Below are 56,184 nucleotides of genomic sequence, written 5' to 3'. Positions count from 1 at the left end.
TCCTGCAGCGTCGGCACCTTGTAGTGCCCGTCGAACACGGTGTTGTGCTGCCGGATCGCCGGGATGCGCTCCTTCGCCCGCAGCGTCCGCAGCTCGGCCAGCGTGAAGTCCTCGGCGAACCAGCCGGTCACCGCGACGCCGTCGAGCAGCTTGGTCTTCTTCCGGCCGGCGAACTCCGGGTGCGCCGCGACGTCCGTCGTACCGCCGATCTCCGGCTCGTGGCGGGCCACCAGCACCCGGTCCTTCGTGGTCACCAGGTCGGGCTCGATGTAGTCGGCACCCATCCGGGCCGCCAGCTCGTACGACGCCAGGGTGTGCTCCGGCCGGTAGCCGGACGCGCCGCGGTGGCCCACGATGACGAAGTCGTCGCGGTGCTTCGCGGCGGACTGCGCACTGGACTGGGCACTGGACTGGGCGCTGGATTGGGCGGTCGGGTCCGGCGCCGACGTGGGCACCGCCTGCGGCACCAGAACGGCGGCGGTGACCGCGAGGGCGGAGGCCGCGACGGGGACGAACCGGCGGGGCAGCACCGTTCGCTTCATGAGATCTCCTTACAGGTCGAGAACTGCAGTCACTGTTGGGCACCGGGACGTCCACCGGGTGGCTCGCAGGTGAACGATCCGTCCGGATCCGGGACCACTTCGTTCGCTGTGAGGAAGTAGGCCCTCCCCCAGCGTTGGTCCCGCCGGCGCAACTTGCTAGCGTCCAGAACCACAAGATTGCACAGAACGGAGCGTGTGTCGTGAGCACTACACCGGTGAAGGTGGCCGTTACCGGGGCCGCTGGTCAGATCGGCTACAGCCTGCTGTTCCGGATCGCGAGCGGTGCGCTGCTCGGGCCGGACACACCGGTCGAGCTGCGGCTGCTGGAGATCACCCCGGCGCTGAAGGCGCTCGAGGGGGTCGTGATGGAGCTCGACGACTCCGCCTTCCCGACGCTGGCCGGGGTCGAGATCGGCGACGACCCGAACGTCATCTTCGACGGCGCCAGCGTGGCCCTGCTGGTCGGCGCCCGGCCGCGGACCAAGGGGATGGAGCGCGGCGACCTGCTGGAGGCGAACGGCGCGATCTTCACCGTCCAGGGCAAGGCACTGAACGAGCACGCCGCGGACGACATCCGGATCACCGTCACCGGCAACCCGGCCAACACCAACGCGCTGATCGCGAAGAGCAACGCGCCGGACATCCCGGCCGAGCGGTTCTCCGCGCTGACCCGGCTGGACCACAACCGCGCGCTGGCCCAGCTCGCGAAGAGGGCCGGCGTGCACGTCACCGACCTGAAGAAGATGACGATCTGGGGCAACCACTCCGCGACCCAGTACCCGGACATCTTCCACGCCGAGGTGGCCGGCAAGAACGCCGCCGAACTCGTGGCCAGCGACGCTGAGGGCACCGCGTGGCTGGAGAACGAGTTCATCCCGACCGTGCAGAAGCGCGGCGCGGCGATCATCGAGGCCCGCGGCGCGTCGTCGGCGGCGTCCGCGGCGGCGGCCACGATCGACCACACCCGTGACTGGCTGCGCGGCTCGGCGGACGGTGACTGGCTGTCGATGGCGGTCGTCTCCGACGGCTCGTACGGCGTCCCGGAGGGTCTGATCTCGTCGTTCCCGGTGACCACCAAGGACGGCAACTGGGAGATCGTGCAGGGGCTGGAGATCAACGAGTTCTCCCGCGCCCGCATCGACGCCAGCACCGCGGAGCTCGGCGAGGAGCGCGACGCCGTCAGGGCGCTCAACCTGCTTGGCTGACCGGCAGCACGAACGGAACCCCCGGGGAGTCCCCCGGGGGTTCCGTCGTTTCGGCGGAGCGGATCGGCGCCGGTCACGGTCTGGTCGGCGATGTTGCCTTGGGCATCAACCAGGGTCACCTTCAGCGACACCGGCGTCGCAGCCTTCGGGTGCCCGTCCGGCTACCGCCGGGCTAGCCGAGCGGAGCAACCGCGGCGTCGGGCTGGTGCGAGCGGAGGAGGGACTCCGCAACGAAGCCGGATGCCTTGAGGTCCTCGACCAGGGCCCGCAGGTAGGCGACGGTGTCGGGGTGCCGGGTCCTGGTGGTGCCGACAGCCTGCCGGATCTCCATGAAGCGCTCGTCGATCAGCCGGACGTCGGGACGCCCGGCGACGAACTGGGTGATCGGCTGCCGGATCCCGGCGGCTGCCTCCAGACCCTCGGCGAGAAAGACGTCCGTCCCCTCGTCACCACGCACGATCGTCGCGTGCCGCAGCGTCCGGGTGAGATACAGGTCGTACGCCGATCCACGCTTCACCCCGACCCGGACACCGGCCCGGTCGACGTCTGCCACCTCGCGCAGGTCCGATTCCCGGCGGACGGCGTACACCCCCTCGATGATCACGTACGGCGCGGTGAAGGCGACCGCGTCGGCGCGAGCGGGCTCGATGGCGAGGAAGCAGATGTCCGCCCGCCCGGTCGTCAGCGCCTCGAACGACGAGCGCGCGGCGTCGAAGCAGACGAGTTCCAGCGGCACCTCGAGCCGCCGGGCGATCTCCCGCGCGATGTTCACCGTGACGCCGGCCGGCGCCGCCGGCGTGCCTTGCGCCAGCACCGGGTTGCCCAGGTTGATGGACGCCCGCAGCACGCCCGACGGCGCCAGGTCCGCACGCACACTCGTCATGCCGGGACCCTACCGCCGCCGACGGTAGGAAAGTTTCCTGACGATCTTTCGGCAGAGTCATTGCCGAAGTAGGGCGGAGGGATCAGGATTACTGCGAGCCAGGTCGTGTCCGGCGGACATGGCCGCAGTCCCTGGACCGCCCGGAGGGGAGACGGATGAAGCGTCGGAGTGTGGGGTTGCTGGTGGCCGCCGCGACCGTGATGGCGGGGCTCACCGCCGTACCGGCCGAAGCGCACAGCAGCAAGCGAGTGGTGGGGTACTACACCAACTGGAGTGGGTACGACCGGAACTTCCTGGTCAGCGATCTGGTGAAGAACGGGTCGGCCGCGCGGCTGACCCACATCAACTACGCGTTCGGGTTCGTCGACGAGCACGGGAGCTGCGTCAGCAGCGATCCGTGGGCCGACTACCAGCGGCCGTTCACCGCCGAGCAGAGCGTCGACGGCACGGCCGACCAGCCCGGGCAGGTGCTGAACGGCAACCTGAACCAGCTCAGGCAGCTCAAGAAGAAGTTCCCCGGACTGCGGATCAGCATCTCGCTCGGCGGCTGGACCGGTTCGAAGTACTTCTCCGACGCGGCGCTCACGCCGGCGTCACGGGCCGCCCACGTGCGGTCCTGCCTGGACCTGTGGCTGAAGGGGAACATCCCCGGACTGCCGGCCGGCGCGGCGAAGGGCATCTTCGACGGGATCGACCTGGACTGGGAGTGGCCCGGCAGCGAAGGCAACCCGGGGAACGTGGTCCGGCCGGAGGACAAGCAGAACTTCACCGCGCTGGTCCGCGAGTACCGCCGCCAGCTGGACAGGCTGTCCTCGCCGTTCAAGCACCGCTACGACCTGACCGCGTTCCTGCCCGCCAACCCGGTCCAGATCGACAACGGGTTCGAGGTCCCGGAAGTCTTCAGGGACTTGACCTTCGCGACGACGCAGGGCTACGACTACCACGGCACCTGGGAGCTGGTCACCAACCAGCAGTCCGCGCTCGACGGCCCGGCGGGCGATCCGTCGCCGGTCGAGTTCAGCTCGCAGGTGACGATCGACGCCTACCTGTCCCGCGGTGCGCCGCGGAGCAAGCTGGTGATGGGCGTCCCGTTCTACTCCCAGGGCTGGACCGGCGTGACCGACCAGAACAACGGCTTGTTCCAGCCCGCCACCGGCCCGGCGCCGGGGACCTACGGACCCGGCACCGAGGACTACCGCCGGCTCAAGGCGAAACTCGCGGGCTTCACCGTGCACCGAGACCACGAGGCCGGATTCGCCTGGCTGTTCGACGGTACGACGTTCTGGACCTGGGACGACCCGGTCGAGATGAAGCGCAAGGCGCGGTACATCTCGGACCGCCGGCTCGGCGGGGCGATGATCTGGTCGCTCGACGGCGACACCGAAAAGGGCGAGCTGATCTCGGCGTTGCACCGTAACCTTCGCTGAGTGGATCTGAATGCTCTCGTGGACCGGTTCGGCGCGCACAGCGCCGAGCCGATCCACCTCGGAATGTCCGCGGCGACCGTGGTCCGGCTCGATCGTCGCTCGGAGCGCCTGTTCTACAAGGTGGGCCCGGGCGTCGACGACGAGGCGGACCGGTTGGCCTGGCTGGGCTCGACCGGGTTCCCGTGCCCGCAGATCGTTGATCGAGGCAACAACTGGCTGCTGACCACCGAGCTGCCCGGACGGGACACCTCCCAGCCCTGGCCGGCCGCCGACCGGCCCGCCGTACTCGCTGCGATGGCGGACGGTCTGCGCGCGCTCGACGAGCTGACCGACTGTCCGTTCGGATCGCCGTTTCCCGGTGACGGTGCGGCCGTGACGCACGGCGACTACTGCTGCCCCAACGTCTTCGTCGACCCGGAGACACTTCGCTTCACCGGCGTCCTCGACGTCAGCCGCCTCGGCACCGGCGACCGTTGCGTCGACCTCGCGCTCATGTACAAGAGCCTCTCCGGCACGCTCAACCCGCAGTACGGCGGCGAACCCGCGGCCCGCCGTTTCGTCGAGGCCTACGGCGCCGACCCGGACGACTCCCGCATCACCTACTACATCGACCTGGACGACTCGGACGACTTCTAGGGTGTGCCTGGTGATCCCGCGCCGAGTGCCGCAGCAGGCGGGGGATCACCAGCCACGACCTTGGCGCGGAACGCCCGGCGGTAGGCGCTGGGTGTGGTTCTGAGGGCGGCGTGGAAGCGGCGGCGGAGGTTGGTTGCCGAGGACAGGCCCACGCGGAGCGCGATCGTCTCGACCGGGAGGTCGGTGTCTTCCAGCAGGACGCGCGTACGGGCGATCCGCTGGGCGAGCAGCCACTGGCCGGGAGCGACACCGAGCTGATCGGCGAACCGGCGGGCGAGGGTCCGCGGTGACACGTTGATCCGCGCGGCCAGGTCGTCGAGCGTGAGCGGCTCGGCCAGGTGCTCGGTCACCCAGTCCAGCAGCGTGCCCAGCGACTCGGTCTGCTGGGTCGGCTCCACCCGGTACTGAACCTGGCCGCCCTCGCGGTGTGGCGGCATCACCATCCGGCGGGCGATCTGAGCGGCGTACGCGGCACCGTGGTCGGCGCGGACCAACTGCAGGCACAGGTCGATCCCAGTGCCCGAGCCCGCACTCGTGGCGATGTCGCCGTGATCGATGTAGAGCACGTCCGGATCCACGAGCACGGCGGGGAACCGGCGCTGAAGCTCGTCGGCGTACCGCCAGTGAGTGGTCGCCCGGCGGCCGTCCAGCAACCCGGTCGCGGCCAGCGCGATCGCGCCCGAGCAGATGCTCACCAGCCGGGCACCCCGCCGATGCGTCCGCCGCAACGCCCGCAGAACGACGTCCGACGGCTCCCGCTCGACCGGCAGCCACCCCGGGACGACGATCGTGTCCGCGCGGTCGAGTGCACGCAGCCCGGCCCGCACCACCATCGAGAACCCCTCAGTGGTCGGGACCGGGCCCGGCCGCTCGGTGCACACGCCGAACCGGTACCGGTCGGCGCGGAACACGGCCGCCGCGCAACCGAGCTCGAAGCTCGCCTGCGTCCCGGTCACGAGCGCGACCACCCGATGCGGCTGCATGGCACAAAAGTACCTGACCACGACTATCCAGACACTGTGGGAAAGCCTGTGGACAACCCAGGATGGGGCTGTGGAAACCTTCGATTCGACTTCTGTGGCTGACGTTTCGGTCCGCGAACTGTTCCCCGGCATCCGGCTGCGCTCGCTGTGGCGCGGGGCCCACGGTGCGTCGGCGCACGTGCTCGAGATAGACCCCGGCTCGACCTGGCAGGGCATCGACGTGCACGAGCCCGGCCCCGAGGAGGTGTACGTCGTCGACGGCGTCTTCAACGACGGCACCCGCGACTACCCGGCCGGATCGTTCATCCACTGCCCGGCCGGGTCGTCACACGTACCGCAGTCCACTCAGGGCTGCACCCTGTTCCTCTTCTACCCTGAGGGCTGATCGGCACAGCGCCGACGCGTGCGCTCACGGCGGCGAGGGCTTCGGAAAGCGCGGCGGTAGATGCGTAGGGTCTCAGGGTTTCCTGATCTGGACCACGTCGAACTCGGTGCCGGGTGGCGCACCCGGCCCGAACGGCGGCGGGAAGCCGAGGTCGAAGCGGGCGTTGACCAGCGCGAGCCGGTCCCCGCTCTCGGCGACCGTGGCCGGGATGCGGAACAGGTCACTGGTGAACGTCTCGGTGATCCGGCCGCGGGTCAGGTCCGGGCTGAGCCTGATCTTGACGAGCCGCTCGGAGAAGTTCTCCACCACCCACAGGGTCCGGCCGTCCAGCAGGATGCCGTCGGCGGTGTCCGGCGTCAGAGCGCCGCCGGTCAGTTCGATCGCCCGGCTCGAGCCGGTCCGCGGATCGACCAGGAACAACTTTCCGAGCGCGGTGTGCCCGACGATCAGTTTCCGGCCGTCACGGGTGGCGTCGATACCGTTCAGATTGGGTAGTCCGGGGACGATCTGCGCCGCGGGGCCGGTGAGCTGGATCGTCCGCGGCGTCCCGATCCGGCCGTTCGGTGCGATCGGCACCTGGTAGAGCACCGGGTTGAAGCTGTCGGTGAAGTAGGCGCCGCCCTTGGTCACCACCACGTCGTTGATCAGCGGGGTGGCCGCGGTCGTCAGCGTCAGGTCCTTGACCGTGTCGCCACTGCGGGTGCTGTAGACGTAGCCGTGGCCGGTGGCGCCACCCGCCACCCAGAGCCGCTTGGCGGGCCGCTCGACCTTCATCCCGACCGCCGACCGCCCGGCCGGCGCATCCACGAAGATCGCGCCCTTGCCGGTGCGCAGGCTCCCCCGGTAGATGTCCCCGGAGGTGATCGACCCGGCGTAGAACGTAGCTTTCGGCCCGGTGGCGATCCCCTCCGGCTGGAAGTCGTCCGGCAGCGGAATCGATGCCGGGTACGGTGCGCCCGCGGCGACGGTTAGTGCCACCGCGGACACAATCAGCGCAAGTTTCCGGAAACGCGACATGATCCCCCCTGAAACCCCGTTTCCCCCTTGTTTGAAGGTAGAACCGGGGTTTCGGGTTGTCCAGGGCACCGATCAGTCGGTACTGCGGAGCTCCGTCGGCGCACCGTGCACCGCCGGGATCGAGCCGAGTTTGCCGGCCTGGAAGTCCTCGAACGCCTGGATCACCTCGGCGCGGGTGTTCATCACGAACGGCCCGGCCATCGCGACCGGTTCCCGGATCGGGCGGCCGCCGAGCACGAGGACGTCCAGGTTCGGCTCGGCCTGCGGCTGCGACGTACCGGCCGCCGTCCGGATCGTGTCGCCCGGGCCGAAGACCGCCAGCTGGCCCTTGCGGATCGGCCGGCGCTCCGCGCCGACCGTGCCCTGACCGGCCAGGACGTAGACCAGGGCGTTGTAGTCCGGCTGCCACGGCAGCACCATCTCGGCACCCGGGCTGACCGTCGCGTGCACCAGCGTGATCGGCGTGTGGGTGGAGCCCGGGCCGTCGTGCCCGTCGACCGTGCCCGCGATCAGCCGGATCAGCGCGCCGCCGTCAGCGGTGGACAGCAGGGCGGAGTCGCCACCACGGATGTCCTGGTACCGCGGCGGGGCCCACTTCTGCGCCTTCGGCAGGTTCACCCAGAGCTGGATGCCGTGGAACAGGCCGCCGCTCAGCACCAGGTGCTCCGGCGGGGTCTCGATGTGGAGCAGGCCGCTGCCGGCGGTCATCCACTGGGTGTCGCCGTTGGAGATCACGCCGCCACCGCCGTTGGAATCCTGGTGCTCCATGATCCCGTCGAGCATGTACGTCACGGTCTCGAAGCCGCGGTGCGGGTGCCACGGGGTGCCCTTCGGCTCGCCCGGGGCGTACTCGACCTCGCCCATCTGGTCCATGTGGATGAACGGGTCCAGGTCGCGCAGGTCGACGCCGGCGAAGGCACGCCGTACCGGGAAACCCTCACCCTCGTAACCACTCGGGGCGGACGTCACCGACCGGACCGCGCGCTCGCTGGCGACGGCCGGATCCGGCTGGTGGACGCGGGGCAGCACAGTGATGTCGCTGACGGTCACGGCGGGCATGGTGGTCTCCTTGCTACTGGATAGTTCAAGAATAAACTATCCACCTCAACCCCGGCAAGAGCCCGTGCATTCCGGGGCGGACCCCCAGGCCGTCACAACCAGGCACACGGCAGCCGGGCACCGCGTGGTGGCCCGGCGGAGTGCGGATTGTGATGGCCTGGCGGTCCGCACCTAGACTCATACGTCGTGACGGCGCAGATTCTGGACGGCAAGGCAACGGCGGCGGCGATCAAGGACGAGCTCAAGGTCCGGGTCGCGAAGCTGGCCGAGCAGGGCGTGACGCCCGGGCTCGGCACCATTCTGGTCGGCGACGACCCCGGCAGCCGGGCGTACGTGGCCGGCAAGCACCGCGACTGCGCAGCGGTCGGGATCGCCTCGATCCAGGTCGAGCTGCCGGCCGAGGCGACCCAGGACGAGATCGCCGCGAAGGTCGTCGAGCTCAACGAGAACCCCGACTGCACCGGCTTCATCGTCCAGCTCCCGCTGCCCAAGCACGTCGACACGAACGCGATCCTCGGCCTGATCAACCCGGTCAAGGACGCCGACGGCCTGCACCCGGTCAGCCTCGGCAAGCTCGTCCTCGGCCAGGACGGCCCGCTCCCGTGCACCCCCAAGGGCTGCGTGGAGATCCTCCGCCGGTACGACGTACCGATCGCCGGGGCCCACGTGGTCGTCGTCGGCCGCGGTGTGACCGCCGGCCGCCCGATGGGCCTGCTGTTCACCCGCAAGTCCGAGAACGCCACCGTGACCCAGTGCCACACCGGCACGAAGGACCTGGCGTCCGTGGTCCGCACCGGCGACATCGTCATCGCCGCGGCCGGCTCCGCCGGGCTCATCAACGCCGACATGGTCAAGCCGGGCGCCGTCCTCCTGGACGTCGGCACGAGCCGCAACGCGGAGGGCAAGATCGTCGGCGACATCGACCCCGCGGCCCGCGAGCAGGCCGCCTGGATCGCCCCCATGCCCGGAGGCATCGGCCCGATGACCCGGGCGATGCTCCTCACCAACGTCGTGGAAGCCGCCGAAGCGAGCCTGGAGCGGTGACTCCGGCAGCCCAGGACGAGAGGAGCGTGACGTGCTGATGGCGGGCGAGGCACAGCGCCGGAGTGAGTGGCCGCTGATCCTGTCGCTTTTGGTCGCGGCGACCGGTCTGGTCGTCCTCACCTTCTACAACTGGCGCAACGGCGTCCTGGTCTTCTCGGGCGCCGTACTCCTGGCAGGCCTGCTCCGCGCCACCCTCACCGACACCGCCGCCGGCCTCCTTCACGTCCGCGGCCGGATGTTCGACACCGCCCTGCTCTTGGGCGTCGGCCTGGCCATCGGGGCCTTGGGTCTCGTCGTCCCCAACTGACGCGCCGACGGTGCGCCCCGGGTCAGGTGGCGGTGTAGCCACCGTCGACGGCCAGGACCAATGAAGCTTCCGAGTGTCCCCGGAGCCGCACTACTGTGCGGCCATGGCAGATCAGCGTGGTTCACTTCTTTTCGGCGGCTCGGAGTGAACGTCTCCATCCGCCCGGCGAACCCCATCGATGCACCGCGGATCGCACAGATCTACGTCGACTCGTGGAACGCGGGCTTCGGTGAGTTGATGCCGCCTGCGATCCTCGACGATGCGCGGATCGATCGCTGGGCAGGCGAACTCGCGGCCGTCGGCTGGTGGGTCGCCGAGCAGGACGGCATCATCGCCGGCTTCACCGGCATCTGCCCGAGCCGCGATCCGATCGACCCACTTCTCGGCGAACTCGACACGATCGCCGTCGACCCGGCGTACTGGCGGAGCGGCATCGGCACGGCGCTCATGCACCGCGCCGTCGACGAACTCGCTGCGGCCTACCCGCAGGCCATCCTCTGGACCCTGGCGAACTACCCACAAGGCCAGCGCTTCTACACCGCAACCGGCTGGACCCCCGACGGCAACACCCGCAGCAACGGCTCCCAGATCTCCTACCGCCGCCGGTTCTGACGCTCTCGGATTGACCATCGGGTCGTGTGGAGCACCGCCTGCTCGCTGACAAGAGATGGGTAACTCTGCCGATGCAGGTTCCGGCGCCGCCGCGGGAGCGTGGGACTACTTGGACGAAGGAGTGGTTGCCATGACACGCACGGAGGAATCCACCATCACGCGAGTGGTGTCCCGCGACGGCACCGAGATCGCCTACTGGACGAGTGGCGACGGGCCACCGCTCGTGTTGGTGCACGGCACGACGGCCGACCACACTCGCTGGGCGCCGGTGGTGAAGTACCTGGAGCCGCACGTCACCGTGCACGCCATGGATCGCCGCGGCCGAGGTGGCAGCGGCGACGCGGCCGTGTACGACGGTGTGCGCGAGTTCGAGGACGTCGCCGTCGTGGTGGATGATGTGGCCGAGACCTCCGGTTCGGCGGTCGACCTGCTCGGCCACTCGTTCGGCGGGTTCTGCGCGTTCGGCGCGGCGACGCTGACCTCGAACATCCGCAAGCTGGTGCTGTACGAGGGCTGGCCCGCCCCGAACCCGGAGGCGCTGGCCATCCCACCGGAGCTGCAGGCGCGGATGGACGCGTTGCTGTCCGCGGGCGAGCGCGAGCGCGTGCTGGAGACGTTCTTCCGCGAGATCGTGCGAATGCCTGACCACGAGTTCGATCGGTACCGCTCCCTGCCTGCGTGGCAGGCGCGCATCGCCGCAGCGCACACGATCACCCGTGAGGACCGGGGGCATGCCGAGCGCATCTTCGATCCCGAGGAGGCGAAGAAGATCACGGCCCCGGTGCTGCTCATGGTCGGCGGCGACAGCCCGCCCGCGATGCAGGCCGACTACGAGACCGTGGCCGCCGCCCTGCCGGACGCGCGGATCACCGTCATGGACGGCCAGCAGCACATCGCGATCGACCTGATTCCGGAGGAGTTCGCCCGGCGCGTACTCACGTTCCTGCACTGAGACACCGCGGCATCCGTCCCCGAGTAGGCGGTCAGTGGAAGAAGTGGCGGGTGCCGGTGAAGTACATCGTGATGCCGGCCTTCTCCGCGACCTCGATCGCGGCATCGTCGCGGATGGACCCACCGGGCTGGACGACCGCCTTGACGCCACCTTCGATGAGCACCTCGAGCCCGTCCGGGAACGGGAAGAAGGCGTCGGACGCCGCGACCGAGCCGGTGGCGCGTTCGCCGGCGCGGGAGACGGCGAGGCGGCAGGAGTCGACGCGGTTGACCTGGCCCATGCCGACGCCGACGGAGGCGCCGGCGGAGGCGAGCAGGATGGCGTTGGACTTGACCGCGCGGCAGGCCTTCCAGGCGAAGGCGAGGTCGGCGAGCAGCTCGGGGGACGCGGGTACGCCGGCGGCGAGCTGCCAGGCGGACGGGTCGTCGCCGGGCGCCTGGAAGCGGTCTGTGTGCTGTATCAGCAGACCGCCGCTGACGGCGCGTAGCTCGACTGCCTCGCCGCCCGCGGGAGCGGGTGCGACCAGCAGCCGGATGTTCTTCCTTCCCTGGAGGATCTCGACGGCACCGTCGTCGAAGGCGGGCGCGACGAGCACCTCGGTGAAGATCTCCGCGACCTGCTTCGCCATGTCCACCGACACGGGCGCGTTGGTCGCGATCACCCCGCCGTACGCCGACACCGGGTCGCACTCGTGCGCACGCCGGTGGGCCTCGGCGATGTCCTTGCCGACCGCGATGCCGCACGGATTGGCGTGCTTGATGATCGCGACCGCGGGCTCGGTGAAGTCGTACGCCGTACGCCGGGCAGCGTCGGCGTCGACGTAGTTGTTGTACGACATCTCCTTGCCGTGCAACTGCTCGGCGGACGCCAGGCCACCGCGGCCGTTGCTGTACAGCGCGGCGGGCTGGTGCGGGTTCTCGCCGTACCGCAGGACGGCGGACTTGTCCCAGGTCGCGCCGACCCAGGCCGGGAAGCCGGAGCCCTCGGAGGTGTCGGTCAGCACGTTGCCCATCCAGGACGCGACGGCGACGTCGTACGACGCCGTGTGCACGAACGCGTCCACGGCCAGTCGCTGCCGCTGCTCCAACGAGAACCCACCGTCGCCGAGCGCGGCCACGATCTCCGGGTAGCGGGACGGCGACACCACGACGGCCACGTTGGCGTGGTTCTTGGCGGCACCGCGGACCATCGACGGCCCGCCGATGTCGATCTGTTCGATGCACTCGTCCACGGACGCGCCGGAGGCGACAGTCTCGGTGAACGGGTAGAGGTTGCTGACCAGCAGGTCGAACGGCTCCACCCGCATCTCGTTGAGCTGCTCGACGTGCTCGTTCTTGCGTACGTCGGCCAGCAGCCCGGCGTGGACCATCGGGTGCAGGGTCTTGACCCGGCCGTCCAGGCACTCGGGGAACCCGGTCAGTTCCTCGACCTTGGTCACCGGCACCCCGGCCGCCGCGATCCGCGCCGCGGTGGACCCGGTCGACACCAACTGGACACCGGCGTCGTGCAGCGCCTGGGCGAGCTCCTCCAGACCGGTCTTGTCGTAGACGCTGATCAGCGCCCGGCGGATCGGCCTGCGGTCGGTGCTCACTTCAGTCGAACCTTTCGTCCGGTGATGGTCCAGCCTTCGCGGACCAGCCGGCCGACCCACTCCACCAGCTGGCGGCGTTCGGCCTCCTTGATCCGCTCGGTCAGGGTTTCTTCGGTGTCGTCGTCCTCGACCGGTACGACGACCTGGGCGATGATCGGCCCGGTGTCGACGCCGCCGTCGACGAAGAACAGGGTCGCGCCGGCGACCTTGACGCCGTACTCGAGCGCGTCCCGCGGTCCGTGGATGCCGGGGAAGGCGGGCAGCAACGCGTTGTGGGTGTTGAGGTACCGGTCGCCGAAGGCGGCGAGGAAGTCGTCGCCGACGAGTTTCAGGAAACCAGCGGAGACGACCAGGTCGGGTTCGTACGCGGACACCGACGCGGTCAGCGCGCGGTCCCACTCGGTCCGCTCGGCGTAGTCCTTGACCTTGTGCACGAAGCTCGGCACGCCGGCCTCGGCGGCCCGGTCCAGCCCGGCGATGCCCTCCCGGTCGGCGCCGACGGCGACCACCCGGGCGCCGTACGCCGGATCGGCGCAGGCGTCCAGCAGGGCCTGCAGGTTCGACCCCGACCCCGAGATGAGCACCACGAGGCGCGCAGGTTCGGGGGTGGGCGCAACCGGGTCTGTCACGCGCCGAAGCTTATCGCCCGGCGCCGGCCTCATCGTCAGCCGGTCGCCGGGAGGCGATCAGCGCGGCCGTGATCGAGGCACCGATGGCCATCCCGGCAGCGAGTACGCCGGCCGCCGGCAGCGCGGCCGGGACCCCGACGGCCGACATCCGCCCGGGCCCGGCGGAACCACCCGAGAGCGCCATCAGCACGTAGAGGACGACGCCGGCGAGCAGAGCCGCCATTGCGCCCCGCAGCGCGAACGCGTCCCACCCCAACGCGTCGGAGTCCGGGTCGGCAAGCCCGCGCCGGGCGATCACCAGCCCGGCGACCACGCCGGCCGCCAACGGGACGGCCGCCGTCAGCACCAGCAGGTACGTCGGCGTCGCCCCATCGGCCGGTACGGCGGCCAGCAGTGGAAGCGCGGGCAGGCTGCCGACGTCCACCCCGGTCGGCGCGACCGACGTACCCACTCCCAGCTGGAATCCGGGGCCGGCGAGGAACGAGACGGCGTACAGGACCATGTTCGGGATCAGCATCAGGCAGATCGCGAACAGCACCACCGAGCCGACCACACCGGCGTCCAGCAGTTCCAGCATCGCGGTCACCCGCGAGAACCGGACCGCCAGGAGTACGCCGTACAACAGCGAAGCGACCGCGATCACCGTGAGTACGGCGGCACCCGCGGCCGGCACGGCGTCACGCAGCCCGCTGGGCGTCGCGTCGGCGATGTCCTCGGCCGCACCGGACTCGACCAGCACGCCGAGGGCGCCCGCGACGAACGCCAGTGAAGCGGCACCGAAGAACGCGGACAGCGGCGACACCCGCAACACGCCGTCGGCCGTCAGCAGGGCGATGATCAGCGCACCCAGGCCGTAGACGAGGGCGAACGTGCCCGACAGCACGATCAGGTCCTTCGTCCGGTCGGCCCCGCTGGTCCGGGCCGCGAACCTGCCGCCGCGGTACAGGCACCACCCGAGGAACAGGGTCAGGCCGAGCGGCGCGATCGTGATCGCCCCACTGTCCAGCGTCACTCCGGCCTTGTGAGCGACCAGCCAGGCCGACGCGCCGGCCCGGATGGCCCCGGACGCACCGCCGAAGGTCGCGGCCAGCCAGCCGATCACCGCGACCGCGGCACAGGTGAGCAGTCCGGTGAGCAGGCACGCGCCCGCGGAGATCACGGCCGACAGGATTACCGGCTTGGTCGGAGCGGCGTCGGACGGGGCGGGCCCGGGCGCATGATTCTTGCCACCGTGTGGTCCGCCGTCACGGGCGCCCGGACGGCTCAACATGTCGGTCATCTGACTCCCATCGTCCACCGCCGTGGAACGCCACTCGTCCTGACACGCCGGATATGGAAGACTTCAGCCCGCTTGTTCACGCTCAGTCCGGGTCTGGACACCGCTTGGTGTCCGCGATCCGGCGGAGTGGGACGACCAGGGACCACCGGGTACTGTCGGGTGGAATCAGTCAGGAGGTCGAGCTTTGGCCGGTTCCCACCGCGCACCCCGCGGCGGTAGTCGCGCTGCTGCCCGGGAGGCGCGCCGGCAGAAGGCGCGCAAACGGAACCAGACGATCGCCGCCGGGGTCGCGGTCGTGGTGCTGGTCGGCGGCGGCGGTGTCGCCGCGCTGAACGCCTTCGGCGGTGACGACGCGTCCGGTCCGGACTTCGGTGCCACCGACGACAAGTCGTCGGACTCGAACCTGCTGGCCGACGCCAACGTCCTGCTCGACGCGGCCACGGCCAGGCCGCTGGGCGCCACCGGCGCCTGGGCGGTCACCAAGACCGCCGACGGCAGCAGCGCCCCGGAGCGCTCGTTCGTCTGCCAGTCGCAGCGGTTCGCCGACCCGGCCGGACAGCGCACCTGGGTCCGCACCTTCCAGAACTCGGCCACCAAGGAGACCGCCGTCCAGTACGTCGAGGTCTCCAACGACAAGGCGGCCGCCGGCAAGGCCTACACCTCGATCATCGGCTGGCTCAGCGGCTGCTCGACCCCGCAGACCCGGCTGGCCGCCAGTTACGTCACCACCGGCGTCGGCGAGCGTGGCGTGATCGCGGTCTTCGGGCAGCCGGCCGGTGCCAAGACGAAGTACCGGACGGTCGCGGTGGCGGTCGCCGGCAAGGCCACCATGGTGCTCGAGCACGACACCGTCGCCGCCGCGGCGCCCAAGCCCACGCCGGTGCTGGCCGCGGCGACGGCCGGGCTGAAGAAGATCTGCGCGCAGAGTGGCGGCTGTGGGACCGGGGCGCCGGTGGCCAAGCCGGGGCTGCTGCCGACCACCGAGGCGCCCGGGTTCATGGCGCCGGTCGACCTGCCGGTGCTGGCCGGGATCGACAAGCCGTGGGTGAGCAGCGGCGGCACCAAGATCGGTGCCGGCACCGGCTGCGAGCGGATCGACCTGAAGAAGGCCAAGCCGACGAAGCTGACGACGCTGACGTACGTGACGCCGGAGGCCAAGGTGCCGACCGAGTTCGGGCTGGACGACACGGTGGTGAAGTTCGCCACCCCGGCCGCCGCGAAGGCGTTCGCGGAGCAGATCCGGAAGAACGTCGACGGGTGCGAGAAGAACGTCTCGAACGCGCAGGTGAAGTCGACCGGCACGGTGTCGGTCGGCTCGGTCCGGGGCGAGAGCTGGCGGGCGTCGTACGACACCGGCGGCGGGAAGATCTTCACCTACCGGATCGGGATCGCGTCGATCGGGAACCAGGCGGTCTACGTCCTGTTCCCGGTGCTGAAGGGCCTGGACATCTCCGACACCGCCTTCAACGAAACCCTCGTCCGCGCCGCAGAACGCTCCACCCTCTACAAGTAGAAGCAGAAAGCACCCGCCCCCAGGCGATGGGGGCGAGTGCTTCCTGCGGGTTCTACTTCGTCAGGTTCTGCATGATTTCGCGCATCAGGTTGGCGGTTTCGGTGGGCGTCTTGCCCACCCTGACGCCGACGGCCTCGAGGGCCTCCTGCTTCGCGGCGGCGGTGCCGGAGGAGCCGGAGACGATCGCGCCCGCGTGGCCCATGGTCTTGCCCTCGGGGGCGGTGAAGCCGGCCACGTAGCCGACGACCGGCTTGGTGACGTTCTCCTTGACGAACGCCGCCGCCCGCTCCTCGGCGTCGCCGCCGATCTCGCCGATCATCACGATCGCGTCGGTGTCCGGGTCGTCCTGGAACGCCTGCAGCGCGTCGATGTGGGTGGTCCCGATGATCGGGTCACCGCCGATCCCGATCGCGGTGGAGAACCCGAAGTCCCGCAGTTCGTACATCATCTGGTACGTCAGCGTCCCGGACTTGCTGACCAGCCCGATCCGGCCGGGACCGGCGATGTCGGCCGGGATGATGCCGGCGTTCGACTCACCCGGCGTGATGATGCCGGGGCAGTTCGGCCCGATGATCCGGGTGCCGGCGGCGGCCGCGTGCGCGAAGAACGCGGCGGTGTCGTGCACCGGCACGCCCTCGGTGATCACCACCACCAGCGGCACCGCGGCGTCGATCGCCTCGAGGACGGCGTCCTTGGTGAACTTCGGCGGCACGAAGATCACCGAGACGTTCGCCCCGGTCTCCTTCACGGCGTCCGCGACCGTGCCGAACACCGGCACCTCAGTGTCTTGGCCGTCGAAGGCTGGGAATCGAACGCTCTGGCCGGCCTTGCGCGGGTTCACGCCACCGACGATGTTGGTGCCGGAGGCAAGCATCCGGGTGGTGTGCTTGGTGCCTTCCGAGCCGGTCATGCCCTGGACGATGACCTTGCTGTCCTTGGTCAGGAAGATAGACATTGTTCAGCGATCCCTTACTTCGCAGCCAGCTCGGCGGCCCGCTTGGCGGCGCCGTCCATCGTGTCGACCCGCTCCAGACCGGCCAGGCCGGCCTCGTCGAGGATCCGTCGGCCCTCCTCGGCGTTGTTGCCGTCCAGCCGGACGACCAGCGGCTTGGTGACGTGCTCGTCGCGGCTCGCCAGCAGCTCGAACGCCTGCACGATGCCGTTCGCGACCTCGTCGCAGGCGGTGATGCCGCCGAAGACATTGACGAACACGCTCTCCACCTGGGCGTCGGAGATGATGATCTCCAGGCCGTTGGCCATCACCTCGGCGGACGCGCCGCCGCCGATGTCGAGGAAGTTCGCCGGCTTCACGCCGCCGAACTCCTGACCGGCGTACGCGACCACGTCGAGCGTCGACATGACCAGGCCGGCGCCGTTGCCGATGATGCCGACGCTGCCGTCCAGCTTCACGTAGTTCAGGCCCTTGGCCTTCGCCGCCGCCTCCAGCGGGTCGTCCGCGGAGGCGTCCTGGAACTCGGCGTGGTCCGGGTGCCGGAAGTCCGCGTTCTCGTCCAGCGAGACCTTGCCGTCCAGCGCCTCGACGTTGCCGTCCTCGAGCTTGACCAGCGGGTTCACCTCGACCAGCGACGCGTCCTCGCCGATGAACACGTCGTACAGCTTGACGATCTCCGGCGCGACCGCGTCCAGGATGTCCTCCGGGTACTTCGCCGCTCGCGCGATCTCACGCGCCGTGGCCTCGTCCACCCCGGCGGCCGGGTCGATCGAGATCTTCGCCACCGCCTCGGGGTTGGTGTGCGCGACCTCCTCGATCTCCATGCCGCCGGCGGCCGACGCGATGCACAGGTAGTTCCGGTTGGCGCGGTCGATCAGGAAGGAGAAGTAGTACTCCTCCGCGATCGCCGCGGCCGGGACGATGTTCAGGATCTTGACGACGTGACCCTTGATGTCCAGGCCGAGGATCTCGCGGGCCTTCTCCTCCGCCTCGTCCGGCGAGGAGGCCAGCTTGACGCCGCCGGCCTTGCCGCGACCGCCGGTCTTCACCTGGGCCTTCACGACCACCCGGCCGCCGATCTTCTCGGCCGCCGCGCGGGCTTCCTCCGGAGTGGTGACGACCTCACCCACGGTCGTCCGCACTCCATGCTTGGCGAAGACCGTCTTCGCCTGGTATTCCATCAAGTCCACGACTGTGGTCCCTCTCTCGCACCTGTTCGAGTAGGCCGCGGCAGGCGGGCTGTTCCCGGAAGAGGGCACGGTCGCCGGCGCGTTCCGTCGGCCTGAGACTAGCCACCCCCGTGTGCTCCGCAACAGCCGGGGTACACGCTGAGACGACCGTCACAGCCGCCTTGCCCTTCCGTGAAAGGCTGGGCGCATGACCTCCGCAGCGTTCAGTTCAGGGACCAGACCAGCTGACGACTGGTGGCGTAGCGCCGTCGTCTACCAGGTGTACCCCCGTTCGTTCGCCGACGCCAACGGTGACGGCACCGGCGACGTGAACGGCATCCGGGCCCGGCTGCCGTACCTGGCCGATCTCGGCATCGACGCGATCTGGATCAGTCCCTGGTACCCGTCCCCGCTCCTCGACGGCGGGTACGACGTGTCCGACTACCGGGCCGTCCACCCCGACTTCGGGACCTTGGAAGACGCCGACGCGCTGATCGCCGAGGCGCACGCGCTCGGGATCCGGATCCTGATCGACCTGGTGCCGAACCACTGCTCCTGGGAGCACCCGTGGTTCAAGGCGGCCCTGGCGGCGGGCAAGGGCTCTCCGGAGCGGGACCTGTTCTGGTTCCGCGACGGCAAGCCGGGCGGGCTGCCGCCGACGAACTGGCCGGCCGCGTTCGGCGGCGGCGCCTGGCAGCAGGTCGAGGACGGGCAGTGGTACCTGCACCTGTTCGACATCTCCCAGCCGGACTGGAACTGGGACCACCCGAAGGTGATCGAGGAGTTCGACGCGATCCTGCGGTTCTGGTTCGACCGCGGGATCGACGGCTTCCGGATCGACGTGGCCGACTCGATGGCCAAGGACTCGTCACTGCCGGACGTCCCGCTGCAGGACGGGCAGCCGACCCGGGAGAAGTACGTCGGCAACCCGTTCTACGACCAGCCGGGGGTGCACACGATTCACCAGCGCTGGCGGGCGATCGCCGACGAGTACGCCGACACCCCGCAGGGAGCCCGGGTGTTCGTGGCCGAGGCTTGGCTGTCCCCGGCCGAGCGGCTGGCGCAGTACGTGCGGCCGAACGAACTCCACTCGGCCTTCAACTTCGACGTACTGCGCTGTGCCTGGGACGCCAAGGAGTTGCGCGAGGTCATCGACCACACCACCGAGAACCTCTGGGCCGTCGGGGCACCGGCGACCTGGGTGCTGAGCAACCACGACACCATCCGGCACCGGACGCGGTACGGGCGGGACCAGCGCGAGGCACTGAAGGACGCGGGCGTGGTGCCGACCGACCTGGAGCTCGGCCGGCGCCGGGCGCGGGCCGCGGCGTTGCTCGAGCTGGCACTGCCGGGTGGGGCGTACATCTACCAAGGCGACGAGCTCGGCCTGCCCGAGGTCGAGGACCTGCCGGAGGAGGTTCTCGACGATCCGGTCTGGGAGCGGTCCGGCCACACCCGCCGCGGCCGGGACGGCTGCCGGGTGCCGCTCCCGTGGTCCGGCGGCGAGCCGCCGTTCGGGTTCGGTACCGGCGCCGGCCAGCCATGGCTTCCGCAACCCGCCGACTGGGCCGCCCTGACCGCCGACGCCCAGGCGTCCGACCCCGACAGCCACCTCAACCTCTACAAGGCGGCCCTGCGGATCCGCCGCGACACCGAGGCGCTGGGCGAAGGCCGGCTCAGCTGGGACGAAGACGCTCCCGCGGGCGTGCTCTCGTTCTCTCGCGAGCCCGGCTTCCGCTGCCTGGCCAACCTCGGCGAAGCGCCGATCTCCCTGCCGCCGCACAGGTCCGTCCTGCTGACCAGCGAGCCTCTGGTCGCTGGTCAACTGCCGAGCGACGCCACAGCCTGGCTGGAGATCTGACCCCTGCGGACACGAGAAGGCCGGAGCCGCCTGAGCGACTCCGGCCTTCGTGACGCGCTCGCTACTTCACGCCACCTGCCGTCAGCCCGGCGACGATGCGGCGCTGGAACAGCAGCACCGCGATCACCAGTGGGATCGTGACGACCACACCGGCGGCCATCTGGCTGCCGAACGGTTGGTCACGTCCCGACGTACCGGTGAACTGCGAGATGACCACGTTCGCGGTCTGGATCTCTTTGCGGTTCACCATGCTCAGCGCGATCAGGAACTCGTTCCACGCCGCGATGAAGGTGATGATCGCGGTGGTGAACACACCCGGTGCGGCCAGCGGGAGGATCACCTTGCGGAACGCCTGCGCCGGCGTACAGCCGTCCACCATCGCGGCCTGCTCGAGCTCTCGCGGCATCTGCCGGAAGAACGCGGTCAGGAGCCACACCGCCAGTGGCAGCGCGAACGACAGGCTGGGCACGATCATCGCCTGGTAGGTGTTGATCCACTCGATATCGCTGAACAGCTTCTTCAGCGGAATCACCAGTGAGATCCCCGGGAACATCGAGGTGACGATGATGATCGCCAGCACGAAGTTCTTGCCCCGGAACTCCAGCCGGGCCAGGGTGTAGGCCGCCACCATCCCGATGAGCAGCGTCAGGATCGTCACCGTGCCGGCCACGATCAGGCTGTTCAGCAGAGCACGGCCGAACCCGGTACCGGGCTTGAACACGTCGGTGAAGTTGGTGAACGAAACAGGCGACGGAATGATCGAGTTCTCGAACTGGTCGGTCGGCCGGCGCAGCGACGACACCACCATCCAGAAGAACGGCAGCAGGCAGTAGAGCACGATCAGCGCGACACCGATCAGCGGCAGCCACCTGCGGTACCACGGGGCCTCGGCCGCCTTGACGTCGATCACCTTCCGGGTCTTCGGAGCCTTCTCAGCTACAGCCATCACGCACCTCCTCCGCCGCCACCGGCCGTCACGCCGGGCGATACCGGGGTCTTGGACGCGTCCTGCTTGCGCCCGCCTCGGCCGCCGTTGCCGTTCTTCTTCTTCGGCTTGCGCTGTATGGCGTCACCGAACACGTCGGCCCCCAGCAGCTTGACGAACACGTACGCGACCACAGCGACGTAGATGAACAGCAGGGTCGCGTACGCCGCCGCCGGCCCGTACCGTGTCTGGTTGGCTTCGAGGTACGCCAGGATCGACAGTGTCTCGACCGACTCCTTGTTCGGGCCGACCAGCACGAACGGCAGGTCGAAGATCCGCAGTGTGTCGAGAATGCGGAACAGCACTGCCACCAGCAGCGCGGGCTTCACCAACGGCATCGTGATGTGGATGAACGTCGACCACACCTTGGCTCCGTCGACCTTCGCGGCCTCGTAGACCTCGTCCGGGATCGTCTGCAGGCCCGCTAGCACCAGCAGCCCGATGAACGGTGCGGTCTTCCAGGTGTCGGCGATGATGACCGACAGCACCGACTGCCAGCCCTCGGTGGACCACAGGATCTGGGTGCCGAGCAAGTCGTTAGCGATACCGTCGGCCTGGAAGATCCACTTCCACAGCAGCGCGGAGACCACAGTCGGGATCGCCCACGGAACCAGGATGCTGGCCCGGACGATGCTGCGGCCCTTGAACGCCTTGTGCATCACCAGGGCCATGGCGACACCCAAGGTGGTCTCCAGGAGCACGCAGGTGACGGTGAAGAACGTGGTGTTGTAGAAAGCGTTCCAGAATCGTTCGCCGGTCTCACCTGAGAAGATCGCCGAGTAGTTCTCCAGGCCCACGAACTCGGACCCCTGGATGATGAAGCCCGATTCGTCGATCCGTTGTCCACTCTGGTACAGCGACTCGCGTAATGCCGACAGGATCGGCAACCCGACAACCAGGACCAGGACGAGCATGGTCGGCGACAACAGCCCCGCGGCCAGGCGGCCGGTGCCCTCGTTGAACGACGTGGCCCGCTTCGGCTTCTTGGTGGGTTCCGGCGTCGGCCGCTGCGCGACCGGGGCGGATGTACTCACCTCTGCCTCCTTCTTTCCGCCCGCTGTCCGCGGGCAGCGACAGGCCGGGGCCGGCACGCAGCAGTGAAGCTACGCGCCGGCCCCGCCGCTTCGGTCATTGCGTGATGAGCGAGCTCAACTTGGTCTGCAGTCCGGCCAACGCGTCCTTCGGTGGCGTCGTACCGGTCAGAGCGCCGTACGCCGCCTCCTGGATCGCCGTGGTGACGTCGCCGTACTTGACCACCTTCGGCCGCGACTTCGCGGTCTCGATCGAGGCCTTCAGCGGTGCCAGGTACGGGAACTGCTTGTTCAGCGCGGGGTCGTCGTACAGCGAGGCCCAGGTCGGCGCCTGCGAGGTCTTCTCGATGTTCGCCTTCTGCCGCTCCTCGCTGGACATGAACTTGATGAAGTCCGCTGCGGTCGCCTTGTTCTTGGCGAACTCGGAGATCGCGTAGTTGTGTCCACCGAGGGTGGACACGCCCGGACCGTCCTTGCCCGGCAGCGCCGCGACGCCGAACTTGCCGGCGATCTTCGACGAGCCGTCGGTCTTGCCCGCCAGCGCGTACACGTACGGCCAGTTCCGGTGGAAGATCAGGTTGCCTTCCTGGAACGCCCGGCGGCCCGGCTCTTCCTGGTACGTGATGGCAGCCCTGGGGATCATCCCGGACTTGAAGCCCTCGACCAGGAAGTTCAGCCCCTCGAGCGCCTCCGGGGTGTCCACGTTCGGCTTGCCGTCGTCACCGACGACCACACCGCCCGCACCGTTGACGGCCTCGGAGAAGTTCACCGTCAGGCCCTCGTACTTCTCGAACTGACCCGCGTAGCAGCCGGCCGTCTTGGCCTCCGGCAGCGCCTTGACCTTCGTGCAGGCCTCCTGCATCTCGGCCCAGGTCTTCGGCGGCTGCACGCCGGCCTTGTCCAGCAGGTCCTTGCGGTAGTAGAGCAGACCACCGTCGGACGTCACCGGCACGGCGTACAGCTTGTCGCGGTACTTGGCCGTGTCGATCGTCGACGGCAGCAGCTTGTTCAGATCGGGGAACTGGTCCTCCGGCAGTTCGGTGATCCAGCGGTTCGCGGCGAACTCGGCGGTCCAAACCACGTCCAGGTTCAGCACGCTGAACGCGTCGGACTTGATCTGCGCGTTCGAGATCATCTGCGCGCGCTGCTGGTCCGCGGACTCGGGCAGCTCGGTGACCGTGACCTTCTCGTCCGGGTGCTGGGAGTTCCACGCGTTCACCTGGTTCGTCAGGTTCCCGGAGGTGTCCTTGCCGGTGGCGAAGTTGATCGGGCCGCGACCTTCGAGAGCTGTTCCCCCGCCCGAGCCGCTGTCGCCACCGCTTCCGTCGTCACCGCCACACGCGGACGCAAGCAGCGCAAGGCTGCCGACGACGGCCACGGCCATCGCCCTGCGTGTGTGTGATCGTTCAAACCTCATCGTTTACCTGCCCTCTCCCGATGGGACATCGCTTGGTCCTGCGTCAGCGGTTCACAGTCCCCCACCGCGCTGCGATCCCGCCTGTCCGGACAGTAACCGACGACGGGGGTGATGTGTCCTGAGCCACACACCTTGCCGTCGACAGCCTTCTGAAACGGACAAACCGCATGGCTGTATGCGACCGCGATTCGACAGTCCGCACAACCAGGTCTTTCTTAACGATTCGGTATTACCGGTTAGTAGCCTAGCTGAACGCACGGTATCCGTTCAGAACGACTCCACGCAGTCGTCATCACGCTCCGGAGCGGAACGGAGGGGTGCGAAGGCCGTCGAACGGCCGGATCCGCGGGCCTCAGGACGTCGAGGCGGAGGCGTCGCCGACGTGGGTGCGGACCCAGTCGACGATCTCGGTGGTGGTGGCCCCTGGGGTGAAGATCTTGTGGACGCCGAGCTCGGCCAGCGGCTGCAGGTCGGCGTCCGGGATGATGCCGCCGCCGAACACCACGATGTCGTCGGCGTCGCGCTCGGTGAGCAGCTCGCGGACCCGCTTGAACAGGGTCATGTGCGCCCCGGAGAGCACCGACAGGCCGATCGCGTCGGCGTCCTCGGCGATCGCCGTCTCGACGATCTGCTCCGGCGTCTGGTGCAGGCCGGTGTAGATGACCTCCATGCCGGCGTCCCGCAGCGCTCGCGCGACCACCTTCGCGCCGCGGTCGTGGCCGTCCAGGCCAGGCTTGGCGACGACGACGCGCAGGGTGCTCGTAGGAGGCATGCCCGCAGGCTAACCGGTCCGTGCCTCACGGGATAAGACACGGCGGTGTGTGTTCCCCGCCACGCCGAATGGGAACCGGTTACCTTGAAAGAGATCGGACTGATGGGGGGTCTGGTTGCGGTGAGGAGTCGCCGATGGGTACCTGGCAGAACGAGGTACGCGGAGCACTTGACGGACTTGCGTACGGCGCGAGGTCCGCGCTCTCACCCCGCGTGTTGCAGGGTGCCGCGGTCGAACTGGGCTGGCTGACCACCCATCTCGCCATGTATCCGCTCGGCCTGGTCGGCGGCTCGGGCTCCCGCACCGAGCGGCTCAACCTCGAGGGGCTGACCCCGGCCCAGCGCAGCCTGCTGGTCAGCAACGTCCGGGCCGCCGGTACGCCGATCGTGCTGGCCCACGGGATCATCGACAACCACACCATCTTCGCGCTCATGCGCCGGCAGTTGCAGCGTCGCGGCTTCCGCAGCATCCACCACTTCTCGTACTCACCGCTGACGCTCGACGTACGCCGTACCGCCGAGCGGATGGGCGAGGATGTCGAGCGGATCTGCGAGCAGTCCGGATCGGACCAACTGCACGTGGTCGGGCACAGCCTGGGCGGACTGATCGCGCGGTACTACATCCAGCGGCTCGGCGGGCACGAGCGCGTGCACACCTGCGTCACCCTCGGCACGCCGCACCAGGGCACCGTCGCCGCGCGGCTGCTGCCGTGGCCGCTGGTGCGGCAGGTGCGCCCGGACAGCGAACTGATGGCCGAGCTGGCCGAGCCCGCCCCGGACTGCCGGACCAGGTTCGTCGCCTTCTACAGCGATGTCGACCAGCTGATCGTGCCGCAGCGGCGGGCCCGGATTCGGCATCCCGACCTGGTCGCCAGTAATGTCCGGGTGAACGGCGTGGGCCACCTGTCCCTGCCGTTCCACGGCGACGTGGCGCACCAGATCACCGGTGTGCTGACGCACCTGGACGACGAGCAGGAGACGGTCGCCTGACCGCCTCCACTTGTCGTGACATGCTCGGAATTGCCTGACAAGGCAGCATCCTGGGCACGCCGGGGCAACTGCACGTGCAGGCGCTCATGCAAAAGTTTCGTGAAGGAGACGCCGAAAAGTGGGTGGCAGGGTTTGTCACCTCGTGACTGATCCGTTATCGTCCATCAGGCCCGGCCAGGGAATAAAACCCCCGGACGGGCGGACAAGCCCCTCCCCTGTGACCGAAAGGCCACGTTGTGTCCCAGCACCGTGCCGCGGGCAACCGCGTCACGCCAGGCAACGCTGCGCGCAAGCCCGGCGCAGGACGTCACAGTGCCAAGCATCGTGTTGCCAGGCGTAACACCCCGGGAAGTACCCAGATCGTCGGTCTGACCGCAGCGCTCGCTGCGGCGGCAGGAGCTGTGGGATTCAGCCACAGCACCCTCGCCTCGCCGACGCAGGCGAACTCCGCGGTCAACCTCGCCGCCCTCAGCATGGACGACGGGCAACTGTCCGGCATCACCACCGCACGCATCCAGGCCCGCCAGCTCGCCACCCGTGACTCCTCCCGGGTCCAGCTCGCCGGCAACGAGACGACCAAGAAGCAGGCCGCGGCCGCCCAGCTGGCCAAGGCCCGGGCCGCAAAGCTCACCGCCACCCAGGCACTCACCGCCAAGCGCGCCTCCTCCCTCGCCAAGGCCAAGGCCGCGGCCGAGGCGGCGGAGAAGAAGATCCGCGAGTCGGCCACCCGCTGCGAGATGATGCTCTCCGGCTACCACATCACCGCGACCTTCGGCCAGGGCGGCAGTCGCTGGGCCCGCAACCACACCGGCACCGACTTCGCCGCCCCGGTCGGCACGATCATCCGCACCGTCATGAAGGGTGTGGTCATCCACGCCGACTGGGCCGGCCCGTACGGCCGCCAGGTCCAGGTCCGGCACGAGGACGGCACGGTCACGACGTACAACCACATGTCGAAGTTCAGCGTGTCCGTCGGCGAGACCGTGTACGCCGGGGACCAGGTCGGCGCGGTCGGGATGACCGGGAACACCACCGGCCCGCACCTGCACTTCGAGGTTCTCCGCGACGGCGGCGACGCGATCGACCCGATGCCCTGGCTGCGCGACCACTGCGGGCTCAACCCGTAATCCACCGGCGCGACCGCTGACCTAAGCTGCCGGCATGCGCCCAGCCGCCGGGGAGGTCCTGCACTTCTCCGAAGATCCGACCATCGAGGTCTTCCGGCCGCACCTCGCCAGCACGGCGCGTGCGGCCACGCCGTACGTCTGGGCCGTCGGCTACGACCGGGCCCCCGACTACTGGTTCCCGAGGCAGTGCCCCCGCGCGATGGCGTGGGTCGGCCCCTCCACCACCCTCGACGACACCGCCCGCATCATCGGTGCCGGCTCCGGCACGCGCGTGCACGCGGTCGAGTACGGCTGGCTGGACGCGATGCGGTCGGTCGAGCTGTACGCCTACCGGCTGCCGGCCGCGCCGTTCGCCGAGCTCGACGCCGCGATGGTCGCGACGACCGAGGTCCGGCCGCTGGGTCCGCCCGAGCGCGTCGGCGACCTGTTCGGTCTGCACGACGAGGCCGGGATCCAGTTGCGCGTCCTGTCCCGGCTGCACGACTTCTGGTCCGAGGTCATCACCAGCACGCTCGAGTGGAGCGGCATCCGGCTCCGGAACGCCCGGCCATGAGGTACGCCGGTCTCGCCGAGGCGGCCTGGACCTGGGTTCTCCGGCAGGTGCGGTGGGACGACGCCGGCCCGTGGATCCCGGAGGCCGCCGGCGGTGAGAAGCCGGAGGAGTACCGCGACGGCATGCACAGCGGGATCGGCGGACTCGCGCACGCCCTCGCGGAGATCCGGCTCGCCCGTCCCTGGACCGCCGACGAGCAGAAGCTGGCCGGTGCGATCGCCGACCGGATCCGGGCCGCCGTCCCGGCGGAGCGCTCGGTCACGTACTTCGACGGCCTGGTCGGCTCGATCGGCGTGCTGACCGCTCTCGGTGAACCCGGCGCGGCGCAGGCCGTGGAGCGGGTCACCGAGCTCGCCACCGCCGACGGCTGGCCGGAGAGCTTCCTCCAGGCGCCCAAGTACCGGCCCGGCGCGGTGGCGAACGACGCGACCCTCGGCACCGGCGCCGTCCTCATGGGCGCCCTCTGGGCGGCTCGGCAGGGCCTGGACGCGCGTTCACTGATCGAGCGAGCGGCGAACCACCTGATGGCGGAGCAGGAGGCGTCGGGCAACTGGCTGTTCGTCTCCCGGCGGTTCTGCACCGGGGAACCGGGCCAGATGCCGAACTTCTCGCACGGCCTGGCCGGGATCGCGGCCGTGCTCGCGCCGGCCGGCGTGGAGCTCGGACGGCCGGACCTGGTGGATGCGGCCCGCCGCGGCGCCGAGCGCCTGGTCACCCTCGGCATCAACGACGACGAGGGATTCCGCGTGCCCCGGGTGATCCCGTGGGACAAGCGGCAGGGCGACGAATACACGCACAACTGGTGCCACGGCGGCGCCGGTACGTCGCTCCTGTTCCGCGCGCTCGAGTACGCCGGAGTCGACCAGGTCGCCGGGGAGACGCCGGCCGTCTGGCACCGTCGCTGCCTGGACAGCGTCCGCCACTCCGGTGTCCCGGACCGCCGCTACCCGGGCTTCTGGGACAACGACGGCCGCTGCTGCGGTACGGCGGGAGCCGGCGACGTCTTCCTGGACGCGTGCCTGCGCGACGGCCACGACGACGACCTCGACTTCGCCGTCCGGCTCGGGAACGCCCTTGTCCAGCGAGCGTTCCACGACGACGGCACGGCGTACTGGCGCTTCGTCGAGCACCGCGACGACGACCCCCTGCTGCCACCCGGCATCGGCTGGATGCAGGGCGCGGCGGGCATCGCCGCGTACCTCTTCCGCCTCCAGCGTGTTCTCGACGGCGACACCGGCTCCGTCGAACGGATGGACAACTGGTGGGCGCTCAGCGGCGCCAGACCTCGGCGGTGGTGAGAAAGGCGGAGGAGCCGGGCTTGTCCGGAGAGCCGTCGACCTGGACGAACCCGGGGACCGAGGCGCCGCCGATCGAAACGGTGGCGGAGCGGACCGGAACGATGACCAGGCTGAGGCTGTGGTTGCCCTCGGCAAGCTGGAAGTTGTCGGTGGCGAACAGCCGCCGGTCGAGGACGCCGCCCATCTCGATCTGGATGTCGGCCGCCTTCGCGCTGAGGCCGTCGGCCAGGTTCATCGACACCTGCACCAGGTCGCGCTCGACCGCCGGCTCGTGCCAGGGCAGTCCCTGGACCTCGAGGAACGAGCGGACGAAGTAGCGCTCCAGCCAGGAGGCCAGGTCGACGTCCTCCGACACCACCCGGACGATCCCGTCGAACCACAGGACGACCGCCGTCCCGGCACCGCGGATCGACCAGTCGACCATCCAGATCGACGCGTACGCCGTCACCTTGCCGTTGTCGTCGAACAGCCGCAGCCCAGGGTTCGCTCCCGCCAGGATGATCCGGCGGATGCTGCCTGCTACCGACTTGGACATGGGGCAAACGCTTCCGGAGGGAGGGCCGAAGATCCTTGATTGTCTCAATCTCCGCCCCAGATGCAACGTCGGCGCCGGAAAGCCTGACTCAGATCTTGTCGACCGGTGCGTAGCGCAGCAGGAGCCGCTTGACGCCCTCGGACCCGAAGTCGATGTCCGCCTGGGCCTGCTGGCCCTCGCCGCGGACGACCACCACCGTGCCCATCCCGAAGCTGTCGTGCACCACCCGGTCGCCCGGGTTCAGGCTGATCACCGGCTTGTCGGACGCCGTCCGGCGCGGCGGCTCGTAGCGGCTGGAGATGCCGCTGCCCCGCGTCGTACCGGTGCCGGACCAGCGGGTGATCGCGGACTCGTCGCGGCGCCAGTCGAGCAGCTCGGCCGGGATCTCCTCCAGGAACCGCGACGGCGGGTTGTGCTGCGGAGCGCCGTACGCCGACCGGACCGCGGCCCGGGAGATCGCCAGCCGCTGCCGGGCCCGGGTGATCCCGACGTACGCGAGCCGCCGCTCCTCCTCCAGCTCCTTCAGGTCGGTGAGCGACCGGGAGTGCGGGAAGACACCGTCCTCCATCCCGGTCAGGAACACCACCGGGAACTCCAGGCCCTTCGCCGTGTGCAGCGTCATCAGCGTGACCACGCCGCCGTCGTCGGCCGCGTCCGGGATCTGGTCGGCGTCGGCGACCAGCGCGACCCGCTCGAGGAAGGCCTGCAGATCGGCCGGTTCGCCGGCGGCCGTGCGCTCCTCGACGAACTCCCGGGCCACCGAGATGAACTCGTCGAGGTTCTCCAGCCGGGTCTCGTCCTGCGGATCCGGGGACTTCTGCAGGGTCTCGTAGTACCCGGAGCGGTGCAGGGCGACGTCCAGGATGTCGTCCGGCGGGGCGCCCGAGTCCACCATCGCGGTCAACTCGTCCAGGATGTCCACGAAGGCCTGCACGGCGTTCACCGACCGCGACGCCATCGCCGGGGCGTCCTGCGCCCGCCGCATCGCCTGCGCGAACGAGATCCGGTCGCGCGCGGCCAGCGCCTCGATCGCGGCCTCGGCGCGGTCGCCGATCCCGCGCTTCGGCTCGTTCATGATCCGGCGCAGGGAGACGGTGTCCTCCGGGTTCACCAGCACCCGCAGGTACGCGAGCGCGTCGCGGACCTCCTTGCGCTCGTAGAACCGGACGCCGCCGACCACCTTGTACGGATGGCCCGTCCGGATGAAGACCTCCTCGAACACGCGCGACTGCGCGTTGGTCCGGTAGAACACCGCCACGTCGGACGGCTTCACCCCGTCGGCGTCGGTGAGCCGGTCGATCTCGTCGGCGACGAACTGCGCCTCGTCGTGCTCGTTGTCGGCGACGTACACCGCGATCTGCTCGCCCTGGCCCTGGTCGGACCAGAGGTTCTTGGCCTTCCGGCCCTCGTTACGGGCGATGACCGCGTTCGCCGCGGACAGGATCGTCTGGGTGGAGCGGTAGTTCTGCTCCAGCAGGATCGTCTCGGCCCCGGCGAAGTCCTCCTCGAAGGCGAGGATGTTGCGGATCGTCGCGCCGCGGAAGGCGTAGATCGACTGGTCGGAGTCACCGACCACCATCAGCTCGGCCGGCGGCGCGGTCGGGCCGTTGCCAGGTGAGCCGTCGATGGCCGCCGGGTCCTCGCCGCAGAGCTCGCGGATCAGCGTGTACTGCGCGTGGTTGGTGTCCTGGTACTCGTCGACGAGCACGTGGCGGAAGCGGCGGCGGTAGTACTCCCGGACCTCGGGGAAGGCCTGCAGCAGGTTGACCGTGGTCATCAGCAGGTCGTCGAAGTCCAGCGCGTTCGCCTGGGCCAGCCGCTCCTGGTAGATCCGGTAGCACTCGGCGTACGTCTCCTCGAGGTGGTTCGAGGTCTTCGACGCTGCCGTCTCGTGGTCGATCAACTCGTTCTTCTGGGTGCTGATCCAGTTCAGCACGGCGCGCGGGTTGTACCGCTTCACGTCCAGGTCGAGCTCGCGGCAGACCAGCGTCATCAGCCGGCGCGAGTCGGTGTCGTCGTAGATCGAGAACGTCGAGCTGATCCCGAACCGCTTGATGTCGCGGCGCAGGATCCGCACGCAGGAGGAGTGGAACGTCGAGACCCACATCAGCTTCGCCCGCGGCCCGACCAGGTCCACCACCCGCTCGCGCATCTCCGCGGCGGCCTTGTTGGTGAACGTGATCGCCAGGATCGACCCGGGGTGCGCGTCACGGGCCGCCAGCAGGTAGGCGATCCGCCGGGTCAGCACCCGGGTCTTGCCCGAGCCCGCACCGGCCACCACCAGCAGCGGCTTGCCCGTGTGCACGACGGCCGCCCGCTGCTGCGGGTTCAGCCCTTCGAGCAGCGAGTCCGGATCGGTCCGATGCTTCTTGGGCTCCTCCAGCGGCACCGGGAGCTCATCAGGCGAGAACAGCGTAGTCATCACCACTCACCTTAGGCGGTCCCCCGGACAGTTCCCGAAACCCGCCCGTCGTGCACGCACGACCTAAGGTGGCTCCCATGGGTCAGTCACATCCGGTGTTCGCGCGGGTGTACGCGCGGGCGCGCCCACAACTCGACGCGCAGGGAATGGCCGAGCACCGGAAGCGGCTGCTGGACGGGCTGCGCGGCCGGGTACTGGAGGTCGGCGCCGGCGACGGCGGCAACTTCGCGTACTACCCGGCCGGGGTGACCAGCGTGGTCGCGGTCGAGCCGGAGCCCTATCTGCGCGTCAAAGCCGGATCCGCGGCGTACGCCGCCCACGTCCCGGTGGAGGTCGTCAACGCGACCGCGGACAGCCTCCCGCTGACCGACGCAGAGGTCGACGGTGTGGTGACGTCGCTGGTCCTGTGCTCCGTGCCTGACCAGGCCGTCGCCCTGGCAGAGATCTTCCGGGTACTGCGTCCGGGCGGCGAGCTCAGGTTCTACGAGCACGTCGCGGCCGCGCCGGGCACCGGCCTCGACCGCTTCCAGCGCTTCGCGGACGCCACCGTCTGGTCCTGGTTCAGCGGCGGCTGCCACGTCCACCGCGACACGGCGGCGGCGATCACCGCCGCAGGTTTCACCATCACCGACCTGGACCGCTTCACCTTCGGCCCCAACCCCGCGTCCCCCCACATCCTCGGCCGTGCCGCCAGACCTCAATCAGCCACCTGACGGAGCACCAGGATCCCGAGGCCTCCGGCGCCGATCATCCCGACGCCGATCCAGGCATCGGGAACTCCCCACCTGCGGTTCGCCGTCCGGTACCGGTCGGCGGGCGGCACCGTGGCCTTGTACTTCTCGACGAGTGCCTGGATCCGGTCCTCGTCCGCCGCGGACAGTCCGTCCTCGCCCAGCTCACGCGCCAGACGGTAGACCTCGGCCTTCTGCTCCGCGGTGAAACCGAACATCGCGTTGGTCTTCGGTTTCTGGATCGGCCGCACGCCGACCGAGCCGCAGTACAGCTCTGCACCCGTCCCTGCGTCGAGATGCACGAACCCGCCACCGCAATCGTCACCGGACCGCGCGACGTCCAGCCGGTAGACGTTGCGTTCGACGTTCAGATCGGCGAACCCCACGAACCCGATCATCAAACCGGCGAACACCAATCCACAGGCCGCCAACCACCCGAGTCCCCAGAACAGACAGCGCATCCGGTCAAGGATGTCAGGGCGACGGCTCAGCGAGCGGTTGGTGGCCGGATGCTGCCGTTCAGAAGAGCGGCGTGATCTCGTCTCCTGTCGGCAGAGTCGCCGACAGCAGAAAAGCTGGGGTGCGGCGGCCGGCCCGGTCAGGGTTGAGGACATGGCTGAAGACACCAAACAACCGCTGTTCAACGAGTCTGCGCGGCAGCGGCTGCTCGCGCAGCGCATCGTCGTACTGGACGGGACGCTCGACGACGACAACGGGACCCTGCTGGCGACGCAGATCCTCACCCTCGCGGCCGAAGACCCGGACCGGGACATCTCGTTGTGGATCCACTCGCTCGGAGGCTCGGTGCCGTCGATGCTGGCGATCCGGGACGTGATGCGGCTGGTGCCGTGCGACGTGTCCACGCTGGCGATCGGGCTGGCCTGCAGCGCCGGGCAGTTCCTGCTGTCCGCCGGTACGCCGGGCAAGCGGTACGCCCTGCGGCACGCCAGGGTGCTGATGCACCAGGGATCGGCCGGGATCGGCGGGTCCGCGGTCGAGATCGAGATCCAGGCGAACGACCTGCGGCACATCCGCGACACCGTGCTCGCGCTGATCGCCGAGGACACCGGGCAGCCGTTCGACACCGTGCACGAGGACTCGCTGCACGACCACTGGTACACCGCCGAACAGGCCCGTGAGTACGGCTTCATCGACCACATCGTCGAGTCGTTCGACCAGGTCATGCCCCAGCGAAAGGCCGCCTGACATGAGCTCCTACACCATCCCGAACGTCATCGCCCAGCACCCGCGGGGCGAGCGGATCATGGACGTCTACTCGCACCTGCTCAGCGAGCGCATCATCTACCTCGGTACGGCGATCGACGCCGGCGTCGCGAACGCGTTGATCGCGCAACTGCTGCACCTGGAGGCGGACAAGCCCGAGCAGGAGATCAACCTCTACATCAACTGCGAGGGCGGCGACATGACCGCGATGCTCGCGATCTACGACACCATCCAGTTCATCCGGTCGCCGGTCGCGACGTTCTGCGTCGGCCAGGCGATCTCGGCCGGAGCCGTCCTGCTGGCCGCCGGGGCGGACGGCCGTCGCGCCGTCCTGCCGCACGCCCGGGTCGTCCTGCATCAGCCGGCCGCCCGCGGCCAGGGCACCATCCCGGACCTGATCCTGCAGGCCGACGAGGTGGTCCGGGTCCGTGGCCAGGTCGAGTCGATCCTCGCCCGGCACACCGGGCAGACGATCGAGAGGCTGCGGCACGACACCGATCGCGACCACGTGCTGACCGCGGAGGGTGCGCGCGACTACGGCATCGTCGACCAGGTGGTCGAGAGCCGCCTGCCGGTGCCGGCGTTCGCGTGAGCCGTCAGTCGAACGCGGCCTCGAGCACCTTGTCGGCGACGGCGGCGTGGTGGGCGACGTCGGCGTCCCGGCGGCCGATCCGGTTGGTCAGGTAGGCGTAGGCGATCCGCCGGTCGGGGTCGGCCCAGCCGACGCAGGAGTTGCTGCCGTTGTGCCCGAACGTCCGCGGGCTGCTCGCGGTCCCGAGCGGCGTGATCACGCCCGGCACGAACCGCGGGCCGCCGAGCTGGAACCCCTGCGACCACCGGATCGGCGCGCCGACGGTACGGTCCAGCTCGCCCTCGCTGGTCGGCGCGACCGCGGCGGCGAGCGACTCCGGCCGCAGGACGCCCGACCCGCCGGCCAGCAGGCCGTGGTACAACGCGGCCAGCTCGCGTGCGGTGGTGGAGATCCCGGCCGCCGGTACGACGGCCTCGCGCGTACCGCGCCGGTTCACCACCGACTGCACGAACGGGCCGGCCGTCCCGGACACGCGGATCGGCACGCTGCGGTCCCACTCGCCGGCGGGCAGTCCAAGGAAGGTGTTCGACAACCCCAGTGGTTCGAGGATCCCGCGCCGTACCAGCTGCTCGATCGGTTGCCCACCGCATCGATGGGCGACCTCGCCGAGGACGAAGCCGAACGCGAGCGGGCTGTAGGCAACGGTGTCGATCGGCCAGCGGGGGCGGGCCCGCTCGATCCGCCGCAACGACCGGTCCCAGTCGGCGATCGCCCGGGCCTCGGCGACGTACGAGCCGATCGTGGTCAACCCGGACCGGTGCTGCAGGACCTGGCGGACGGTGATCGCCCGCTTGCCCTGTTCGCCGAACTCCGGCCAGTACGCCGCCACCGCGTCGTCGAGGTGCAGACGCCCGGACTCGACCAGCTGGTGGATCACGATCGCGACGTACGGCTTACTCGCGGAGAAGAGCCAGAACAGCGCGTCCGGTGCGCAGCCGATCGCCTGGTCGACCACCACCCGGCCGTCCCGGACCACGCACAGCTGCGCGGCCGCCTTGCGGGACCGGACCAGCTCCACGGCCGCTCCCAGCCGGCCGGCGTCCATCCGGACGTCCCGCGGTTCACACTCCCCGCCCAGGTCCATCGATCCTCCCGTCAGTCCCAGCTTGCCCCCAGTACCCAAGAGCCGGGTTAGGGTCGGTGGCGTGAGCGTGCCTGCGGGGACTCCGCGACCGGACAGCGAGATCGAGCGCGTCCTGGTGGTGGTCGCGCACCCGGACGACATCGACTTCGGCGGGGCCGGCACGGTCGCGACCTGGACCAAAGCCGGCATCGAGGTGCACTACTGCATCGTCACCGACGGTCAGGCGGGCGGCTTCGAGCCCGACCGCGACCGCGCGGAGATCCCCGCCGTACGGCGGGCGGAGCAGACCGCGGCCGCGGACCACGCCGGCGTCCACGACCTGCACTTCCTCGGGTACGTCGACGGTCAGGTGGAGCCGGGTCCGGACCTCGTCCGGGACATCACCCGGCTGATCCGCCGGGTCCGGCCGCAGCGCCTGCTGACCCAGTCCCCCGAACGCTGGTGGTCCCGCCTCCAGGTCTCCCACCCGGACCACCTCGCCACCGCGGAGGCGGCGGTCCGCGCGTTCTACCCCGCGGCCGGCAACCCGTACGCGTACGACGACCTCACCGAGGACGCCTGCGACGTCGGCGAGCTGTGGATGATGGAGCACCCCGAACGCAACCACTGGGTCGACGTCACCGACACCATCGACCAGAAGATCGCCGCGCTGATGTCACACGTCAGCCAGCACCGCGACCCGGACGCGCTCGCCGAGCGGATGCGGGCGTTCGCCCGGCAGAACGCCCGCGAGGGCGGACTGCCGCCGGACCACTACGCGGAGCCGTTCACCGTCATCCGCCTCGGCTAAAGGATTTGCGGTCGACGACCCGGACCGCGAGGGTGCGGGGATGACTATTGCTCATCAGGTGGTTGGCGAGGGGCCGGCGATGCTGCTGGTGCACGCCGGGGTGGCGGACGCACGGATGTGGACCCGGGAGGTGGCCGAGCTCAGCAAGGACCACCGGGTGATCACGATGGACCTGCGCGGGTACGGCGAGACGCCGCTGGAGCCGGCGGCGGAGTACTCCGACGCGGGCGACGTCCTCGCGGTGCTGGACGGGTTGGGCGTCGGCACGGTGGAGGCCGTCGGGTCGTCGTACGGCGGGTACGTCGTACAGCAGATCGCGAGCCGGCAGCCGGAGCGGTTCTCCCGGTTGGTGCTGATCTGCGCACCGACCGACGGCGTGGAACCGACCGCGGATATCCGGTCCGTTTGGGCCGAGGAGGAGCGGTTACTGGAGGCCGGCGACGTCGACGGCGCCACTGACCTGATGGTACGGAGCTGGCTCGGTCCCGAAGCGGACGATGACGCCAAGGAACTCCTGAACACCATGCAGAAGCGTGCCTACGAGCTTCAGCTGCCCGCGGGTGACGTCGACAACGAGGAGTACGCCGTCGAGCCGGAGAAGATCAGCGCGCCCGTGCGGTTGATCACGGGCGCGCATGACTTCGACTGGTTCCGCGACTGTGCAACGTACCTGGCCGAACGGCTGCCGAACGTCGAGCGCATCGACCTCCCGTGGGCCGGCCACCTGCCGACCCTCGAGCGGCCGTCCGAGGCGCTGAACCTGATCCGCTAGGGTGCGTCTCCCCATTCACTGCGAGACGTGCCCTAGCCGGCCAGGGCGCCCATCGGGTCCCAGGCGGGGAGCACGATCGGCGCGTCGTCGAGGCGCGCCTGCAGCTCGGCCGGGAGGGCTGAGCGGCGGACCGCGATCTCGAACACGTGCTCGCCGAACCACGAGTCGTTCATGGTCCAGAAGCCGTTGTCCGCCTTCTCGTCACCCCAGCTGTTCTCGACCCGCCAGCGCCGCGGCTTGCCGTCCACCACGTCGACGCCGGTGAACAGCATCGCGTGCGTCATCAGCGTCTCGTGGTGCACCAGCCGCTCGGCCTTGTCCAGGGTGAACTCGGTGTCGTAGACCGAGCCGTAGTCGTACAGCTCGGCGTCCCAGTAACCGAGGTCGGCGTTCATCTGCTTGCCGACGTCGCAGCCGAACCAGACCGGCTCACCACCGACGATCGCGTCCTGGCTGAGCTGCTTCATCAGGTCGATGTCGACGTTCAGGTAGACCACCGGCGGCGCGTCGATGACGTTGCCCAGGTAGTCGACGGTGAACGTCTTGCCGACCGGGCTGGACTCGCGCGGGTCGTGCACGAGGCAGACGTACTCGTCGACCGGCAGCTGCACGTACGCCGCGGCGAACTCGGCCGGCGTGGTCCAGCCGTCGCGGTGGAACTCCTTGTCGCTGTCCTTCCACTGCCACAGGAACTTCTGCGGCGGCGTGCCGAGGTGGATGCTCAGCACCCGGTGGATGGCGGTCAGGATCTCCTGCTTGCGGTCGCGCTGCGCCTCGACGCCGTCCAGCGCGCGCAGGTCGCGGGCACCCTGGCGGAGCAGCTTGCGGAGGATGTCGTTCATCTGCGCGGTCGCCGACGAGCTCTCGGTCTCCGGCATCGCCGACTTCGGCACCAGGCCGTGCTTGCGGACCAGCGCGACGAACATGTTCCACTGGCCGCCGTCACCGATCGGGTCGGACAGCAGGTGCGCCACCGTCCGGTCGTCGGCGTCCCGGCCGGCGGTCTCGATGATCGCCTCCAGGAAGAAGTTCGAGCGCTCGAACTTGTCCCAGAACAGCAGGTAGTTCTGGGAGAACTCGAAGTCCTTCACCCCGAGCTTGTCCGCCGCGCCGACGCGCAGCAGATTGAGCCCGGCGAACAGCCAGCAGCGGCCGCTCTTCTTCTGGTTCGTGACCTTCCAGTCGTCCAGCAGGTTCGACACCGAGTGGTCGATCGAGGTGACGACCTGGCGGTCCAGGGCGATGGCGTTGACCGGCGTCTGCGTGACGGCGTTCTGCATCACCCGGTACTGCGGGTTCGACACGAACTCCTTCTCGAAGAGCGCGAGCTGTTCGGCAGTGAGATTCCGCTCCATAGCACTCGACGGTATAACAGCCGCCAAGCCCGCACCGCCCCCGCCGGGGTGGCGCATCCGTGCCCCGTGCACACCGCGCCACCACCGCCTCCTGCCGGGCTCGGCGCGGGACGCTTCAGCCGGACTCCCCGAGGTGGTATGCCAGGGGGACAGCAGCTATCGTTATTGAAAACGACGTTCAACAAGGAAGGCCCCGGCCATGCCCCGACGACCACCGCCGACCGGCAAGCGCAAGCCGAAGCAGAATCCGCTCGACCGCGACGGCATCACCTACATCGACTACAAGGACACCGCGCTGCTGCGGAAGTTCATCTCCGACCGCGGCAAGATCCGTTCCCGCCGGGTCACCGGGCTGAGCGTGCAGCAGCAGAAGCAGGTCGCCCGGGCGATCAAGAACGCCCGGGAGATGGCGCTGCTCCCCTACACGTCGTCCAGTCGGTAGGTCAGTGCCAGAAGACCGCGACGACGGCGTTCAGCAACGTGAGACCGCCGATGCCGAACAGGACGCCGCGGCTGATCGACGGCCGCTTGCGGTAGACCAGGACGAGTCCGGTGACGACCAGGACCACGACCAGTTTCACCGCGATCTTGGTGTTGTCGACGGTGAAGTCGTCGTCCTTCACGCCGGACGCGATCCCGACGAGCAGGACGCCCGTGACCAGTTGGGTCAGCGCGCCGTGCAGCATCGCCGCGTTGACCACCGGCGCCGGGGACTTCAACTGGGTGAAGAACCCGCCGAAGAGGGCGGCGAACCCGACGAGGTGCAGCAGGGTCAGCACGTCATGCAGAAAGTCCATGACGTCACCCTAGTGACCACCCGGGGTGTGGCACCCGCCACACCCCGCACTGCTTGCCGGAGGCAATAACCTCAGACGAGGCGGCGGTCGGTGGCCCAGCGGGTGAGTTCGTGGCGGTTGGAGAGCTGGAGCTTGCGCAGCACCGAGGACACGTGGGTCTCGACGGTCTTCACCGAGATGAACAGCTCGCGCGCGACCTCCTTGTACGCGTAGCCGCGGGCGATCAGCCGCAGTACTTCCCGCTCGCGCTGCGACAACCGGTCCAGGTCCTCGTCCACCGAGGCGATGTCGATCGCCCCGGAGAACGCGTCCAGCACGAACCCGGCCAGCCGCGGCGAGAACACCGCGTCCCCGTCCGCGACCCGGCCGATCGCGTCGACCAGCTCGGCGCCGCTGATGTTCTTGGTCACGTACCCGCGGGCGCCGGCCCGGATCACGCCGATCACGTCCTCGGCCGCGTCCGACACCGACAACGCCAGGAACTTCACGTCCGGGTGCCGCTGGTGGACCTGCTTCATCACCTCGGTGCCACCGCCACCCGGTAGGTGTACGTCGAGCAGCACCACATCCGGCTCGGTCCCGACGATCGCCTTCACCGCGGTGTCGACGTCGGAACCCTCCCCGACGATGTCGACCGCGGTGCCGATCTCACTGCGCACCCCGGCCCGGAACATGTCGTGGTCGTCGACGACGACAACGCGCCTCTGGCTCATCTGTCCATCTCCAGTCGCACTTCAGTGCCTGTCTCCGGGTCGGACCGCACCGTTGCGCGGCCGCCGTGCCGTTCCATTCTTCCCATCACACTGTGCCGCAGACCGAGTCGATCGTCCGGCACGCCGTCGACGTCGAATCCCTTGCCCCGGTCCCGGACGAACATCTCCGCCCGGTCGCCGTCCACCTCCACGAACACGTCGATCTTGTCCGCACCGGAGTGCTTGGCCGCGTTCACCATCGACTCGCGCGCGGCCCGGACCATCGACGACAGCGGTTCGCTCAGCTCACAGTCCCCCACCGTCACCACCTCGACCGGTAGGCCGTGCGAGTCCTCGACCTCGGCCGCGGCCCGCTTCACCGCGCCGGCCAGAGTCTGGTCGGTCTTGTCGTCCTCGTCGTACAGCCAGGACCGCAGTTCGCGCTCCTGCGAGCGGGCCAGCCGGGCGACCGCGCGCGGGTCGTTCGCCTGCTTCTGGATCAGTGCCAGCGTCTGCAGCACCGAGTCGTGCAGGTGCGCGGCCATGTCGGCGCGCTCCTGCGAGCGGATGCGCTCGGCGCGCTCGGTGTTCAGGTCGCGGGTCAGCCGGTGCACCCACGGGCCGGCGATCACGCCGAGGCCGACCACCGCGAGCAGCAGCGCGACCAGGACGTCGCCAACTATCGAGAGCCGGCCGTTCTGGACGAGGAAGACGGTCACCGCGGTACCGATCAGGATCAGCCCGACGGCGATCCGCACCAGCGACTTCCAGCCGCCCTTGCCGAGCACGAGACCGAGGATCGGGACCCGGACCGACTGCGCCCACTCGTTCTTCTGGCTCTCGTCGGCCTGCCGCCAGATCAGCGCCAGACCGGTGCCGGCGAACACCAGCGGCCAGAACATCTTCCCCGCGATCCCGAGCCCGGCGACCTGCAGCAGGAGCAGTACGCCGACGCCGACGACCACCAGCGCCGTCACCTGCCCGCGGCTCTTCTCCTTCTTCCGCTCCTTGGCCTCGGTGACCGGCTGCGGCGGGGGCTGGTCGGTGCGCAGGCCACCCCGGGTATGCGCTGCCAGCCCGGGCGCAGCCGGCATCGCCGTCGTGGCCAGCGGCATCAGGAACCAGAGCGCGGCGTAGATCAGTACGCCGAAGCCGCCGAACACCGTGGCCGCGATCAGGATGAGCCGGACGACGGTGTCGGACACGCCGAGGTGGTCCGCGACCCCGCCCGCGACACCGGCCACGACGCGTCCTTCGGTCCGGCGGTACGCCCGGCGAACCGGTGGCGGCTCGGATCCCGGCTGCTGGCCGGACTGAGCGCCGTACGGGGACTGGCCGGCCGGAGCGCCGTACGGCGGGCAGTACGGCGGCTGGCCGGGCTGGGTGCCGTTGTAGGACGCGTAGGGGCCCTGGTACTGTCTCGGGCCCTGCGGGCCCCAGCCCTTGTACCGCCACGGGCCGTCGCTCTGGCCGTGCTGGGCCTCGGGAGGGGTCTCCGGCGTGGAGGACCCGCCCGTGGGCGCGGCGGCGGCTGACTGGTTCATCCCCATGATCGTCACACGCGGACCGGGCCGACACCAGCAGGCTTGTCCCTAGGCGTCTCCTCAGCACCCGTCCGGCCGGGTCAGGGTCGACCCGGGGAGAACCCCGAGCGGCCCGCTCCCGGGAGCCGACCCCGGGGTCGCGAGAGGGGGATCCCCGATGTTGTCCGGGCGGGCGCGGGGAGACTATCGATGGCATGGAGCAGAACTCGAGTGGACCCGGTGGCTTCGACCGCGGCGGCCTGCAGAACGTGCAGAGCTGGCAGCGCAGCCGGTCGGACCGGATGGTGGCCGGCGTCTGCGGCGGAATCGGCCGCGCCCTGAACATCGATCCGGTGCTGGTCCGCGTGGTGATGGCAGTCCTCATCCTCAGCGGTCCAGGGGTCGTCTTCTACATCGCCGCCTGGGTGCTGATGCCCGACGAGGGCAGCGAGCGGTCCGCGGCGCAGGGTCTGCTCGGCGACAAGGTCCGCCCGGACCACCCCTGGCTGTGGCCGATCGTGATCGGCGCCTGCGTGTTCGTCGCGATCGCGATGATGTCGTCGTTCGACTTCGGCCGGTTCGTGCCCGGGCCGCTGATCGTGCTCGCGGTGATCTGGGTGGTCGCCTCCCAGCGCAAGAAGCTCGGCCGGAACCAGAACCAGTACCAGAACCGGGCACCGGCCGACCGCGGCTGGTCCGGTCCGCAGCAGTGGGCCGGCCCCGGTCAGCCCGCACAGTCCGGCCGGCCCGACCCGACCTCGACCGCTCCGTCGGGTCAGCCGGCCGGCTCGGCACACCTGCCTCCGCAGACCGGCCCGTCAGCTCCCCCGGCGGGCCCGTCGTCCTCGGCCACACAGCGACCCCAGGACCGCACCGTCGAACCGGTCCAACCTGTGTGGACCGAGGACGACCCCCTCGGCCTGTACGTCGACGAGCCGACCGCAGGACCGCCTCCGGCCACCGCCAGGCCGTCGGAACCGCCGGCCAAGGGCATGCGCGGGGTGAAGTCGATCATCGTCGTCCTCACCGGTGCCGCGATCGCGATCGCCTGGGCGGCCGGTGCGGCCACCTCGACCATGCTGGTCATCGGCCTGGCGGCACTGGGCGCGGGCATGCTGCTCGGCGGGTTCCTCGGCCGCACGCTGGCGCTGCTGCCGCTCGGCATCCTGCTCGCGGCCGGTGCGGTGGCGAGCACCCTGTTCCCGGAGGTGCCGCGCAACTTCGCGGACACCAACTACGTCGCGCCCGCCGGTCAGACGGTCACCGCCGACAGCAACAACTACACGTTCGACGCCGGGTCGGTGCACCTCGACCTGACCAAGGCGACGTTCGCGCCGGGCGCCCGGATCGAGGTGCACGGCGGAGTCGGCGAGGTGGTCGTCAAGGTCCCGCAGGACGTCGACGTCGAGGGGCAGTTGTCCGCCGAGATGGGCGACCTGGCCTGGCTGAACGAGCACAAGGGCGGCCATAATGCCGAACTGACGATCAAGGACCTGGGTCCCGACGGCACCACGGGACCGCAGACGGTCACCCTGGACCTGGACCTGAAACTGGGCAGCATCAAGGTGGAGCGCGGATGATGGGGAAGCCGAAACCGGACGTTCCCGGCATCATCGCCGGCACCGTCCTGTCCGGCGCCGCCACCCTCTGGATGCTCACCGACAACGGCGTCCTCCAGACCGACGACCTCGGCGTCACCTCAGCCCTCCTCCTGGTCGCCGCCGGCGTCATCGGGCTGGCCGCCTCCCACCGCAGCTGACCCGGCTGGTCCGTCCGTAACTCGGTGGACCCGCCGGCTCGTCGTTCCCTAGGCTCACTCCCATGTCCAGCCCCGAGGCCAGCAGACCGTAGCCACCGGCGTTCGGTGGCCCGACCCGCTCCGAACCGCCGGCGATGCCGGCCGCTGTCCCCTGCCCGGTCCGCACACAGGCACTCGCCCTGCGCGGACCGGCCGGCCGCGGCCTGTCCCGCGGCGGCCCGGGCCGCCGCACCTCATCGACGTGGTTGCGGAGTCCTTCCATGCCTTTCGTGCTGTACCTGCTCGGCCTGGCCGTGTTCGCCCAGGCGACCTCTGAATTCATGCTGTCCGGCCTGGGCCCGGACATCGCCCACGACCTGGGCGTCTCGATCCCGGCCGCCGGCTGGCTCACCTCGGCCTTCGCGGCCGGCATGATCGTCGGCGCACCCGCGATCGCGCTCCTCGGTGCGCGCTGGCCACGCCGCCGTTCGCTCCTGGTCACGCTGACCGTGTTCCTGCTGGTGCACGTGATCGGCGCACTCACGACCAGCTTCACCGTCCTGCTGCTCACCCGGGTGATCGCCGCGCTCGCGAACGCCGGCTTCCTCGCGATCGCCCTCGCCACCGCGACCACGCTGGTCCGGCCGGACGCCAAAGGGCGCGCGACCTCCGTCCTCCTCGGAGGTACGACGCTGGCCTGCATCGCCGGCGTACCAGCGGGCGCTGTCCTCGGCCAGCACCTCGGCTGGCGGTCCGCGTTCTGGGCGGTCGCGATCATCTCGCTGCCGGCCTTGCTCGCGATCCTGCGCACGGTCCCCGCCGCCCGCACCACGGGTCCGGCGACAGCCGGCGGATTCCGGGTCGGCCGGCGTCTGGCCACCCTGCTGCTGCTCGGTGCGTTGGTGAACGGGGCAACGTTCTGCTCGTTCACCTACCTGGCGCCGGTGGTGACTGAGGTTTCCGCGCTGGGCGACGGATGGGTACCGGTGATGCTCGCCCTCTTCGGCCTCGGCTCGTTCGCCGGCGTCACGCTGGCCGGCCGGTACGCCGACCGCCGTGACAACCGCCTGATTTTCGTTGCCGGGAGCACCTTGCTGGTGGGCTGGTGCGTCTTCGCGCTGACCGCCTCCAGCCCGGCCGCGGCCGGCGTCCTCGTGTTCACCCAGGGGCTGTTGTCGTTCGCCGTCGGCTCGACGCTGATCTCGTCCGCCCTCTACGCCGGGTCGGAGTCACCTGTCCTGACGGGCGGCCTCGCCACCGCGTCGTTCAACGTCGGCGCGGCGCTCGGTCCGGCGCTGGGTGGGGTCGCGATCACCGCGACCGGCTACCGCGCACCGCTGTGGGTCAGCACGTTGCTGGTCGGTACGGCGGTAGGCGTCGCCGGAACGCTTCAACTCCGGGCCCGGCGGGCCGCTCGGCGGGAGACGTAGAGCCGGGCCTTCTCCGACGTACCGCAGATCTCCATCGAGCACCAGCGCCGGCTGCCGTTCTTCGACTGGTCGAGGAACAGCCACGGGCAGCCGGCGCACCGCTTGATCCGCGCCGCCCGCGGTCCGGTCAGCAGTGCGTAGGCGGCGTGCGCCACCGGCCACAGCGGCGAGTCCGGCAACTCGAAGCGCCACGACGGCTGCAACTCGATCAACCCGGCGCGACCGATCGCGGTCGTCACAAACGGGCGCAGGCCCTCCCAGCCCTCCAGCCGGCCACCGCCCGCGACCGAACCGGCCGTGCAGTTGATTGCTTCGCGCAACGAATGGGCCCGCCGGACGACGGCCGCCGCCGGGCGTGGCGCGGTGGTGTGCAGGAGCCGGTCGGCCTCGTGCTCGGTGATCAGCGATACCCGCAGCGACCACCACAACAGTGCGTGATAGTCGGCGATGTGGTCGTGCCGCTGCGGTCCGAGCGGGTCGTCGACCGTGTTCGCGAAGTCCAGGGCGAGATCACCCGCGATCACCGGGAGTTCGCGGATCCCGTCCGGCAGCTGGGGTGTTTCCATCAAAACCCAGTTTACCAGTTTTGCGAACGAACTGACTGGGCACCTGTTTCTAGCATGAGCGGTTTGACTGGAAACACCCCGGCACGGGCCGGTGGCTGGACAATCGTGTGCGTAGCCCAGTTCGTGGTGGTGCTCGACGCCACGATCGTCACGATGGCGCTGCCGGCGATCGACGCCGACCTCGGGTTCGGCCCGGTGGGTCTGCTGTGGGTCTTCACCGCCTACACCGTCGCGCTGGCCGGTCTGCTGGTCCTCGGCGGCCGGGCGTCCGACCTGGTGGGTTCCCGGCGGATGTTCCGCGCCGGGCTCGCCACCTTCACCGCCGCGTCACTGGCGTGCGCGCTGGCCTGGTCACCCGCGGTCCTGATCGCCTCCCGGCTGCTTCAAGGCTTCGGCGCGGCCCTGCTCGCACCGGCCGCTCTGGCCGCACTGTCCGACTCGTTGCCCCCGGACGCAGCGCGACGGGCACTCGGCTGGTGGACCGCGGCCGGAGCCGGCGGAGGTGCGAGCGGCTGGGTGCTGGGCGGCGTACTCACGCAGCTCGGCGGCTGGCGCTGGGTGTTCGCCGTCAACGTCCCGATCGGACTGGTCGCGCTCCTCGTCAGTCTGCGAGTCCTCACCGGTCGCGGCCGGACCACCCCCGTCCGCTCTCTCGATGCACCCGGCGCCTGCCTGATCACGACCGGCCTCGCGCTCACTGCGCTCGGCCTGTCGGAAGTCGCCCACGACCCGACCGCCCCACGCGGCTGGATGGCCCTGGCCGGTGCAGCACCGCTGATGGTTCTGTTCGCACGCATCGAACAGGGCTCACCGCAGCCACTCCTTCCAGGCACGCTCGCGCGGACCCCCGGCGTACTCGGCGGCAATCTGACCGCGGCCGCGGTGACCGCGTCGACGTCCCCGCCGATGCTCACCGCAGCCCTGTACGTCCAGGAGCGACTGCCACCCGCCCAGGCCGGGCTGATCTTCCCGGCGTTCAACCTGGCCGTCATCGGCGGGTCACTAGCGGGACCGCGTGCCGCCGCGCGCCACGGCACGCGCCGGATGCTGGTCACCGGATTCATCGGCATCGCCCTCGGCGTGGCCCTCCTGCTGCTCCTCCCGGGGGACGACGTACCGCTCGCCGTGCTCCTGGTCGCGTTCGCGGTCATGGGCGTGAGTCTCGGCCTCGCGTCCGTGTCCTCGACCACGGCCGGTACGGCGGAAGTCGCCGACGGCGAGCGCGGCGTCGCAGCCGGCGTACTCACGTCGTCGGCGCAACTCGGCACCACGCTCGGCCTGGCGCTCTGCGCGCCCGTGACCGCTGCGGCCGACCCGATGACCGGCTACCGGTTCGGCATCCTCATCGGCATCGCCGTCGCGTTCGCCGGCGCTGTGGCGGCGTTCACAGTGCCCCGGGCAGTACGGCGTCCCGCAAACGATCTCCGCTAGGCTCTGGACCGCCGAAAGCGGCCCCGGCCGCGGATCAGTACCCGAGGGGTCCGGGTGAAGCGGGCCCCGTGGTCACAGGAGTTTCGATGGTGCGCGGCACCGTGAAGTGGTTCAACGCCGACAAGGGCTACGGTTTCCTTGCCGTCGACGGACAGGACGACGTCTTCGTCCACTGGAGCAAGATCGTCTCCGACGGCTACAAGACGCTGGAGGACGGTCAGCAGGTCGAGTTCCAGATCGTCGACGGCCCCAAGGGCCGCGAGGCCGACGCCGTCACCCCGGTCTGACTCACCCGGGCAACCGATTGCCGACACCTCGTCATCAGCCCGCTCCCGAAGAACCAGATCACGCCGGGCGCGAACGCCGGCCCGAACAGCCCATAGCCGACCGCGGTGACGGCGGTACGGCGGTACGCCGCGCTCGTGGCCGGGCTGACGGGAGCTTCCGAGATCAGCACGTTCTCGCACGCCATCCCGGCCGCCGAACTGGAGGCGTTCCACCGGGCCCTGCATCGCGAGAACAGCTACTTCGCCGCCACCCGCGAGCTGTCGAGAGGCTGCTCACCCGGGTACCACCCGCTTAACGGCCGAGCCCGAAACGGATGACGAGCTGCCACAACAGGCAATTGTGTCCGAGCGGTTGACTTCACCACGGGCCGAAGGATTATTTTCGGACAGGACCGTAAATGGTCGTCAACCGGAGGACCGCAATGCGATCAGCCCGCTCGCTCATCGCGGTGACACTCGCCGCCCTTCTCGTTACGACGCTGACCACCCCCGCCGGCACCGGACCGTCCGCCCCGGCCGGCCCGCCGACCGCGACCGTCACCTCTCTCGGTACGCCGCTGTCCGACGTACTGCTGATCGGCGGCACCGTCGCGCCCGGGCCGAACGGCAAGACGGCGATCTGGAACGTCTCGACCAGCGACCCGGCGTACCTGAACGCCATCGACCCCGTCACCGGGACGCCGCTGGTGTCCGCGCCGCTCCCCGGCGCCGGCGGCAGCTACGCCGTGGCCGCGGCACCCGACGGCACGATCTACACCGGCACGTACAACAACGGTCACCTGTACCGGTGGAAGCCGGGATCGGGGAACACCGTCGAAGACCTCGGCCGCCCGATCGCGACCGAGACCTTCATTCAGCGGATCACCACCGACGAGCGAGGCAACGTGTACGGCGGCACCTACCCGAACGGCAAGGTGTTCCGGTACGACCACGCGACCGGCGCGGTCCGCGACTACGGCCAGCTCAAGGCCGGCCAGACGTACGTCAAGAGCATCGACTACTGGAACGGCAAGATCTACGGCGGCACCATGCCCGACGCCCATGTGCTCGAGCTGGACGTGGCGTCCGGCGCGGTCACCGAGCTGCCGGCGCCGCCGGGGCTCGGCGACCCGTCCGACAAGACCGTCTACGACCTGAACACGCGCGCCGGTCGCGTCTACGCCCGGATCAGCACCGCCTTCCCCGGCCCGCTGTACGTCTGGGACATCGCCTCCCGGACCTGGGTGGACGAGATCCCGAACGCCCACGGCCTGGACGTCTCCCCGGTCGGCGACAACGGCGAGATCTACCTGATCCAGGCCGGCGAGCTGAAGAGGTACGACCCGGCGGCCAAGACGCTCACCGGCACCGGCCTGACCTTCACCGGCCGGATCCAGAACACCCGCTCGATCGGCTGGGCCGAGCTCGACCTGCCCGACTACCCGGGCAAGAGCATCGTCGGCACGCTCTGGCGGGGTGAGGAGTTCCGCTACAACCCGCAGACCGGCGAGTCCGAGATCTTCCAGACCTCGGTCCGGCGCGAGCCGATCGAGATCCTGTCCGTGGCCGGCGGCAAGGACAACGTCTACGCCGGCGGCTTCCTGAACGGCGGGGTGTCGGTGGTGAACCCGGACACCGGCGCGGCCACCTTCCACCGGTTCTCCCAGACCGAGGCGCTGCTGGAGGGCAAGGACGGCAACCTCTGGATCGGCGCCTACCCCGACGCCCGGGTCTACACCTACGACCTGACCAGGCCGTGGAGCAGCCCGGAGTACTCACCCGGACCGCCCGGCACCCCGGACAACCCCCGGCAGGTGCTGAATCTCAAGCCGGACATCTTCCAGACCCGCGCCCGGGCGCTCGCCGAGGTGGACGGCAAGCTCGCGGTCGGCACCGTGCCCGACGGCGACCGGCTCGGCGGGGCGCTCGTCATCCACGACCCGAAGACCGGTACCTCGCAGAAGTTCCGCAACGTGGTCCAGGACGAGAGCGTCTTCGGCCTGACCGCCCGCGGGGGCATCGTGTACGGCGGTACGTCGATCGTCGGCGGGCTCGCCACCACGCCGCCGACCCGGACCGAGGGCACCGTCTTCGCCTGGGACGTCAGGCGATCCCGCAAGCTGTGGGAGACCGTGCCCGTGCCCGGCGCGATCACGGTCTCGTCGGTGACCTTCGGCCCGGACGGCCTGCTCTGGGGCGTGGCCGGCAAGACGGTCTTCGCGGTGAACCCCCGGCGCGGGACAGTGGTCACGTCCTACGTCCTCGGGACGACGACCTCCAGCGGGGACATCGTCGCGACCAGGGACGCGGTCTACGTGAGCATCGATCTGAACAAGGTCTTCCGGATCGCACCGGGCAAGGCGCCGGCGCTGCTCGTCGACAAGGCGCACCGCCGGCTCGGCGTCCGGAACGATCGCCAGCTGCTGCTGACGCACGGCGCCGAGCTGTTCCGAGTTGATATCAGCCGTTGACAGCCGAAATTCCACCCAGCTACTTTCGGTCCTGACCGTTATTCGGTGTTTCTACTTCCGGCCCTGACTTCCGGACACCCAGGGGGTGCGATGAATTCCACCGTCCGCCGCATCGCGGCACCACTCACGGCCCTAGTGCTGGCCGCTGCTCTCAGTTCGTGCGGCGACGACTCGGGCGGCTCCGACTCGGGGGCCAAGAAGTCCGTCACCCTGTGGATGTATCCGGTGATCGGCGACCAGGCCGCCAGTACGGCGTACTGGAAGAAGGTCGAGACGGACTTCGAGGCCGCCAACGGCGACATCGACCTCAAGATCGAGGCGCAGACGTGGGACAAGCGGGACGAGAAGCTCGCGGCCGCGTTCGCCGGCAAGAAGGGGCCGGACGTCGTCCTGCAGATCCCCGACCAGTTGCCGCAGTACGTCCGGAACGGTTCGTTCGAGCCGGTCGACGACGTCGTCGAGCCCGAGAAGGACAAGTTCCTGCCGGCCGCGCTGCCCGGCCTGACCGTGGACGGCAAGGTCTACGCGGCGCCGATCTACCACACCGTCACCACGACCATGTACAACCAGGCGATCCTGGACAAGGCGGGCATCAGCAAGCCGCCGGAGACCTGGGACGAGGTCAAGGCCGCGGCACCGAAGATCAAGGCGGCCGGCTTCTCGACGCTGGACTACTCCGCCTCCCCGGAGGCGACGCTCAACCTGAACTTCTACCCGTTGCTGTGGCAGGCCGGCGGCAAGGTGTTCAGCGACGACGGCAAGTCGGTCGCCTTCAACCAGGCGCCGGGGCTGGAGGCGCTGACCTTCCTGAAGAGCCTGTACGACGCCGGCGCGATCCCGAGGAGTGCACTGACCAACGCCAACCTGGTGACCGACCAGCCGTTCGGCAAGGGCCAGGTGGCGATGGCGATCACCAGTACGCCGGCCGACGCCAAGACCGTGGCGGCGACCTGGGGGGCCGCCAACGTCGTCGTCGGGAAGCCGCTCACCGGTGCGAAGCAGGTCAGCTTCGGCCTGCCCGGCGGGCTCGCGGTGAACGCCGCCTCGGAGAACGTCGACGAGGCGAAGAAGTTCCTGTCCTTCATGATCCAGCCGGCCCAGGTCGAGGGTCTGAGCAAGGCCTCGGGTTTCTTCACCCCGCGCACCGACGCGCAGACGCCGGCCGCCGACCCGGCCGGGCAGCAGTTCGCCGACGCCCTCAAGTACGCCGTACCGGGTGAGCCGAACGCGTCCGCCCGTCAGGTGATGTCGCTGCTGAGTGTCGAGCTCCAGGCCGTGCTGACCGGCAAGAAGGCACCGCAGCAGGCGCTCGACGACGCCGCGAAGCAGGCCAACGACCTCCTGTCGAGACAGCGTTGACCGACGCCCGGCAGACGCCGGACACGGCCACGGGCCGGGCGGGGCCCGTGGCCGGCCGACCGGCGCCCACCTCCCAGTCCCACCGCGCTTCGTCCCCAGGACGGCGGCGCTCGCTCCGCCGTCCCTGGGTCGGCCTGCTGTTCGTCGCCCCGATGCTCCTGCTGTTCCTGGCGTTCCGGTTCCTGCCGGTGGTCGGTGCGGTCCTGCTGTCGCTCACCGACTACCGGCTGAGCGGCCGCTGGGATTTCGTTGCTGTCGACAATTACACCCGGCTGCTGCAGGACGGCCTGTTCCACCAGGCCCTGGTGGTCACGCTCACCTACACCGCGGTCTTCGTCCCGCTGACGGTCCTGCTGTCCCTCGGCACCGCCGTACTGCTGCACCAGGTCGTCTGGGGACGCGGCTTCTTCCGCGGTGTGTTCTTCCTGCCGTACGTGACCAGCATCGTGCTGGCCGCGGTGATCTGGAAGTGGATCTACGACGCCCAGGACGGCCTGATCAACGCCGTCCTCGGGCTGGTGTCCATCGGTCCGGTCGACTTCCTCGCCGAGTCCGGCCTGGTGCTCCCGTCGATCGCGGTGACGTCGGCGTGGAAGGGCTTCGGCTACTCAATGCTGATTTTGCTCGCCGGGTTGCAGGCGGTCCCGCGCTCGTACCTGGAGGCCGCGATGATCGACGGCGCCGGCACCTGGCAGCGGTTCCGCTACATCACCCTGCCGCAGCTGCGCCCGGTACTGTTCTTCGTCCTCGTGATCGAGACCATCGGCGCGTTCCAGGTCTTCGACGCGATGTACGTGATGACCGGCGGCGGACCGGTGCGCTCGAGCTACTCACTCGTGTACTTCCTGTACGACAGCGGCTTCAAGTACTTCGACTTCGGCTACGCCAGCGCGATCGGCCTGGTGCTGTTCGCGATCGTGCTCGTCGTCTCGCTCGTGCAGCGACGGCTGGTCGGGAGGGACGACTGATGGTGAACCTGCTCGAACGACCACGCGCCCAGGACACGGCACCCCCGCCGAGGACCGAGAGCCGACCGGCCGCCCGGCTGACACTGCCGACGCTGCTGACGCTGACCGCGATCGTCACCATCGTGCCGTTCGCAGCGATGGTCCTGGTCGCGTTCGCACCGCCCAGCGGCCAGACCTTCCCGGACGCGCTCGACCCGACCCGCTTCACCTCCGAGAACTTCAGCCGGGTGCTGTCCAGTTCGGACATCCCCCGCTGGACGATCAACTCGCTGCTGTACTCGCTGGTGTCGGTCGTCTTCGTCCTGCTGTTCGCGGCGATGGCGGGCTACGCGTTCGCGAAGAAGCGGTTCCCGGGCCGGGAGATCATGTTCTGGGCGTTCCTGGCCACGCTGATGGTCCCGTTCCAGGCGACGCTGATCCCGTCGTACATCCTGGTCTCCAGACTCGACTGGGTCGACAGCTACTGGGGACTGATCGTGCCCACACTGGCGAACTCGCAGAGCGTCTTCCTGCTGCGCCAGTTCATCAGCCAACTCCCCGACGAACTCTTCGAAGCCGCCGAGATCGACGGCGCCCCCGAGTGGCGGATCTTCACCCAGATCGTGCTGCCGCTCATCCGCCCGGCGCTGGCCACCCTCGGGATCTTCGTCTTCCTCTGGCACTGGAACGACTTCCTCTGGCCCCTCGTCATCGGCCAGTCCGGCGAGATGCAGACGCTGACGGTCGGCCTCGCCACCCTGCAGACCCAGGCGGTCCCCATCAACCAGATCATGGCCGGCGCGACGATCACCGTCGTTCCGAGCCTGCTGGTCTTCGGGTTGCTGCAGCGGTATCTGACCGACAGCATCGCCATGAGTGGGTTGAAGGCCTGAGCGAGCGTGGCCGCATCCGGTGTCGGGGGCTTGGACAGACGACGGAGGGCTTGAACACGGAATAACCTGTTCACGGCCCCCACGGCGTGGGCAAGCCCCCGACGACGGGCGACCGCCGCTCCGGGCGCCCACGCAGCACGAGTGGGTCAGACCAAGTTCCCGAACGCCTCGATCGACCGCAGCGCGTCAGCCTGCGACAACCCCGGCGGTTGCATCCGCAGGATGATGCCGTCAGCACCCATCTCCTCGTACTGCGCGAGCCGCTCGGCGCACTCGCCCGGGGACCCGATCACGCTGCGGGCCGCGATGTCGTCCCAGCCCTGCGTGTACCGGCTCGCATCCGCCGACGTACGTTTCCAGCCGGTGTAGGCGTCGTACAACGCCCGCAGCGGCTCCTCCAGCACCCGGCGGGCGTCCTGCGCCGTCGGAGCGCAGAACCCCTCCCGGCACAGGATCACGTCGCGGCCCAGCGAAACCTCCCCGGCCGGATACGACCGATACTCCGCGATCTTCGCCGGCAGATCGGCGTCGAGTTCGTTGAACGACGTCGTCCACCCGTCACACATCCGCGCGGTCCGCTCGAGCACAGCCGACACCCGCCCACCGTTCCACAGCCGCGGACGGGGGGTTTGCACCGGACGCAGCGACAGGAACGCCTCGCGGATGCTGGTGAACTTCCCGTCGTACGTGACCTCGTCCGACGTCCAGAGCCGGGTCAGGATCGTGAGGCACTCCTCGAACCGCGCGACCCGCTCGGCCTGCGTCACGCCGTACAGCGCGAACTCCTCCGGCCGATACCCGAGCACGAACCCCGCGGTCAGCCGCCCACCCGACAGTACGTCGATGTGCGCCAGCGTCTCAGCCAGTACGACGGGATCGTAGAGCGGCGCCACGATGCCCGACGTGGCCAGCCCGATGCGATCGGTCCTGGCGGCCAGGTAGGTCAGCGAGGTGAGGATCTCGTGGTACCCGGGCCGGTGCAGGTGCCGTTCGCCGAGCACGATCCACTCGAACCCGGCCTGCTCGGCGAGCCGCGCCTGCTCGACCGCGTCCTCGAGCCGCGGCCGCTCGTCGGGCCTGCCGTAGAGGTTGAGATAGAGCCCCAGCCGCATCAGGTGCCACCTTCCGTTGACAGAGTGCGCTCACGGTATTTACGGTCTTGACCGTAAGTCCTTTCGCGCCAGATTGCGACCCGGAGGAGCCGGATTTGAGCGTCGTACCCCATCCGGCCGGGTTGCCGGCCCGCACCGACCCGGCGTCGACCACCTCGGGGCCGATCAGTGCGGTCAAGACCCGCGTGGTCAGTGCGCCGTACCGGCGTCCGTTCCAGATCAGCAGCGGGATCAGCACCGAGCTCGTCAGCCTGCTGGTCGAGGTGCACACCGCCGACGGCGCGATCGGCATCGGCGAGACGTCGCCGATGACGGCGTACACCGGGGAGACGCTGGCTGGGGTCACCGCCGCAATCGAGGAGCATCTCGCTCCGGCACTCATCGGGCACGACCCGCTGGACCGGGCCGGAGCCCACCTGGTGATGGACTCCGTACTGCGCGGCCAGCACGTGGCCAAGTCCGGCCTGGACATCGCCCTGTACGACCTGGCCGGCCGGGTGAGCGGCTGGCCGGTGCACGTGCTGCTGGGCGGCAGCATCCGCGACCGCGTGCAGACCACCTGGGTGGTCGGGCTCGGCACCCTCGACGAGATGGCCGCCGAGGCCGCCGAGTACGCCGACAAGGGCTTCCGCCACCTCAAGGTGAAGGGCGGGCACGAGCCGGCCAAAGACCTCGAGCTGGTCCGAGCAGTCCGTGCGGTCATCCCCGCTGACGCCGAGCTGTGTCTGGACGCCAACGAGGGGTACGACGCGGCCACAGCGCTGCCGTACCTGGCCAAGATGGCTGACGCCGGGCTGAGTTTGCTGGAGCAGCCGCTGCCGCGGTGGGACCTGGCCGGGCTCGTCCGGCTGCGTGAGCGTCTCGACGTCCGGCTGATGGTCGACGAGAGCATGCACTCGCTGCACGATGCCCTGGAGATCGCCCGGCGCGGTGCGGCCGACGTGCTGAACATCAAGATCCTCAAGGTCGGTGGACTGCACAGAGCCCTGCAGATCGCCAACGTAGCCGAGGCCGCGGGCCTGGCGGTGAAGGTAGGCTCGATGCCCGAGCTGGGCGTGGCCACCCTGGCCGCCGTCCACCTGGCCGCCGCCGTACCCGGTGCCACCGTGGCTGCCGACCTGGTCGGGCCGTTGATGGTGCACGAGGACCCACTGGCCCCGACCGTGTTCGCCGACTGCGACGGCTGGATCGACGTACCCACGAGCCCAGGCCTCGGCCACGACGTCTGAGAGGTCCGATGCACGCACTCGTCGAGCAACTCCGCGGCACCCTGCTCCCTGCCGTCGTCACTCCGATGGACAACGACGGTGTGGTCGCGTACGACGCCTTGTCCGCGTACGCCGGCCGCATCGCGACCGAGCCGATCGGTGGGGTCGCGGTGTGGGCCCACACCGGCCGCGGGCTGTACCTGTCGCCGGCAGACCGGTCCAAGGTGCTGGAGACCTGGCGGCAGGCGACGGACGCGCCGATCGTGGCTGGAGTCGGCGTACCCAGGGCTCAGCCCGCACACACGCTGCAGAAGGCCGCAGACGCGACTGTGGCGATGGCGCTGCAGGCTGCGGCGGGTGGAGCTGACGCGGTGATGGTCTACCCGCTAGCGGCCCTTGGAGACGAGCCTGACGGCCATGCGCAGGCTGTTGCACTGCACGAGCGGGTGGCGACCGAGAGTGGGCTGCCGCTGGTCGGCTTCTATCTGCACGGCGAGGCTGGCGGATACCCGTACCTGCCGGAACTCATCCGCGACCTGCTCAGCCTGGACGCCATGCTCGGGGTCAAGACGGCCACACTGGACCGCGCCATCGGGTGTCAGGACGCTATCTGGGCCGGCCGCGGCACCGGCAAGCTTCTGATCACCGGTGAGGACCGTATGTTCGGCCCGTCGTTCATGTGGGGCGCTGACACCGCTCTGGTCGGGATTGCCGCGGCACAGGTCGAGCTCTCGGCCGCAGTACTGCGCACTTGGTCCTCAGGTGACCACAGTGGCTTCCTGACAGCTTCAGACCGGCTGGACCGCTTCGCCGCGGCGACTTTCTACGCACCGATCGAGGGCTACGTGCAGCGCATGCTCTGGGCCGCGGTGTGGGAGGCCCTGCTCCCCGAGGACGCGGCCCACGATCCGTACGGGCCGGACCTGCCCACCCCGGAGCGAGAGCTCGTCGTCCGCTGTCTCGAGGAGCTCAGCCACTATCCTGCGAGTTAAGGGCCCGACCAGAAGTCGTCGAAGGAGTGCCGTGCAGATCGAACCGGCGGTGGTCTGAATGGCCCTGACAGTCGGTGTCATCGGCCCGGAGGACCTGGTCCACCGCGTCGTCGCGGTCGGTCCGCCGAGCGGCACGACCCTGCTCCCGCTGCCGTACCACCATGAGACCGAAGCGGTCGAGGTGGTCGAGCAGTCCCACGAGAAGGTCGACGCGATCCTGTTCACCGGCGTCGTCCCGTACACCATCGCCACCGAGGCCGGGGTGATCGACCGCCCGGCGATGTACGTCTCGTACGACGGTGCCACCCTGCTGCGCGCACTCGTCGAACTCCTCCGGCTCGGCCACAACGTCACCCAGTTCTCGATCGACACGCTGCGCCGCAGTGAGGTCCTGGAGACGCTGATCGAGGCCAAGATGCCGACCGACCAGATCCACGTACTCCCGTACCGCCCCGGGCTCACCTCGGACGACATCGTCGCGTTCCACCGGTTCGCGCGGGACAAGCACGACACCAAGGTCGCGATCAGCTGCCTCGGCTCGGCCTTCCACCTGCTCGAGAACGAGATGCCGTCGGTCCGGCTCGCGCCGTCGCGCTACTCGATCCGCTCCACGCTGCAGGCCCTGGTCCTGACCACGACCGGCCAGCACGTCGGCGACGCCCAGGTCGCGCTCGGCATCATCGACCTCCCCGAACCCGACGACGCCCTCGCCGCCGACCTCATCACGCTCGGCGCCAGCCTGGCCGCCCTCCCCGACGGGCGCCACCTGGTCGTCACCACCCGCGGCGTCCTCGAGCAGGCCACCGAGCAGTTCACCCACATGCCCCTGCTCGACCACCTCGCGTCCCGTCACGACACGGCGTACGTCGGCTTCGGCGTCGGTCGTACGGCGGCCGAGGCCGAAGCACTCGCCCGTCGCGCCGCCGGCCGGGCAGCGTCCATCGGGTCCGTCGCCGGTGTCGTCTCCATGTCCGACGACGTCGAGATCGTCATCGAACCCACCGGTGACCAGCCCGCCACCGCCCGCAGCCCCGAG

At 69.7% G+C, this 56,184-nt stretch carries 57 protein-coding genes (1 of these 57 only partly in view); 33 read left to right on the top strand and 24 right to left on the bottom strand.

What is annotated here, in order from left to right:
- Positions 1-542, bottom strand: the 5' portion of a protein-coding gene (locus tag E1218_RS05915) for a glycerophosphodiester phosphodiesterase (protein ID WP_132317054.1). Its footprint begins 631 nt before the window's first position; only the first 542 of its 1,173 coding nucleotides appear in the window; its start codon is at positions 540-542; its stop codon lies off the left edge, out of view.
- Positions 543-742: 200 nt separating this feature from the next.
- Here E1218_RS05915 and E1218_RS05910 point away from each other — a divergent pair, with 200 nt between their 5' ends.
- The gene (locus tag E1218_RS05910; protein WP_132317052.1) at positions 743-1,747 is read left to right on the top strand and encodes a malate dehydrogenase; all 1,005 of its coding nucleotides are present in this window, start codon (positions 743-745) and stop codon (positions 1,745-1,747) included.
- 172 nt (positions 1,748-1,919) lie between these two features.
- On the opposite strand, the gene E1218_RS05905 is transcribed toward E1218_RS05910, so the two are convergent.
- Complete coding sequence (locus tag E1218_RS05905) at positions 1,920-2,630, bottom strand: transporter substrate-binding domain-containing protein (protein WP_132317050.1); 711 nt, start codon at positions 2,628-2,630, stop codon at positions 1,920-1,922.
- A gap of 155 nt (positions 2,631-2,785) precedes the next feature.
- Between E1218_RS05905 and E1218_RS05900 the strand changes: the two genes are divergently transcribed.
- On the top strand, positions 2,786-4,057 hold the full coding sequence (locus E1218_RS05900; protein WP_132317048.1) for a glycoside hydrolase family 18 protein: 1,272 nt from the start codon (positions 2,786-2,788) through the stop codon (positions 4,055-4,057).
- On the top strand, positions 4,058-4,693 hold the full coding sequence (locus tag E1218_RS05895; RefSeq protein ID WP_132317046.1) for a phosphotransferase: 636 nt from the start codon (positions 4,058-4,060) through the stop codon (positions 4,691-4,693).
- Here the strand turns inward: E1218_RS05895 and E1218_RS05890 are convergent.
- Complete coding sequence (locus E1218_RS05890) at positions 4,690-5,676, bottom strand: helix-turn-helix domain-containing protein (RefSeq protein ID WP_132317044.1); 987 nt, start codon at positions 5,674-5,676, stop codon at positions 4,690-4,692. The genes E1218_RS05895 and E1218_RS05890 overlap by 4 nt on opposite strands.
- A 94-nt stretch (positions 5,677-5,770) precedes the next feature.
- Between E1218_RS05890 and E1218_RS05885 the strand changes: the two genes are divergently transcribed.
- Positions 5,771-6,061 (top strand): cupin domain-containing protein, encoded by a 291-nt coding sequence (locus tag E1218_RS05885; protein WP_202865801.1) that lies wholly within the window; start codon positions 5,771-5,773, stop codon positions 6,059-6,061.
- A 72-nt stretch (positions 6,062-6,133) separates the two neighbouring features.
- On the opposite strand, the gene E1218_RS05880 is transcribed toward E1218_RS05885, so the two are convergent.
- Together E1218_RS05880 and E1218_RS05875 are read right to left on the bottom strand one after the other, a co-directional pair.
- On the bottom strand, positions 6,134-7,039 hold the full coding sequence (locus E1218_RS05880) for an SMP-30/gluconolactonase/LRE family protein (protein ID WP_132317040.1): 906 nt from the start codon (positions 7,037-7,039) through the stop codon (positions 6,134-6,136).
- 111 nt (positions 7,040-7,150) lie between these two features.
- Complete coding sequence (locus tag E1218_RS05875; protein WP_132317038.1) at positions 7,151-8,137, bottom strand: pirin family protein; 987 nt, start codon at positions 8,135-8,137, stop codon at positions 7,151-7,153.
- Between the two features lie 186 nt (positions 8,138-8,323).
- Between E1218_RS05875 and E1218_RS05870 the strand changes: the two genes are divergently transcribed.
- The 4 genes from E1218_RS05870 (at position 8,324) to E1218_RS05855 (ending at position 11,052) form a co-directional block, all read left to right on the top strand.
- Positions 8,324-9,181, top strand: coding sequence for a bifunctional methylenetetrahydrofolate dehydrogenase/methenyltetrahydrofolate cyclohydrolase (locus E1218_RS05870; protein ID WP_132317036.1), 858 nt, complete (start codon positions 8,324-8,326; stop codon positions 9,179-9,181).
- Between the two features lie 37 nt (positions 9,182-9,218).
- Positions 9,219-9,488: a DUF3017 domain-containing protein gene (locus E1218_RS05865; RefSeq protein WP_132317069.1), complete on the top strand. Its 270-nt coding sequence runs from the start codon at positions 9,219-9,221 to the stop codon at positions 9,486-9,488.
- Positions 9,489-9,632: 144 nt separating this feature from the next.
- Positions 9,633-10,100: a GNAT family N-acetyltransferase gene (locus E1218_RS05860; RefSeq protein ID WP_165949142.1), complete on the top strand. Its 468-nt coding sequence runs from the start codon at positions 9,633-9,635 to the stop codon at positions 10,098-10,100.
- 130 nt (positions 10,101-10,230) lie between these two features.
- Positions 10,231-11,052, top strand: a complete 822-nt coding sequence (locus E1218_RS05855; protein WP_165949141.1) for an alpha/beta fold hydrolase — start codon at positions 10,231-10,233, stop codon at positions 11,050-11,052.
- A gap of 31 nt (positions 11,053-11,083) precedes the next feature.
- Here the strand turns inward: E1218_RS05855 and purH are convergent, their stop codons facing one another.
- The 3 genes from purH to E1218_RS05840 are packed head-to-tail and all read right to left on the bottom strand — an operon-like array spanning position 11,084 to position 14,551.
- The gene (gene purH, locus E1218_RS05850) at positions 11,084-12,643 is read right to left on the bottom strand and encodes a bifunctional phosphoribosylaminoimidazolecarboxamide formyltransferase/IMP cyclohydrolase (RefSeq protein ID WP_132317030.1); all 1,560 of its coding nucleotides are present in this window, start codon (positions 12,641-12,643) and stop codon (positions 11,084-11,086) included.
- Positions 12,640-13,272 (bottom strand): phosphoribosylglycinamide formyltransferase, encoded by a 633-nt coding sequence (gene purN / locus E1218_RS05845; RefSeq protein ID WP_132317028.1) that lies wholly within the window; start codon positions 13,270-13,272, stop codon positions 12,640-12,642. Before purN ends, purH begins: the two co-directional genes overlap by 4 nt.
- A gap of 10 nt (positions 13,273-13,282) precedes the next feature.
- Positions 13,283-14,551, bottom strand: a complete 1,269-nt coding sequence (locus tag E1218_RS05840; protein WP_132317026.1) for a cell division protein PerM — start codon at positions 14,549-14,551, stop codon at positions 13,283-13,285.
- A 184-nt stretch (positions 14,552-14,735) separates the two neighbouring features.
- On the opposite strand from E1218_RS05840, the gene E1218_RS05835 reads away from it, so the two are divergent.
- Positions 14,736-16,064, top strand: coding sequence for a hypothetical protein (locus tag E1218_RS05835; protein WP_132317024.1), 1,329 nt, complete (start codon positions 14,736-14,738; stop codon positions 16,062-16,064).
- A 52-nt stretch (positions 16,065-16,116) separates the two neighbouring features.
- Here E1218_RS05835 and sucD read toward each other — a convergent pair whose 3' ends face one another.
- Both sucD and sucC read right to left on the bottom strand, forming a co-directional pair.
- A complete protein-coding gene (gene sucD / locus E1218_RS05830) occupies positions 16,117-17,019 on the bottom strand; it encodes a succinate--CoA ligase subunit alpha (protein WP_132317022.1) in 903 nt (300 codons plus the stop codon).
- A 14-nt stretch (positions 17,020-17,033) separates the two neighbouring features.
- Entirely contained in the window at positions 17,034-18,206 is a 1,173-nt protein-coding gene (sucC, locus tag E1218_RS05825) for an ADP-forming succinate--CoA ligase subunit beta (RefSeq protein WP_132317020.1), read from the bottom strand.
- Between the two features lie 187 nt (positions 18,207-18,393).
- On the opposite strand from sucC, the gene E1218_RS05820 reads away from it, so the two are divergent.
- Entirely contained in the window at positions 18,394-20,046 is a 1,653-nt protein-coding gene (locus tag E1218_RS05820; RefSeq protein ID WP_132317018.1) for a glycoside hydrolase family 13 protein, read from the top strand.
- A 61-nt stretch (positions 20,047-20,107) separates the two neighbouring features.
- On the opposite strand, the gene E1218_RS05815 is transcribed toward E1218_RS05820, so the two are convergent.
- From E1218_RS05815 to E1218_RS05800, 4 genes are all read right to left on the bottom strand, one after another.
- Positions 20,108-20,854 carry a carbohydrate ABC transporter permease gene (locus E1218_RS05815; protein WP_407657576.1) on the bottom strand — a complete coding sequence of 249 codons (747 nt, stop codon included), beginning with the start codon at positions 20,852-20,854 and terminating at the stop codon, positions 20,108-20,110.
- Between the two features lie 137 nt (positions 20,855-20,991).
- Positions 20,992-22,065: a carbohydrate ABC transporter permease gene (locus tag E1218_RS05810; protein WP_233712032.1), complete on the bottom strand. Its 1,074-nt coding sequence runs from the start codon at positions 22,063-22,065 to the stop codon at positions 20,992-20,994.
- Positions 22,066-22,159: 94 nt separating this feature from the next.
- A complete protein-coding gene (locus E1218_RS05805) occupies positions 22,160-23,446 on the bottom strand; it encodes an ABC transporter substrate-binding protein (RefSeq protein WP_233712031.1) in 1,287 nt (428 codons plus the stop codon).
- A gap of 385 nt (positions 23,447-23,831) precedes the next feature.
- A complete protein-coding gene (locus tag E1218_RS05800; protein WP_132317012.1) occupies positions 23,832-24,251 on the bottom strand; it encodes a cobalamin B12-binding domain-containing protein in 420 nt (139 codons plus the stop codon).
- A 134-nt stretch (positions 24,252-24,385) separates the two neighbouring features.
- On the opposite strand from E1218_RS05800, the gene E1218_RS05795 reads away from it, so the two are divergent.
- The 4 genes from E1218_RS05795 to E1218_RS05780 all read left to right on the top strand — a co-directional run bounded on the left by E1218_RS05795 (position 24,386) and on the right by E1218_RS05780 (position 28,218).
- A complete protein-coding gene (locus E1218_RS05795; RefSeq protein WP_132317010.1) occupies positions 24,386-25,240 on the top strand; it encodes an esterase/lipase family protein in 855 nt (284 codons plus the stop codon).
- A 401-nt stretch (positions 25,241-25,641) separates the two neighbouring features.
- A complete protein-coding gene (locus E1218_RS05790; protein ID WP_233712030.1) occupies positions 25,642-26,367 on the top strand; it encodes a M23 family metallopeptidase in 726 nt (241 codons plus the stop codon).
- 34 nt (positions 26,368-26,401) lie between these two features.
- Entirely contained in the window at positions 26,402-26,920 is a 519-nt protein-coding gene (locus E1218_RS05785) for a DUF6886 family protein (RefSeq protein WP_132317008.1), read from the top strand.
- Entirely contained in the window at positions 26,917-28,218 is a 1,302-nt protein-coding gene (locus E1218_RS05780; protein WP_132317006.1) for a lanthionine synthetase LanC family protein, read from the top strand. Before E1218_RS05785 ends, E1218_RS05780 begins: the two co-directional genes overlap by 4 nt.
- Here E1218_RS05780 and E1218_RS05775 read toward each other — a convergent pair.
- Entirely contained in the window at positions 28,190-28,753 is a 564-nt protein-coding gene (locus E1218_RS05775; protein ID WP_132317004.1) for a hypothetical protein, read from the bottom strand. The genes E1218_RS05780 and E1218_RS05775 overlap by 29 nt on opposite strands.
- Before the next feature lie 88 nt (positions 28,754-28,841).
- Entirely contained in the window at positions 28,842-31,175 is a 2,334-nt protein-coding gene (gene pcrA, locus E1218_RS05770) for a DNA helicase PcrA (protein WP_132317002.1), read from the bottom strand.
- Between the two features lie 77 nt (positions 31,176-31,252).
- Between pcrA and E1218_RS05765 the strand changes: the two genes are divergently transcribed.
- Entirely contained in the window at positions 31,253-31,888 is a 636-nt protein-coding gene (locus tag E1218_RS05765; RefSeq protein ID WP_132317000.1) for a class I SAM-dependent methyltransferase, read from the top strand.
- On the opposite strand, the gene E1218_RS05760 is transcribed toward E1218_RS05765, so the two are convergent.
- Positions 31,873-32,367: a hypothetical protein gene (locus E1218_RS05760; protein ID WP_132316998.1), complete on the bottom strand. Its 495-nt coding sequence runs from the start codon at positions 32,365-32,367 to the stop codon at positions 31,873-31,875. The genes E1218_RS05765 and E1218_RS05760 overlap by 16 nt on opposite strands.
- Before the next feature lie 151 nt (positions 32,368-32,518).
- On the opposite strand from E1218_RS05760, the gene E1218_RS05755 reads away from it, so the two are divergent.
- Both E1218_RS05755 and E1218_RS05750 read left to right on the top strand, forming a co-directional pair.
- The gene (locus E1218_RS05755) at positions 32,519-33,112 is read left to right on the top strand and encodes a ClpP family protease (RefSeq protein ID WP_132316996.1); all 594 of its coding nucleotides are present in this window, start codon (positions 32,519-32,521) and stop codon (positions 33,110-33,112) included.
- A 1-nt stretch (position 33,113) separates the two neighbouring features.
- Positions 33,114-33,722: a ClpP family protease gene (locus E1218_RS05750; RefSeq protein ID WP_132316994.1), complete on the top strand. Its 609-nt coding sequence runs from the start codon at positions 33,114-33,116 to the stop codon at positions 33,720-33,722.
- Positions 33,723-33,726: 4 nt separating this feature from the next.
- Here the strand turns inward: E1218_RS05750 and E1218_RS05745 are convergent, their stop codons facing one another.
- Positions 33,727-34,806 (bottom strand): serine hydrolase domain-containing protein, encoded by a 1,080-nt coding sequence (locus E1218_RS05745; protein WP_165949140.1) that lies wholly within the window; start codon positions 34,804-34,806, stop codon positions 33,727-33,729.
- 61 nt (positions 34,807-34,867) lie between these two features.
- On the opposite strand from E1218_RS05745, the gene E1218_RS05740 reads away from it, so the two are divergent.
- Both E1218_RS05740 and E1218_RS05735 read left to right on the top strand, forming a co-directional pair.
- Positions 34,868-35,596 (top strand): PIG-L deacetylase family protein, encoded by a 729-nt coding sequence (locus E1218_RS05740; protein WP_132316990.1) that lies wholly within the window; start codon positions 34,868-34,870, stop codon positions 35,594-35,596.
- A 40-nt stretch (positions 35,597-35,636) separates the two neighbouring features.
- The gene (locus tag E1218_RS05735; protein WP_132316988.1) at positions 35,637-36,368 is read left to right on the top strand and encodes an alpha/beta fold hydrolase; all 732 of its coding nucleotides are present in this window, start codon (positions 35,637-35,639) and stop codon (positions 36,366-36,368) included.
- Positions 36,369-36,400: 32 nt separating this feature from the next.
- Here E1218_RS05735 and E1218_RS05730 read toward each other — a convergent pair whose 3' ends face one another.
- Positions 36,401-37,723 carry a C1 family peptidase gene (locus E1218_RS05730; RefSeq protein WP_132316986.1) on the bottom strand — a complete coding sequence of 441 codons (1,323 nt, stop codon included), beginning with the start codon at positions 37,721-37,723 and terminating at the stop codon, positions 36,401-36,403.
- A gap of 199 nt (positions 37,724-37,922) precedes the next feature.
- Between E1218_RS05730 and rpsR the strand changes: the two genes are divergently transcribed.
- Positions 37,923-38,165, top strand: a complete 243-nt coding sequence (gene rpsR, locus E1218_RS05725) for a 30S ribosomal protein S18 (RefSeq protein ID WP_132316984.1) — start codon at positions 37,923-37,925, stop codon at positions 38,163-38,165.
- A 1-nt stretch (position 38,166) separates the two neighbouring features.
- Here rpsR and E1218_RS05720 read toward each other — a convergent pair whose 3' ends face one another.
- The 3 genes from E1218_RS05720 to E1218_RS05710 form a co-directional block, all read right to left on the bottom strand.
- Positions 38,167-38,520, bottom strand: coding sequence for a hypothetical protein (locus tag E1218_RS05720; RefSeq protein ID WP_132316982.1), 354 nt, complete (start codon positions 38,518-38,520; stop codon positions 38,167-38,169).
- A gap of 71 nt (positions 38,521-38,591) precedes the next feature.
- On the bottom strand, positions 38,592-39,233 hold the full coding sequence (locus E1218_RS05715) for a response regulator (RefSeq protein WP_132316980.1): 642 nt from the start codon (positions 39,231-39,233) through the stop codon (positions 38,592-38,594).
- A complete protein-coding gene (locus E1218_RS05710) occupies positions 39,230-40,756 on the bottom strand; it encodes an ATP-binding protein (RefSeq protein WP_132316978.1) in 1,527 nt (508 codons plus the stop codon). Before E1218_RS05710 ends, E1218_RS05715 begins: the two co-directional genes overlap by 4 nt.
- Positions 40,757-40,950: 194 nt before the next feature.
- Here E1218_RS05710 and E1218_RS05705 point away from each other — a divergent pair, with 194 nt between their 5' ends.
- The 3 genes from E1218_RS05705 (at position 40,951) to E1218_RS05695 (ending at position 43,903) form a co-directional block, all read left to right on the top strand.
- Positions 40,951-42,315 carry a PspC domain-containing protein gene (locus E1218_RS05705; protein WP_132316976.1) on the top strand — a complete coding sequence of 455 codons (1,365 nt, stop codon included), beginning with the start codon at positions 40,951-40,953 and terminating at the stop codon, positions 42,313-42,315.
- Positions 42,315-42,494 carry a hypothetical protein gene (locus E1218_RS05700; RefSeq protein WP_132316974.1) on the top strand — a complete coding sequence of 60 codons (180 nt, stop codon included), beginning with the start codon at positions 42,315-42,317 and terminating at the stop codon, positions 42,492-42,494. The genes E1218_RS05705 and E1218_RS05700 overlap by 1 nt, the downstream gene beginning before the upstream one ends.
- A 260-nt stretch (positions 42,495-42,754) precedes the next feature.
- On the top strand, positions 42,755-43,903 hold the full coding sequence (locus tag E1218_RS05695) for a Cmx/CmrA family chloramphenicol efflux MFS transporter (protein ID WP_132316972.1): 1,149 nt from the start codon (positions 42,755-42,757) through the stop codon (positions 43,901-43,903).
- Here the strand turns inward: E1218_RS05695 and E1218_RS05690 are convergent.
- Positions 43,864-44,469 (bottom strand): CGNR zinc finger domain-containing protein, encoded by a 606-nt coding sequence (locus E1218_RS05690; protein ID WP_132316970.1) that lies wholly within the window; start codon positions 44,467-44,469, stop codon positions 43,864-43,866. The genes E1218_RS05695 and E1218_RS05690 overlap by 40 nt on opposite strands.
- Before the next feature lie 63 nt (positions 44,470-44,532).
- On the opposite strand from E1218_RS05690, the gene E1218_RS05685 reads away from it, so the two are divergent.
- The 7 genes from E1218_RS05685 (at position 44,533) to E1218_RS05655 (ending at position 51,836) form a co-directional block, all read left to right on the top strand.
- The gene (locus E1218_RS05685) at positions 44,533-45,900 is read left to right on the top strand and encodes an MFS transporter (protein ID WP_165949139.1); all 1,368 of its coding nucleotides are present in this window, start codon (positions 44,533-44,535) and stop codon (positions 45,898-45,900) included.
- Positions 45,901-45,986: 86 nt separating this feature from the next.
- Positions 45,987-46,187 carry a cold-shock protein gene (locus tag E1218_RS05680; protein WP_132316966.1) on the top strand — a complete coding sequence of 67 codons (201 nt, stop codon included), beginning with the start codon at positions 45,987-45,989 and terminating at the stop codon, positions 46,185-46,187.
- A gap of 105 nt (positions 46,188-46,292) precedes the next feature.
- Complete coding sequence (locus tag E1218_RS05675; protein ID WP_132316964.1) at positions 46,293-46,505, top strand: hypothetical protein; 213 nt, start codon at positions 46,293-46,295, stop codon at positions 46,503-46,505.
- A 104-nt stretch (positions 46,506-46,609) separates the two neighbouring features.
- Positions 46,610-48,637, top strand: coding sequence for a ligand-binding sensor domain-containing protein (locus tag E1218_RS05670; RefSeq protein ID WP_132316962.1), 2,028 nt, complete (start codon positions 46,610-46,612; stop codon positions 48,635-48,637).
- A 90-nt stretch (positions 48,638-48,727) separates the two neighbouring features.
- Entirely contained in the window at positions 48,728-49,996 is a 1,269-nt protein-coding gene (locus tag E1218_RS05665; RefSeq protein ID WP_132316960.1) for an ABC transporter substrate-binding protein, read from the top strand.
- 152 nt (positions 49,997-50,148) lie between these two features.
- Positions 50,149-50,964, top strand: a complete 816-nt coding sequence (locus E1218_RS05660) for a carbohydrate ABC transporter permease (protein WP_132316958.1) — start codon at positions 50,149-50,151, stop codon at positions 50,962-50,964.
- Positions 50,964-51,836 (top strand): carbohydrate ABC transporter permease, encoded by an 873-nt coding sequence (locus tag E1218_RS05655; RefSeq protein ID WP_132316956.1) that lies wholly within the window; start codon positions 50,964-50,966, stop codon positions 51,834-51,836. The genes E1218_RS05660 and E1218_RS05655 overlap by 1 nt, the downstream gene beginning before the upstream one ends.
- Before the next feature lie 146 nt (positions 51,837-51,982).
- On the opposite strand, the gene E1218_RS05650 is transcribed toward E1218_RS05655, so the two are convergent.
- Positions 51,983-52,948, bottom strand: a complete 966-nt coding sequence (locus E1218_RS05650) for an LLM class flavin-dependent oxidoreductase (RefSeq protein WP_132316954.1) — start codon at positions 52,946-52,948, stop codon at positions 51,983-51,985.
- A 95-nt stretch (positions 52,949-53,043) separates the two neighbouring features.
- Between E1218_RS05650 and E1218_RS05645 the strand changes: the two genes are divergently transcribed.
- From E1218_RS05645 to E1218_RS05635, 3 genes are all read left to right on the top strand, one after another.
- Entirely contained in the window at positions 53,044-54,177 is a 1,134-nt protein-coding gene (locus tag E1218_RS05645) for a mandelate racemase/muconate lactonizing enzyme family protein (RefSeq protein WP_233712029.1), read from the top strand.
- Positions 54,178-54,185: 8 nt separating this feature from the next.
- Complete coding sequence (locus tag E1218_RS05640; protein WP_132316952.1) at positions 54,186-55,148, top strand: dihydrodipicolinate synthase family protein; 963 nt, start codon at positions 54,186-54,188, stop codon at positions 55,146-55,148.
- Positions 55,149-55,206: 58 nt separating this feature from the next.
- Positions 55,207-56,184: hypothetical protein (locus E1218_RS05635; RefSeq protein ID WP_132316950.1), on the top strand; the 978-nt coding region annotated here is incomplete at its 3' end.

The sequence above is a fragment of the Kribbella turkmenica genome, assembly GCF_004348725.1.
Classification (GTDB): Bacteria; Actinomycetota; Actinomycetes; order Propionibacteriales; family Kribbellaceae; genus Kribbella; species Kribbella turkmenica.
The sequence above is the reverse complement of the archived record's forward strand: the minus strand, read 5'-3'. Positions and strand labels throughout refer to the sequence as shown.

Coding starts and splice junctions, on each gene's coding strand:
- E1218_RS05780 (WP_132317006.1), top strand. CDS start 26,917: ATGAGGTACGCCGGTCTCGCCGAGGCGGCCTGGACCTGGGTTCTCCGG.
- rpsR (WP_132316984.1), top strand. CDS start 37,923: ATGCCCCGACGACCACCGCCGACCGGCAAGCGCAAGCCGAAGCAGAAT.
- E1218_RS05855 (WP_165949141.1), top strand. CDS start 10,231: ATGACACGCACGGAGGAATCCACCATCACGCGAGTGGTGTCCCGCGAC.
- E1218_RS05785 (WP_132317008.1), top strand. CDS start 26,402: ATGCGCCCAGCCGCCGGGGAGGTCCTGCACTTCTCCGAAGATCCGACC.
- E1218_RS05680 (WP_132316966.1), top strand. CDS start 45,987: ATGGTGCGCGGCACCGTGAAGTGGTTCAACGCCGACAAGGGCTACGGT.
- E1218_RS05890 (WP_132317044.1), bottom strand. CDS start 5,676: ATGCAGCCGCATCGGGTGGTCGCGCTCGTGACCGGGACGCAGGCGAGC.
- E1218_RS05820 (WP_132317018.1), top strand. CDS start 18,394: ATGACCTCCGCAGCGTTCAGTTCAGGGACCAGACCAGCTGACGACTGG.
- E1218_RS05720 (WP_132316982.1), bottom strand. CDS start 38,520: ATGGACTTTCTGCATGACGTGCTGACCCTGCTGCACCTCGTCGGGTTC.
- E1218_RS05765 (WP_132317000.1), top strand. CDS start 31,253: ATGGGTCAGTCACATCCGGTGTTCGCGCGGGTGTACGCGCGGGCGCGC.
- E1218_RS05710 (WP_132316978.1), bottom strand. CDS start 40,756: ATGAACCAGTCAGCCGCCGCCGCGCCCACGGGCGGGTCCTCCACGCCG.
- E1218_RS05730 (WP_132316986.1), bottom strand. CDS start 37,723: ATGGAGCGGAATCTCACTGCCGAACAGCTCGCGCTCTTCGAGAAGGAG.
- E1218_RS05670 (WP_132316962.1), top strand. CDS start 46,610: ATGCGATCAGCCCGCTCGCTCATCGCGGTGACACTCGCCGCCCTTCTC.
- E1218_RS05655 (WP_132316956.1), top strand. CDS start 50,964: ATGGTGAACCTGCTCGAACGACCACGCGCCCAGGACACGGCACCCCCG.
- E1218_RS05905 (WP_132317050.1), bottom strand. CDS start 2,630: ATGACGAGTGTGCGTGCGGACCTGGCGCCGTCGGGCGTGCTGCGGGCG.
- E1218_RS05815 (WP_407657576.1), bottom strand. CDS start 20,854: ATGGTGGTGTCGTCGCTGCGCCGGCCGACCGACCAGTTCGAGAACTCG.
- E1218_RS05690 (WP_132316970.1), bottom strand. CDS start 44,469: ATGGAAACACCCCAGCTGCCGGACGGGATCCGCGAACTCCCGGTGATC.
- E1218_RS05865 (WP_132317069.1), top strand. CDS start 9,219: ATGGCGGGCGAGGCACAGCGCCGGAGTGAGTGGCCGCTGATCCTGTCG.
- E1218_RS05745 (WP_165949140.1), bottom strand. CDS start 34,806: ATGGACCTGGGCGGGGAGTGTGAACCGCGGGACGTCCGGATGGACGCC.
- E1218_RS05805 (WP_233712031.1), bottom strand. CDS start 23,446: ATGGCCGTGGCCGTCGTCGGCAGCCTTGCGCTGCTTGCGTCCGCGTGT.
- E1218_RS05640 (WP_132316952.1), top strand. CDS start 54,186: ATGCACGCACTCGTCGAGCAACTCCGCGGCACCCTGCTCCCTGCCGTC.
- E1218_RS05705 (WP_132316976.1), top strand. CDS start 40,951: ATGGAGCAGAACTCGAGTGGACCCGGTGGCTTCGACCGCGGCGGCCTG.
- E1218_RS05650 (WP_132316954.1), bottom strand. CDS start 52,948: ATGCGGCTGGGGCTCTATCTCAACCTCTACGGCAGGCCCGACGAGCGG.
- E1218_RS05875 (WP_132317038.1), bottom strand. CDS start 8,137: ATGCCCGCCGTGACCGTCAGCGACATCACTGTGCTGCCCCGCGTCCAC.
- E1218_RS05840 (WP_132317026.1), bottom strand. CDS start 14,551: ATGACCGACATGTTGAGCCGTCCGGGCGCCCGTGACGGCGGACCACAC.
- E1218_RS05695 (WP_132316972.1), top strand. CDS start 42,755: ATGCCTTTCGTGCTGTACCTGCTCGGCCTGGCCGTGTTCGCCCAGGCG.
- E1218_RS05665 (WP_132316960.1), top strand. CDS start 48,728: ATGAATTCCACCGTCCGCCGCATCGCGGCACCACTCACGGCCCTAGTG.
- E1218_RS05760 (WP_132316998.1), bottom strand. CDS start 32,367: ATGCGCTGTCTGTTCTGGGGACTCGGGTGGTTGGCGGCCTGTGGATTG.
- E1218_RS05775 (WP_132317004.1), bottom strand. CDS start 28,753: ATGTCCAAGTCGGTAGCAGGCAGCATCCGCCGGATCATCCTGGCGGGA.
- E1218_RS05715 (WP_132316980.1), bottom strand. CDS start 39,233: ATGAGCCAGAGGCGCGTTGTCGTCGTCGACGACCACGACATGTTCCGG.
- E1218_RS05750 (WP_132316994.1), top strand. CDS start 33,114: ATGAGCTCCTACACCATCCCGAACGTCATCGCCCAGCACCCGCGGGGC.
- E1218_RS05660 (WP_132316958.1), top strand. CDS start 50,149: ATGCTCCTGCTGTTCCTGGCGTTCCGGTTCCTGCCGGTGGTCGGTGCG.
- E1218_RS05795 (WP_132317010.1), top strand. CDS start 24,386: ATGGGTACCTGGCAGAACGAGGTACGCGGAGCACTTGACGGACTTGCG.
- E1218_RS05800 (WP_132317012.1), bottom strand. CDS start 24,251: ATGCCTCCTACGAGCACCCTGCGCGTCGTCGTCGCCAAGCCTGGCCTG.
- E1218_RS05735 (WP_132316988.1), top strand. CDS start 35,637: ATGACTATTGCTCATCAGGTGGTTGGCGAGGGGCCGGCGATGCTGCTG.
- E1218_RS05755 (WP_132316996.1), top strand. CDS start 32,519: ATGGCTGAAGACACCAAACAACCGCTGTTCAACGAGTCTGCGCGGCAG.
- E1218_RS05900 (WP_132317048.1), top strand. CDS start 2,786: ATGAAGCGTCGGAGTGTGGGGTTGCTGGTGGCCGCCGCGACCGTGATG.
- E1218_RS05700 (WP_132316974.1), top strand. CDS start 42,315: ATGGGGAAGCCGAAACCGGACGTTCCCGGCATCATCGCCGGCACCGTC.
- pcrA (WP_132317002.1), bottom strand. CDS start 31,175: ATGACTACGCTGTTCTCGCCTGATGAGCTCCCGGTGCCGCTGGAGGAG.
- sucD (WP_132317022.1), bottom strand. CDS start 17,019: ATGTCTATCTTCCTGACCAAGGACAGCAAGGTCATCGTCCAGGGCATG.